The sequence below is a fragment of the Streptomyces sp. NPDC054770 genome (assembly GCF_053611985.1).
In genome coordinates this window covers 54,384-112,054 of record NZ_JBSHBL010000016.1, presented here as the reverse complement: position 1 = coordinate 112,054, position 57,671 = coordinate 54,384, and the positions used below count along the sequence as shown (strand labels likewise).

Below are 57,671 nucleotides of genomic sequence, written 5' to 3'. Positions count from 1 at the left end.
GAACAACGACTTCGCCCTGGGCGCGGTCCAGCTGGTCCGCGTCGATCGGTACATCTGGGTGGCCAACATGATCGGCCAGCGGGGGACGAAGACGGGCAGCAAGGGCGTACCGGTCCGGTACGAGGCGATAGACACGGCGCTGGCCAAGCTCGCCGACGAGGCGACCGAACGCGGCGCGTCCGTGCACATGCCCCGCATAGGCTGCGGCCTGGCCGGCGGCAAGTGGTCCCGGATCGAGCCGCTGATAAACGAACGGTTGGTGGCACGGGGCATCGAGGTCACGATCTACGACCACGGGGAAGAAGCCTCCGTGCAGCGCCCCTGAAAGGGGCGCGGGGAACCGCGCGACCAGCCACACACGGCCCGCAGCCCCCCACCCGCCGAACCCGGCACCCCCTCAGTGCACGTCGTTCGTAGCCTCGATCTGCTTCCAGGACTTCGGCTGGACCGGAGCCACCGCGGCCTTCAACGCAGGAGCCGCCGGCTTCGTAGGCTCGAACAGCCACGCGTCGAACAACCCCGACAGCGACTTCCCCGACACCTTCTCCGCGTACTCCTCGAAGTCGGCCACCGAAGCGTTCCCGTACGCGTGCTCCTTCGGCCACCCCTTCAGAATCGCGAAGAACGCGTCGTCACCGACCGCGTTCCGCAGCGCCTGCACGGCCAGCGCCCCCCGGTCGTAGACAGCGATGTCGAACTGGTCGTCGGGCCCGGGATCCCCCGGCTTCACCGTCCAGAACGCGTCGTCGGCCGGATGCGACGCGTACACGTAGTCGGCGAGCTCCTGCGTCGTGCCCTCGCCCTCGTGCTCGGACCACAGCCACTGCGCGTAGCGGGCGAAGCCCTCGTTGAGCCAGATGTCCTTCCAGCCCTTGAGGGAGACGTCGTCGCCGTACCACTGGTGCGCCAGCTCGTGCACGACCACGGAGGTGTTGGCGCCGTTCGCGAACTGCTTCGGGCTGTAGTAGACCCGGGTCTGCGTCTCCAGCGCGTACCCGGTGGTGGTGTTCGGCACGTACCCGCCGGCCGAGCTGAAGGGATACGGCCCGAAGTAGCCGGAGAGCCAGTCGACGAGCTCCCCGGTGCGCTCCACGCTCGCCCGCGCCGCCCCGTCGTTGTCGCCGAGGTCCTTGCTGTAGGCGTTGACGACCGGTACCCCACCCTCCGACGTACTGGTGGTGATGTCGAACTTCCCGACCGCCAGAGTGGCCAGATAGGTCGCCTGCGGCTTGTTCTGCCGCCAGTTGTACCGGGTCCAGCCGCGCTGCGAACTCGTCGACTGGAGCAGGCCGTTGGAGATGACCTGGGTGCCGTCGGGGACGGCCACCGACACGTCGTAGGTCGCCTTGTCCAGCGGGTGGTCGTTACTCGGGAACCACCACCAGGCGGCCTCGGGCTCGTCCGCCGCGACCGCCCCGTCCGGTGTCCGGTGCCAGGTGTTGAAGCCGTACGCGCTCTTCGTCGACGGCACCCCGCTGTAGCGGACGACGACGGTGACCGGCGTGCCCTTCGCCAGCGGCGACTTGGGGGTGACGACCAGTTCGTGCTGACCGGACGTGGCGAAGTCCGCCTTCACCCCGTTGACCCGTACCTCGCTCACGTCCAGCAGGAAGTCCAGGTCGAAGCTGGACAGGTCCTGCGTGGTGCGCGCCAGGATCGTCGCCGTACCGGCCAGCTCGTCGGTGGCCGGCTGGTACTGCAACCGCAGGTCGTAATGGGAGACGTCGTAACCGCCGTTGCCGTAGTACGGGTAGTAGGGGTCGCCGATGCCCGGTGCGCCGGGGCTGTAGCTCGCGGCCGATGCCGGGATCGCCAGCAGCAGGGAGGCCGCCGCGAGGGCGCCCGGCGCGAGGATTCTGCGGTGCACGAGAACTCCAGGTCGGTAGGGGGGCCGAGGCGCCCCCGCCACACCGCGGCGGGCAGCGCCAAGTCGATGGAGCACGAAACTGTTCGGAGCCTATTCAGTCCCTGTGGCCCCTGGCCTGTCCATGGCACCTGCTGTCACACGATCGCCATTCGGCCGCAATCCGCCCTGACGGTCCCCCAGATGCCCCCTTCTGCACGGGAGTTGACCCGGGTAGCGTCCGCCCCATGCCGAAACGCACGCGCTTCACGATCTGGAGACCGCTCGCCGTCGCGGCCGTCGCAGCCCTGATCGCCGCCTTCCTCACTCCGGCCGCGGCCCAGGCCGCCGGCGCCCCGCGCGAGAGCCAACCGGTCTACTCGTACGCGAACGCCATCCGCGAGGCCGTCTGGGTGGACACCGGTCTCGACTCCGACGGCGACGGGAAGACCGACCGGGTCGCCGCCGACATCGTCCGGCCCTCCGAGCCCGCCGCGCAGGGCCGCAAGGTGCCGGTCATCATGGACGCCAGCCCCTACTACTCCTGCTGCGGACGCGGCAACGAGAGCCAGCTGAAGACGTACGACGCGGGCGGGAACGTCGTCCAGATGCCGCTCTTCTACGACAACTACTTCGTGCCCCGCGGCTACGCCTTCGTCGGCGTCGACCTGGCCGGCACCAACCGCTCCGACGGCTGTGTCGACGTCGGCGGCCGTTCCGACATCCAGTCCGCGAAGGCCGTCATCGACTGGCTGAACGGCCGCGCGAAGGCGTACAGCAGCCGCACCGGCACCACCACGGTCAAGGCGAGCTGGACCAACGGCAAGACCGGCATGATCGGCAAGAGCTGGGACGGCACCATCGCCAACGGCGTGGCCGCCACCGGCGTCAAGGGCCTCAAGACGATCGTCCCGATCAGCGCCATCTCCTCCTGGTACGACTACTACTTCGCCCAGGGCGCCCCGCTCTACGACTCGGGCCCCGACTGGCTGGCCGGTGCCGTGGAGAGCGACGACGCCTACGCCAAGTGCGGTGCCGTCCAGCAGAAGCTGATCGACGGCGCGCCGCGCAACGGCGACTGGACCGACCTGTGGACCGAGCGCGACTACGTCAAGGACGCCTCCAAGGTGAAGGCGAGCGTCTTCCTCGTGCACGGCATGCAGGACCTCAACGTCCGCACCAAGCACTTCGGCCAGTGGTGGGACGCCCTCGCCGAGAACGGCGTCGAGCGCAAGATCTGGCTCTCCCAGACCGGGCACGTCGACCCCTTCGACTACCGGCGCGGCGCCTGGGTCGACACCCTGCACCGCTGGTTCGACCACGAACTCCTCGGCTACGACAACGGCATCGACCGTCAGCCGATGGCCGACATCGAGCGCCACCCCGACCAGTGGGTGACCTCCGCCGTCTGGCCGCCGCGCGGCACGCAGACCACCACCCTGCGCCCCGCCACCGGCACCCAGGCAGGCGTCGGCACCCTCGGCCTGCACAAGGGATCCGGCACCGAGAAGTTCACGGACGACCCGCAGCAGAGCGAGACCGACTGGGCCGCCCAGCTCGCCACCCCCAGCTCCGGCAAGGCAGGCTTCCTCACCGCGCCGCTCACCCGCGACCTGCGGCTGTCCGGATCCAGCAAGGTGACCGTCACCGCCACCCCGACCACCTCGACGGCCCACCTGACGGCCGTCCTGGTCGACCTCGGCCCGGACACCATCCGGGACTACGCCGACGCGGCCGAGGGCATCACCACCCTCACCGACCGCACCTGCTGGGGCGAGAGCACGGCCGGTGACAGCGCCTGCTTCCTGAAGACCGCCGCCAAGACCAAGGCCGTCGACTACACCGTCTTCAGCCGCGGCTGGGCCGACCTCGGCACCTACGCAGACCCTGGCAAGGGCGTCCCGCTCACCCCCGGCAAGGCCTACACGATCACCCTCGACCTGGCGGCCACCGACCACGTCGTACCCAAGGGCCACCGGCTGGCGCTGATCGTCGCGGGCACGGACAAGGACCTCATCGATCCGCCGTCCAGCACCCCGACGCTCACCGTGGACCTGTCCCGTACGACGGCCAGGGTCCCGCTGGTCGGCGGCGCGGCCGCGTTCACCCGCGCCACCTCCGCACGGTGGACCGCTCCCGAGAAGACCGCCCTGCACGGCGTGCGCGGCCCGCGCAGCGTCCAGCGCGTTCCCGCGAGCTGACCGCTCAGGCGGCCGGGCCGGTATCCGCCAGCCCGGCCGCCTCCCGCGCACATCCCCAGGCGACCGTGACCCCGGCTCCGCCGTGCCCGTAGTTGTGGACCAGCACCCGCCCGTCCGGACGGAGTTCACGCTCCAGCCGGACCGCCCTCCGGTACGGCCGCAGCCCCACCCGGTGCGCCAGCACCCGGGCCCCGGCTATCTCCGGCCGCACCGCCGCACACCGCGCCACGATCCCGGCCGCGACCTCCGGATCCGGCTCCAGGGACCAGGCACCCTCCTCCGCCGTACCCCCGAGCAGCAGCCCGCCGGGCTGCGGGAAGAAGTAGGCGGAGGCACCGCCCGCCACCTCGTCGGACGTGTACCAGGTGGTGATCCCGGGGTTCTCCACCACGACCAACTGCCCGCGCACCGGACGCACGGCCGGATCCGGGACGAGTGAACGGGCCCCGAGTCCGGTGCAGTTGACCACGACCGGCGCCGGCACCTCGTCGAACCCGTCCACCACCCGCTCCTCGACGGCCCCGCCCGCCCGCTCCAACCGCTTCCGCAGCCACGCCAGATGGACCGGCATGTCGATCAACGGCAGCCGCGCCGCCAGACCTTCGGCGGTCTCGGCCAGCCCCGGCACCTGAGCCGCCCACGCACCCAGCCCGTCCAGCCGCAGGCCGTCGTGTACGCCCTCGACCAGGCGTACGCCCGTCTCCTCCGGCCGCGCCGCCAACTCCGCGTACACGACAAGGGAGGCGAGCGCCCATTCCCCGACCAGCGCCTCCGGCTCGATGCGGTACGGCCACCACAGCGCGCCGGCGACCGCCGAGGTCGTACGCCCGCCGGTCTCCCGGGCCCACACCCGAACCCGGCGTCCGCCCTCGGCGAGCACCACCGCCGTGGTCAGCCCGACGACCCCGCCACCGACCACGATCACTTCGTCACTCAGCTCAGACCGCACACGGTGACGTTAGCGGAATATGTCATGCCGCGCTCAGATCGTCCCGCTCTGGGGATACTCACAGCATGTCTGCCGCATACGCGACCTTCGGCCTGGCCCCGGCGATGCGCGCCGGCGGTGTCCGCGCCGACGGCGGCTACCAGCTCCACCGGGACTTCGTGGACTTCGTCGTCGACGGTCACCCGCTGCTGTTCCAGCTCTCCGACCTGGACGCCGTCTCCCCGCTCGCCTCCGACGTCCCGCCCGCGATCTTCACCGCCCAGGTCCGCAGCCTCTTACTGGAGTCCGAGGCCCCGCTGCCCGACGGCCGCTACGTCGTCTACGGCTGCCCCGAGTGCGAGGACCTGGCCTGCGGCGCGGTCACCGCGGTCATCGAGCCCGACGGCGACGACTACATCTGGCGGGACTTCGCCTGGCAGACCGCCGAACACGCCGACCTGGAGCTCAACGGCTACCACGGCATCGGCCCGTTCCGCTTCCACGGCCCCGAGTACCGCGAGGCCCTCCGCGCCCTCCTCGAAGACTCCGGCCCGCCGCCCGGCCGCCGGGTGCTGCTGATCGGCGCCCGCGTCGCCCTCCTCGCCAAGCTGGCCGCCGCCCTGCGCACCATCGGCATCGGCGCGGACATCACCCGCGACGCCGACGGCGTCCCCGCCGAGGAACTCCGCGGCTACGGAGCCGTCGCCTTCGGCCCCGCGGTCACCGAGACCGAGCGGACCGCCGTACGCCAGGCGTTCGAGCGGGCCGGCGTGGAAGTGGCCTACGCGGACGGACTCGCCCCGATCATTCCGCTCCTCGTCGCCCAGATCGAACACGCCCTCGACCGCAGCCCGCTCCCGCAGCGCCGGCTGGCCCACCTGGTCGCCGCCGACGGCACCGTCGGCATCGAGGTCACCTCGCCCTGCCGGGTACAGCTCACGGCGTACCGCCTCGACCGGCTCTCCCGCCCCCGCACCCACGAGCTCTTCGACGGCGTCCTGGAACCCGGCCGCCACCGCATCCCCCTGGACGGCAGGGCGGCCAAGGGCGGGACCTTCGTCGTGGCCCGCACCGCCGGGAGCGTCCTGGTGCAGGCGACGACGCGCTGACCACCCGGCCCCGCGGACATTAGGATCGGCGTTCTGATGACTGCCACCCTCGTCGCCAAGAACCTCGCCGCCGGGCACGGCGACCGCTCGCTCTTCTCCGGGCTCGACCTCGTCGTCGCGCCCGGAGACGTGATCGGGCTGGTCGGTGCCAACGGCGCGGGCAAGTCCACCCTGCTCCGGATGCTCGCCGGGCTCACCGCCCCCGAACAGGGCGAACTGCGGCTCTCCCCGCCGGCCGCGACCGTCGGCCACCTGCCCCAGGAGCCGGAGCGGCGGCCGGGCGAGACCGTCCGCGCCTTCCTCGCCCGGCGCACCGGGGTCGCCGAGGCCCAGCGCGTGATGGACGAGGCGACCCAGGCCCTGGTCGACGGGGCACCGGGCGCCGACGACGCCTACGCCACCGCCCTGGAACGCTGGCTCGACCTCGGCGGCGCCGACCTGGAGGAGCGGGCCGAGGAGGTCGCCGACTCCCTCGGCCTGGCCGTCGACCTCGACCAGCCGATGACCGCCCTCTCCGGCGGCCAGGCCGCCCGCGCCGGCCTCGCCTCCCTGCTCCTCTCCCGCTACGACGTCTTCCTCCTCGACGAGCCCACCAACGACCTCGACCTGGACGGTCTGGAGCGCCTCGAACGCTTCGTGACCGGCCTGCGCGCCGGCACGGTCGTCGTCAGCCACGACCGCGAGTTCCTCACCCGCACGGTCACCAAGGTCCTCGAACTCGACCTCGCCCAGAACCAGATCAACCTCTACGGCGGCGGCTACGACGCGTACCTGGAGGAACGCGAGACGGCCCGCCGGCACGCCCGCGACGACTACGACGAGTACGCCGACAAGAAGTCCGCCCTCCAGGACCGCGCCCAGATGCAGCGCGGCTGGATGGACAAGGGCGTCAAGAACGCCCGGCGCAAGGCGGGCAACGACAACGACAAGATCGGCCGCAAGTTCCGCAGCGAGGCCAGCGAGAAGCAGGCCGCCAAGGCCCGCCAGACCCAGCGCATGATCGAGCGCCTGGACGTCGTGGAGGAGCCCCGCAAAGAGTGGGAACTGCGCATGGAGATCGCGGCCGCCCCGCGCTCCGGCGCCGTCGTCGCCACGCTGCGGGACGCGGAGGTACGGCGCGGGGACTTCACCTTCGGCCCGGTGTCCCTCCAGATCGACTGGGCGGACCGGATCGCGGTGACCGGCGCGAACGGCGCGGGCAAGTCGACGCTGCTCGCCGCGCTGCTGGGCCGGGTGGAGCTGGACGCGGGGCACGCGGCCCTCGGCTCCGGCGTGCTGGTCGGCGAGGTCGACCAGGCCCGCAAGCTCTTCCACGGCACCGAGTCCCTGCTGGACGCCTTCTGCGCGGCCGTACCGGACACCGAACCGGTCGAAGTCCGCACCCTGCTGGCCAAGTTCGGCCTCAAACAGGACCATGTGCTGCGCTCCGCGGCCACATTGTCACCGGGGGAGCGGACCCGCGCCGCCCTGGCCCTGCTCCAGGGCCGCGGCGTCAACCTCCTCGTCCTGGACGAACCGACGAACCACCTCGACCTGCCCGCCATCGAGCAGCTGGAATCGGCACTCGACACCTACGAGGGCACCCTCCTCCTGGTCACCCACGACCGCCGCATGCTGGACGCGATCCGAGTGACCCGCCGCCTGGAGGTGGCGTCGGGCAAGGTGACGGAACGCTGACTCCGTCTGGACGCGCCCCGTGGCGGCGCGGGGCTGTGTCGATATGCGGCTCCGCCGCGTGGGCGCGAGCAATCACAACGCACCCGCACCCGCCAGACCACCCAACTCGGCACCCCCTACGGCGCTGTCGGCCCCTCCACGTACGCTGCGATCCGACTCGGATCATCACAGCAGGAGGCGTCATGGCCACATCATCCAAGCGGCCGGCCCCGCGCATCATGAACGAACAGGACGTCCTCGCCCGGATGCGCGGCACCCAGGACCGGATCGCGGACGCCATCACCGCCTTCTCCGGGACCATGACGTTCGTGTACCTGCACGCGCTGTGGTTCGCGGTCTGGATCGTCTTCAACGAGGGGGTCTTCGGCGACGGCGCGGTCTGGGACCCGTTCCCCTTCGGCCTGCTCACCATGATCGTGAGCCTGGAGGCGATCTTCCTGTCCACCTTCGTGATGGTGAGCCAGAACCGCCAGGCCGCCCGCGAGAACGTCCGCGCCGACCTGGACTTCGAGACCAACGTGCGCTCGGAGGTGTGGGCCGTCCACATGGGGCGGGCCCTCGGCGTCGACCCCGTGGAGGTCGAGAAGCGCGTCCAGGAACTGCTCGCGGAGAACCGCGCCCGGATGAACGGCACCCCCCAGCCCCCCAAGGCGACATGATCCGTCGGCCGACCGCGTCTGCGTACAGTCATTCGACGGAGGCGCGCAACGCAGGCCGCATGGAACCATGGGCCGACGTCCGGGCGAGCCGGACCTGTGCCCGAAGGAGCGCGCGCATGGGCCGTCCTCGCAGCCCGGACGGGGGCGGGACATGACCGACCGGCACGGCATGCTGCTGTCCTCCGACATCGTGAGCGGAGCCGGGGCAGGCGAGGCGGAGCCCACCGTCGACGCCCCGCCGCCCCAGGACGTGCGCCGCGCAGCCGACCTGCTGCGGCTCCTGGTGTCCCTGGCCGCCCTCGCCCTGACGGTGCTGGTGGCGGTCGCCACCCGGGACTTCGCCCGCAGAGCGCAGCAGGGCCTGCTCACCGCGGCCACCGCGCTGCCACCGGCCCTGCGCGACACACTGGTCGGCACGGTGCAGGCGGTCGCCATGCTCGCACCGCTGGCCGCCCTGGTCGTCCTCGTCGTACGGCGCCGGTTCGACGCGGTGTCGAGGGTGCTGCCCGCCGCGGCCCTGGGCGCGGCCGTCGGCTGGGCGCTCACCCGTCTCGCCCTGGCCGAGAGCAGACCCGAGCTGTGGCCGGAGGTGCTCGTCGGCCGCGGCGGGCTGGTGCACGCGGGCTGGCCGTCGGCGGTGTACCTGGCGGCCTGCGCGTCCGCGGTCGTCGCCGCGGGCCCCTGGCTGACCCGGCCCTGGCGGCGGGCGCTGTGGGCCCTGACCGCCGGGTGCGCGGCGCTCGGCGCGCTGGCCGCCTCGCTCGTCCCGCTGGACGCGTTCGGGGCCCTCGTCGTCGGCGGCACCGCGGGGTCGGCCGTCCTGCTCATGGCCGGCGGCCCGCCCGACCGCCCGCCGGCCCAGGCCGTCGCGGACGCCCTGGTCGCCTGCGGGATCCCCCTTGCAGCCCTCCGCGAACTGCCGGCGGAACGCCAACTCCCCGGCGAGGGCGTCCTCTACGACGCCGAGACCGCCGAGGGCGCGCGGCTGACCGTACGCGCCCTCGGCGCCGAGGACCGGGGCCGCGACCTGTTCCACCGGCTCGCCCGCCGCCTCCTGCTGCGCCACCCGGCCGACCCGGGCGAGCAGCGGCCGCTCGGCGCCGCCGAGCACGAACTGCTGATGCTGGTCTTCGCCGCCCGCACCGGCGCCCGGGTCGCCGATCCCGTCATCGCCTACCCCGTGGCCGGGGGCGGCGCGGTGGTGGTGACGGTCGGGACGGACGCCCGCCCGCTGTCCGCGCTCCCCGACGAGGAGCTGACCGACACCCTGCTCGGTGAGGCATGGGCGGCCGTGGCCCGTATCCAGGAACACCGCCTCGCGCACCGGGCGTTGCGCCCCGAGCACATCCTCGTTGCAGCGGACGGCAGCCCCCGGCTCACCGCGTTCGCGCGGGCGCAGCTCAACGCGCCGCCCGAGACGCTGGGCAGCGACCTCGCCGAACTGCTTGCCACCACCGCCGTCCGCGTCGGACCGGCCCGCGCCACCGCCTGCGCCCTGGCCGGCCTGGGCCCCGAACGGCTCGCGACCGCTCTGCCGTACCTGCAACCGCTCGCCCTGCTCGGCCCCGCCCGCCGCGAGGCGGCCCACTACGACCAGGCCCGCGCCCGGCAGGCCACGGCCGGCACCGGGCGCCGCACCCTGCGCCCCGGCGGCCGGCCGAACCTGATGCACGACCTCGCCGCGGAGGTGCGCGGCGCCTGCGACGTCCCGGCCGCCAAACCCGCCCCGCTCGCCCGGTTCACCTGGAAGAGCGTCCTGGGACTGGCCGGCGCGTTCCTGGTGCTCCACCTCGTGCTGCCGCAGCTCGCCAACGCCCCGGCCGCCCTCCGTGCGCTGGGCGACGCGAACTGGTGGTGGCTGCTCGCGGTCGTCCCCGTCACCTTCGTCTCCCAGGCGTTCTCCACCTGCCTGCAACTGGGCACCATCCCGGGGCGGCTGCCGTTCCGTGCCACCTACCAGGTGCAGTTCGCCAGCTCCTTCCTGAACCGGATCACCCCGGGCAACGTCGGCGGCATGGCGCTCAACCTGCGCTATCTCCAGAAGACGGGGATCGAGACCGGCGCGGCGACGGCCTCCGTCGGGCTGCAGAGCCTGGCCGGCGCGGTCTCCAACGTGGTGGTCGCCACCGTGTTCTTCACCGCGGCCGGACAGCGTCACGGCGGGGTGCATCTGGACCTGCCCGTCGGCAAGTACACCCTGCCCGCGATCGTCCTCGTGCTGGCCGCCGGCGGGCTGCTCGGCCTGACCCCGCCCGGCCGCCGCTTCCTGCGCGCGAAGGTGTGGCCGTTCCTGCGCGCGGCGGGCACGACGCTGACCGGGATCGCCGCCGACCCCGCCAAGCTGGCCCTCGGGGTCGTCGGCATGCTCGGCCTGCCGCTCGTCCAGATCGTCGGGCTCGCCCTCAGCCTCCACGCGCTCGGCGGCGACCTCCCGTTCGTCCAGCTCGGCGCCGCCTACATGGCGGCCCGCCTGCTCGCCAACGCGGCCCCGGTCCCCGGCGGCCTCGGCGCGCTCGAAGCGGGCCTCATCGCGGGCCTGACCGCCCTCGGCGTACCGGCCGGCCCGGCGACCTCGGCGGTCCTGGTCTACCGGCTGCTCACGTTCTGGCTGAACGTGCCGCTGGGGGCGGCCGCGCTCGGTTTCGTACAGCGCCGTGGATACGTCTGACAGGCACGGTCCGGCGCCGGGTGGCGGCCGGGTCAGGCGGTGGAGCCGAAAGCGGTGACGTCGAGCTTGTCGTCGCAAGGGGAGAGGTTGGGACCGGGCACCAGGGTCAGCGGCAGGGAGCCGCCGGGCAGGCGGATGTCCACGCCGTAGGGGGCGCCCACCCCCATGCACCACTCGTCCGTGTGCAGCACGAACGACGTGGTCTGACCCGGGTCGAGCAGGATGACGGGTGGGGTGGCCGCTCCGGACCGGCTGACCTTGAACGGGCGGGTGCCCGAGGTGCTCACCGGCCCGCTCTCGCAGTCCGGAGGGTCGGCTGTCGTGCAGACGTGGAGGGTGCCGTCACCGAAGAAGGTGAGACCGGGCCAGCCACTCAGCCGACACGTCGAGCCCGAGCGATTGCGCAACACGATCTCCGCGGCGAACCCCTGGCCGCCACCCACCTGCGGACTGGTCCGGCCTTCCGAGGCGGCGAGGCCGTGCGTCGTGCAGGCGGGGGCACCGGGTGCCGTGGTGGTACGGGATCGGGTGTCCGAGGGAGTGGCAGTCCGGCTGGGCGCCGGTGCCCCGGCGGCTTCGGTGACCTTGGCGGGGCGCTGAGCGGGGGAGACCGGCGTCGTGGCCGCGCCAGGCCGCGCCGTCGTCTCGTGACTGGCCTGAGTATCGGGAACGGAGTAGTGAACCCCCGTATCGCAGGCCACGGCTGCGGCCATCAGCAGCCCGGTCACCAGGACCTGTCTTCCACCCCGTATGTGCATGACATGAACGCTATGCATGATCACGACGGGCGCACAGATACGACGGTGACCCGACAGGCCCTTTTCGTCCTCCGTTCACCTGCCGCCCCGTCCGGCCTCGGCCGACGAGTTCACGGGCGAGGGCGGTCTTCTTTGGGTGGTCGTCCGGGGCAGCGAGGTCACGCCGGCCGGGGAGACGCGTCCCTCAAGGGGCGCGGGGAACTGCGCGACCGGCCACGACGGACCCGCAGCTCCCCACGACCCTCGGAAGGTACTGTCAGCGCTTCCCGTTCTTCCCGTTCAGCAACCCGGCCCGGCGCAGAGCATCGGCCATCGCGCTGTTCGCCGGTGCGGGCGCAGACGCCTGGCGAGGACCGCCGCCCCCCTGACGTTGCTGCTGTTGCCGCTGCTGCGGCGGACGCCCGCCGCCACCCCGCTGCTGTTGCTGCCGGCGCTCACCGCCGGAGGCCGGCGCCGCCTCGTCGTCCAACCGCAGCGTGAGCGAGATCCGCTTGCGCGGGATGTCCACGTCGAGGACCTTCACCTTGACGATGTCACCCGGCTTGACCACGTCCCGCGGGTCCTTGACGAACGTCTTCGACATCGCGGAGACATGGACCAGGCCGTCCTGGTGCACACCGACGTCGACGAACGCGCCGAACGCCGCCACGTTCGTGACGACCCCCTCCAGGACCATCCCGGAGGACAGGTCGCCGATCTTCTCGACGCCCTCCTTGAAGGTGGCCGTCTTGAAGGCCGGACGCGGGTCGCGTCCCGGCTTCTCCAGCTCCTTGAGGATGTCGGTGACGGTCGGCAGACCGAACGTCTCGTCCACGAAGTCCGTCGCCCGCAGCGAGCGCAGCGCACCCGTGTTGCCGATGAGCGCGGCCACCTCCTGGCCCGACGTCTTGACCATGCGCCGGACGACGGGATACGCCTCCGGGTGCACGCTCGACGAGTCCAGCGGGTCGTCGCCGCCGCGGATGCGCAGGAAGCCCGCGCACTGCTCGTACGCCTTCGGGCCGAGCCGGGCCACGTTCTTCAGCTGGCCGCGGGAGGTGAACGGCCCGTTGTTGTCGCGGTGCGTGACGATGTTCTCGGCGAGCCCGGAGGTGATGCCGGAGACCCGGGCGAGCAGCGGAGCGGAGGCGGTGTTGACGTCGACACCGACGCCGTTCACACAGTCCTCGACCACCGCGTCCAGCGAGCGCGACAGCTTCACCTCGGACAGGTCGTGCTGGTACTGGCCGACGCCGATCGACTTGGGGTCGATCTTCACCAGCTCGGCCAGCGGGTCCTGGAGCCGGCGGGCGATGGAGACGGCGCCGCGCAGCGACACGTCCATGTCGGGCAGCTCCTGCGAGGCGAACGCGGACGCCGAGTACACGGACGCGCCGGCCTCGGACACCATCACCTTGGTGAGCGTCAGCTCCGGGTGCCTGGTGATGAGCTCACCGGCGAGCTTGTCGGTCTCGCGGGACGCCGTGCCGTTGCCGATCGCGATCAGCTCGACCGCGTGCTCCTTGGCGAGCCGGGCCAGCTTGGCGATCGCCTCGTCCCACTTGTTGGCCGGGACGTGCGGGTAGATGACGTCGGTGGCGACCACCTTGCCGGTGGCGTCGACGACGGCGACCTTCACGCCGGTCCGGAAGCCGGGGTCCAGGCCCAGCGTCGCGCGCGTGCCGGCCGGGGCGGCGAGCAGCAGGTCGCGCAGGTTCGCCGCGAAGACGTCGACCGCCTCGTCCTCGGCTGCCGTACGCAGGCGCAGCCGCAGGTCGATGCCGAGGTGGACGAGGAGGCGGGTGCGCCAGGCCCAGCGGACCGTGTCCGACAGCCACTTGTCGCCCGGCCGCCCCCGGTCGGCGATCCCGAACTTGTGGGCGACGATCCCCTCGAACGAGGACGGCCCCTCGGTCGGCTCCTCCGGCTCCAGGACGAGGTCGAGGACCTCCTCCTTCTCGCCGCGCAGCATCGCCAGGATGCGGTGCGAGGGCAGCGCGGTGAACGGCTCGGCGAAGTCGAAGTAGTCGGCGAACTTCGCGCCCGCCTCCTCCTTGCCGTCCCGCACCTTGGCGGCGAGCCGGCCGCGCACCCACATGCGCTCGCGCAGCTCACCGATGAGGTCGGCGTCCTCCGAGAACCGCTCGGTGAGGATCGCGCGGGCACCCTCCAGGGCGGCCTGCGGGTCGGCGACGCCCTTGTCGGCGTCGACGAAGGCGGCGGCCGCCGCCAGCGGCTCCACCCCCGGGTCCCCGAGCAGCCCCTCGGCCAGCGGCTCCAGGCCGGCCTCCCGCGCGATCTGCGCCTTGGTGCGCCGCTTGGGCTTGTACGGCAGGTAGATGTCCTCCAGCCGCGCCTTGGTCTCGGCGCCCCGGATCTGCGCCGCCAGCTCGTCGGTGAGCTTGCCCTGCTCCCGCACCGACTCCAGGATCGCCGTCCGCCGCTCCTCCAGCTCCCGCAGATAGCGCAGCCGTTCCTCGAGCGTGCGCAGCTGCGCGTCGTCGAGCATCTCGGTCGCTTCCTTGCGGTAGCGGGCGATGAAGGGCACCGTCGAACCGCCGTCGAGCAGCTCCACGGCAGCCTTGACCTGCCGCTCCCGTACGCCGAGCTCCTCGGCGATCCTGCCTTCGATGGACCCTGGAACCAGGGACCCGGGTGTCGTCACGATCCCGTACCGCCTTCTCCACTGAGGTTGCGCCGCAATTGTGGCAGGTGACACCGACAACCGGGCCCCAGGGCGCCTTTCCACGACACGGACTCTCCACGAATCCGTCGCACACCCGAGGGATCCCCCGCACGCCTGAACGAATCCGCCACCCCACAGCCGAGGAAATCCCCGATCACCCACCACCAATGGCCCACCGCTGATAGCTCACACTGATCGCCCGCCGCCATCGGCCCACCCTTCGATCAGCCCCCTCGATCCCCCACCTCCCGACCGCCCCACGCCTCGATCGGTCGATCCTCCGATCCGCCGCAACGGCGTTCGACCCCGACGGCGCTGTCCGGCGGTGCCGAGCCGACGTAGTCGAGGGGCTCGCGCCCGCTTCGATCGCCCCCACCTCTCGATCGGCCGTTCCTTTCGGTCCGCCGCAGCGGCGCTCGGCCCCGGCGGCGCTGTCCGGCGGTGCCGAACTGTGCTTGGCCCTCGGCCCCTGCCCCCTGCCTCCGTCACCCCTTGCCGATGAGATCCGCCGGAAATGCCCCGGCGGCCACCGCTGCCCTCGCGAAGCCCGCTGCGAGCTCTGTCAGGCGGGTCACCCCGGCGGCCCCCAGGTGCTCGTAGGGCGCCCGGTCCAGTCGGTCCGTCTCCGTTTCGATCGCCGCCCGTAGGGCCACCCCCGCCTCGGTCAGCTCGCCCGCCGCGTCGAGCAGCCCGCGCTCCCGCAGCCGGGCCACCGCCGCGTCCCAGTCGTCCTGGCTCCAGCCGCGCGTGGCGAACACCCACTTCGGGGTCATGCCCTTGCCGGTCGCCGTGTGCGTCACCACCGCCTCCAGCCCGTCCAGGCCGGCCGCCAGCAGCGCCGCGAGGTGTCCGTCGCCGCGGTGCTCGCGCAGCAGCATGCTCGCGTACCAGTAGGCGAGGTGGGGCTCCTGAGGCACCGGAAGGTCCGCGTGGGCGGCGTACAGCGGGCGGCCGGAGCGTGAACAGGCCTCGGTGGCGCACAGCGCGAGCCGCGCGGCCTCGGCCATCCCGTCGGAGACGACCGCGGCAGCACCGAGCAGCCGCCGCATCGACGCGTCGACGGCACGCGCGCGTGCGGCGAGGACATCCTTCGGGGACGCGGTCTCCCAGACGGCCGGCACATGCCGGGCCACCAGTTCGTGCTTGTAGTTGTAGAACGTCGCCGTCACCGTGCCGGCCCCGACCGGCCCCAACGCGGCCGCCCGCACCGCGAAGTTGACGGCCCGCGGGTGGGTCACCCCGAGCGCGGCCAGTTCCTCGGCCAGCTCGGGGCTGAAGAAGTGGGTCGCGTGCAGGGAATTGAGCAGGGTGTGGCAGCGGCGGCCGGCATGCGGCTCCAGGACGGCGGTTGTCATGGGCCGCACGCTAGTGACTGGTTGGTACGGACTTCCAGTGTCCGGCGGTGATGCAGTCCGTCCGGCATGGCAGGAAAGGTGGGCTGCCCGTCATTGCGGCCATCGCGGGACCGGCCAACAATCGATGACATGGCGCAGCGAACCGTTCTCGTCGTCCTCTTCGACGGTGTCCAGAGCCTCGACGTCACCGGCCCCGTGGAGGTCTTCGCCGGCGCCGAGACCCACACGCCGGGCAGCTACGGCATCCGTACCGCCTCCCTGGACGGCGCTCCCGTGCGCACCTCCAGCGGGCTGACCGTCGTACCGGACCAGGCACTGGCGGACGCGTCCGACCCGCACACCCTGCTCGTCCCCGGTGGCCAGGGCACCCGGCGTCGCGATCCGGAGCTGGTGGCGTGGCTGCGGGCGCACGGGCCGGGTGCCCGGCGGCTCGTCTCCGTCTGCACCGGCGCCGTCCTGCTCGCCGCCGCCGGGCTCCTGGACGGCCACCGGGCGACCACCCACTGGGCGTACTGCGAGAAGCTGGCCCGCGACCATCCCGCCGTCGACGTCGACCCGGACCCCATCTACGTCCGGGACGGTCACGTCGCCACCTCGGCCGGCGTCACCTCCGGCATCGACCTCGCGCTCGCCCTGGTCGAGGAGGACCTCGGCCGGGACGTCGCGCTCACCGTCGCCCGGCACCTGGTGGTGTTCCTGCGCAGGCCCGGCAACCAGGCCCAGTTCAGCGCCCAGCTCGCCGCCCAGACCGCGCGGCGCGCACCGCTCCGGGAGGTCCAGCAGTGGATCACCGAGCACCCGGAGGACGACCTGAGCGTCGAGGCCCTGGCCGCCCGCGCCGTGCTCTCGCCCCGCCACTTCGCCCGCGCCTTCCAGGCCGAGACCGGGACGACGCCCGGCCGCTACGTCGACCGGGTCCGGCTGGAACACGCCCGCCGGCTCCTGGAGGACACCGGCGACGGCGTCGAGGAGGTCTCGCGCGCCAGCGGCTACGGCACCCCCGAAGCGATGCGCCGCGCCTTCCTCAAGGCCCTCGGTACGACTCCCGCCGAATACCGGCGCCGGTTCAGCCCGGCCCCCGCCCGCCAGCCCCGCTAGGAGAGCCATGCAGTTCGCGATCGCCCTCTACGACCGCTTCACCGCCCTCGACGCCGTGGGGCCGTACGAGACCCTGGGCCGGCTCCCGGACTCCGAGGTCGTCTTCGTCGCCGAGGAGGCCGGCCCCGTCCGCACCGACAACGGGAACCTCGCCCTGATCGCCGAGAGGACCTTCGCCGAGGTGCCGCACCCCGATGTCGTGGTCGTGCCCGGCGGCCCCGGCCAGACCCCGCAGATGACGAACCAGGTCCTCCTCGACTGGATCCGCTCCGCCGACGCCACCAGCACCTGGACGACCTCGGTGTGCACCGGCTCCCTGCTGCTGGCCGCCGCCGGCCTCCTCGAAGGACGCCGCGCCACCTCGCACTGGCTGGCCCTGGACGAACTGCGCAAGTACGGCGCCGAGCCGACCGGGGAGCGGGTCGTCACCGACGGCAAGTACGTCACCGCGGCGGGCGTCTCCTCCGGTATCGACATGGGCCTCGCCCTGCTCGGCCGGATCGCCGGGGACGCCGTCGCCCAGGCCGTACAGCTCGGCATCGAGTACGACCCGCAGCCGCCCTACGACGCGGGTTCCCCGCAGAAGGCGCCCGCCGAGGTCGTCGACCTGCTCCGCTCGATGAGCCGGTTCATCCTCGGCGCGCAACAGCCCACGTGAACCGCGGCTGACGGCGCTCCAGGAACGCGGCGACGCCCTCGGCGGTGTCGCCGCTGCCGCACGCCTGCTCCGCCCAGTGCGCGTCCCGGTCCGTGCGGCCGTTCGCGAACTCCTTCGCGGCCGCCTGCGTCAGCTGCGAACGGGCGGCCAGGATCCCGGTGAACTCGGCGACCCGCTTGTCCAGTTCGCCCTCCGGCAGTACCTCGTCGACCAGACCGGAGCGCAGCGCCCGCTCCGTGTCGATCAGCTCGCCGGAGAAGAGGAGGTACTTGGTGGTGGCAGGGCCGACGAGGGACACCAGGCGGCGGGTGGAGGCGGCCGGGTAGACGATGCCGAGCTTGGCCGGGGTCACCCCGAAGAGGGCGCCCTCCTCGGCGAACCGCAGATCGCAGGCGGCGGCGAGCTGCGAGCCGCCGCCGACGCAGTGGCCGCGCACCGCGGCGAGGGTCGGCTTGGGGAACGCGGCGAGGGCCTCCTCGGCGGCGACGGCGAGGGTCTGTGCCTCGGCGGGGGAGCCCTGGAGGGTGGAGATGTCGGCACCGGCACAGAAGGTGCCGCCCTCGCCGGTGAGGACGAGGACCCGCACGGCGGGGTCGCCCGCGAGGCCGTCGAGGAGGGGCGGGAGGGCACGCCACATCTCCGCGGTCATCGCGTTGCGCTTGGCCGGGTTGCCGATGACTACCGTGGCAACGGCGTTTGTGACCTGGTGGTCGAGGCGGGGCTCCATAGTGCGGGATGGTATCCGCGCGGTGGAAGGGCGGTGGAAGGGCAGAGGAAGGGCGGGATCTCGGTGGCGCCCCGGAAAGTTCTCATACCCGTACAACCCGAATAGTTCGCGAAGTCGGCATCGAGGAGGGCAAGAGTCGCACCACAACTGACCTTGTCATACGCCAACGGTCAGATCCGCTCGATAGTTGCTGACTTGTGTTCAGTCATCCGGAGTGGAGCGGGTCGTTACCAACACTCGACGTGTGGTGACAATCGAGCGCGAGGGTGGCGACCGGACGATGGAGAACCACGGGCGTGGGCACGACCCGCGTCCAGAGGCGGGCGGCGCGCCGCCGCCGGATCCGCTGCCGTACGAAGGAGTCTGGCGGTTCACCGCCGCCGCCGTGGACGCTTCGGTCCCGCAGGCCCGGCACGCCGTACGGGACCTGCTCCAGCGCCAGGGCGTCCCGGTCTCGGAGGACCTGGTGTACGGGCTGTTGCTGATCGTCTCCGAGCTGGTCACCAACGCGGTCAAGCACGCGGCGCTGCTGTCGCCGATGCTCGCCGTCGAGGTCGCCGTCGGCGCCGAGTGGGTGCGGGTGTCGGTGGAGGACAACCACCCCTACCGCCCGACCGCCCTGGAGGCCGACCACGGCCAGACCGGCGGCCGGGGGCTGCTGCTGGTGCGGGAGGTGGCCCGGGAGGCGGGCGGGGTCGTGGACGTCGAGCACACGTCGAGTGGCGGCAAGGTGATCTGGGCCGCCCTGCCGCTCAAACCCGCGACGCTGCCGTGAGGCCCCGAGGAGACCTCAGCAAAGTCCTGTGAGGCTTCTCACCAGCCCGCCGACGGGCCCGTCAGCTCTCTGATCGCCGGGCGGGCCGCGTCCAGCACGGTCATGAACCAGGACGAGAAGGGCTCCTGGGCGTGCCGCTCGGCCAGTTCGGCGGCCGTCACGAAGGCGGTCGCCTCGACCTCCTCCGAGTCCGGCGCGAGCGGCGCCTGGACCATGCCGACGAACAGGTGGTTGAACTCCTGCTCGACCAGGCCGGAGGCCGGGTCCGGGTGGTTGTAGCGGACCGTGCCCGCCTCGGCGAGCAGCGACGGGGAGACCCCCAGCTCCTCGAAGGTCCGCCGGGCCGCCGCCGCGAAGGGCGACTCACCGGGGTAGGGGTGGCCGCAGCAGGTGTTGGACCACACGCCGGGGGAGTGGTACTTGCCCAGCGCCCGCTGCTGGAGCAGCAGCCGGCCGTGTTCGTCGAAGAGGAAGACGGAGAAGGCCCGGTGCAGCTGCCCGGGCGGCTGATGTGCGGCCAGCTTCTCCGCGGTGCCGATGGTCACACCCTTCTCGTCGACGAGTTCGAGGAAAATCGCGTCTACGGTCCCTTCCGACGTGCTGTGCGTCGCGGTCGCAGGTGTGATCGGCATACCCATCCTTCGCCTCGGTCTTCGCACCAAGTCTGCCGTACGAATCCGACACTCCCGGCACTTCCCGGCACGGGCACGCCGGAAGAGGGACCCCGTAGTTGATCGTGCCCTACGGGTGCGCGAGGGAACCGTCCGGGGGCCTCGAACACAAGGACGCCGGGGGAGCGCGGAACGCTGCGTTCCAGGTCCTGGCCGTGCCCGGGTCGGTGGCAGAGCCGCGCCTGACCACGAGCGGCGGCAGGCGGTCCGCCAGGGCGGGGCACCCTGAGCTACCGATTGTGAGCGGACGTGCGTCCGGGGTGACCGGTCGGCGCCCGCTGGGCCGTACCGCCCCGTGTCCCCAATGCCCGTTCTGCGAGCGCGGTTTGTGGGCCGGGGCCCGGATCACGGATGATGATCTCGGCAAAGGCCGGGGCAGAGTGGGCCTACCGGGCCGTGAACGGCCGGTGAACAAGCAGTCCTCACCATCCGCTAACCTCTGCCGAATGCCACCCGGGGGCCGCCAGGTACACCGCGCCCCGCCACGCAGGAGAAACCGGCGCGCCGTGCGCCGCACCCAGGGAGTGAGTTCGGTTGTCGACCGCCATCGTCACCGGTCAGCCGGTCCCCGGATCGTCACTGGAGACCGATCTGCGGGCACTCGGCTTCGAGGTGCTCGCGGCCACTGACGCCGCCGACGCCCGGAACCTCCTCGCGGCCGTACCCGCCGACCGGCGCGTGGCCCTCGTCGACGCCCGCTTCGTCGGCCACCTGCACGCCCTGCGCCTCGGCCTGACCGACCCGCGCTTCCCGCTCGCCGCGATCCCCGGCGCCGTCACCGCCCAGCCGGCCGGCCGCCAGGCTCTCGGCCGGGCGCTGGCCCGGGAGGCCGCCGCGGGCGGCGGCACCGACCTCGCCGTCGACGGCCTGGTCACCGCCCTGGACGCCGACGTCCACCGCCCCGAGCTGGGCAGTCTCGTCGCCGCCGTCCCCGACGACCCGCAGGCCCGCAACGAGGTACGGCAGGCCGTCGCCGCCGTCGACGACGAGGCCGTCCGCCTGAAGTCGGCCGTGAAGTCCCGCGACGGCTTCTTCACCACCTTCTTCATCAGCCCGTACTCCCGGTACATCGCCCGCTGGTGCGCCCGGCGCGGACTGACCCCGAACCAGGTCACCACCGCCTCGCTGCTCACCGCCCTGATCGCGGCGGCCTGCGCGGCCACCGGCACCCGGATCGGCTTCGTCGCCGCGGGCGCCCTGCTGATCTGCTCGTTCGTCCTGGACTGCACGGACGGCCAGCTCGCCCGCTACTCCCTCCAGTACTCCACGCTGGGCGCCTGGCTGGACGCCACCTTCGACCGGGCCAAGGAGTACGCCTACTACGCCGGCCTCGCCCTGGGCGCCGCACGCGGCGGCGATGACGTCTGGGCGCTGGCGCTGGGCGCGATGATCCTGCAGACCTGCCGGCACGTGGTCGACTTCTCCTTCAACGAGGCCAACCACGACGCCACCGCCAACACCAGCCCCACCGCCGCGCTCTCCGACAAGCTGGACAGCGTCGGCTGGACGGTGTGGGTGCGCCGGATGATAGTCCTGCCCATCGGCGAACGGTGGGCCCTGATAGCCGTCCTGACGGCGGCCACGACCCCGCGGATCACCTTCTACGTGCTGCTGGTCGGCTGTGCCTTCGCGGCGACCTACACCACGGCCGGGCGGGTGCTGCGGTCGCTGACCCGGAAGGCCAGGCGCACCGACCGGGCGGCGAAGGCACTCGCGGACCTGGCCGACAACGGCCCCCTCGCGGGAATCGTGTCCCGCGCCGGCGGGCGTACCCCGATCGGCAACCCGCTCATCCTGGCGCTCGCCGGAGTGGCGGTTCTCACCGCCTCCCTTCTCTCCGGGGTGACCTGGGCGCCGGTCGTGGGTGCCTTCGTCTACGCCGTCGCCTCCGGCCGGGCCCTCGCCGGCCCCCTCAAGGGCGCCCTCGACTGGCTGCTCCCGCCCCTCTTCCGCGCCGCCGAGTACGGCACCGTGCTCATCCTCGCAAGTAAAGCCGGGGTAAACGGAGCCCTTCCTGCGGCTTTCGGCCTGGTGGCCGCCGTCGCCTACCATCACTACGACACGGTGTACCGCATCCGCGGCGACGCCGGGGCGCCACCGGCCTGGCTGGTACGTGCCGTCGGGGGGCAGGAGGGGCGAACGCTGCTCGTCACGGTCCTGGCCGCGGCACTCACCGCCGCGCAGTTCAAGGTCGCGCTCACGGTCCTCGCCGTGGTCGTGGCCGGGCTGGTGCTCGTCGAGAGCATCCGCTTCTGGGTGTCCGCAGGGGCTCCCGCCGTACACGATGAAGGAGAACCCGCATGATCGGCCTCGTGCTGGCGGCCGGCGCCGGACGGCGTCTGCGCCCCTACACCGACAGCCTGCCCAAGGCGCTGGTGCCGGTGGGGCCCGCCGGGATAGAGGACTCGATCACGGTGCTCGACCTGACCCTCGGCAACTTCGCCGAGATCGGCCTGACCGAGGTCGCGATCATCGTCGGCTACCGCAAGGAGGCCGTCTACGAGCGCGAGGCGGCCCTGGAGGCCAAGTACGGCCTCCAGCTCACCCTCATCGACAACGACAAGGCCGAGGAGTGGAACAACGCCTACTCCCTCTGGTGCGGCCGTGACGCCCTCAAGGACGGCGTGATCCTCGCCAACGGCGACACCGTCCACCCGGTCTCCGTCGAGAAGACGCTGCTCGCCGCCCGCGGCGACGGCAAGAAGATCATCCTTGCGCTCGACACCGTCAAGTCCCTCGCGGACGAGGAGATGAAGGTCGTCGTCGGCGCCGACCAGGGCATGACGAAGATCACCAAGCTGATGGACCCCGCCGAGGCCACCGGCGAGTACATCGGCGTCACGCTCATCGAGGGCGACGCGGCCCCCGAGCTCGCCGACGCGCTGAAGGCGGTCTGGGAGACCGACCCGCAGCAGTTCTACGAGCACGGCTACCAGGAGCTGGTCAACCGCGGCTTCCGGATCGACGTGGCGCCCATCGGCGACGTCCGGTGGGTCGAGATCGACAACCACGACGATCTCGCCAGGGGACGGGAGATCGCGTGCCAGTACTGACCCGGCTGATCCCCTCGCCGGTCGTCGTGGACATCCGCCCGGGTGCCCTGGACGACCTCGCGAGCGTGCTCGCCGACGAGCGCATCTCGCACTCCGGGCGGCTCGCCGTCGCCGTCAGCGGCGGCTCCGGTTCGAAGCTGCGCGAGCGCGTCTCGCCGAGCCTGCCCGGCGCCACCTGGTACGAGGTGGGCGGCGGCACCCTCGACGACGCGATCCGGCTGGCCGGCGAGATCAAGGCCGGCCGCTACGACGCGGTCGTCGGCCTCGGCGGCGGCAAGATCATCGACTGCGCGAAGTTCGCCGCGGCCCGGGTGGGCCTGCCGCTGGTCGCCGTGCCGACGAACCTCGCGCACGACGGTCTGTGCTCGCCGGTCGCCACCCTCGACAACGACGCGGGCCGCGGCTCCTACGGTGTGCCGAACCCGATCGCGGTCGTCATCGACCTCGACGTCATCCGGGAGGCTCCGGCGCGCTTCGTGCGCTCGGGCATCGGCGACGCCGTCTCCAACATCTCGGCGATCGCGGACTGGGAGCTGTCCCACCGCGTCAACGGCGAGAAGATCGACGGTCTGGCGGCCGCCATGGCCCGGCAGGCCGGCGAGGCGGTGCTGCGCCACCCGGGCGGCATCGGCGAGAACAATTTCCTCCAGGTCCTCGCCGAGGCCCTGGTGCTCAGTGGCATCGCCATGTCGGTGTCGGGCGACTCCCGCCCGTCCTCCGGCGCCTGCCACGAGATCAACCACGCCTTCGACCTGCTGTTCCCGAGGCGTGCCGCCAGTCATGGCGAGCAGTGCGGGCTCGGCGCGGCCTTCGCGATGTTCCTGCGCGGAGCCCACGAGGAGTCCGTGTACATGGCCGATGTGCTGCGCCGGCACGGACTGCCGGTGCTGCCGGAGGAGATCGGCTTCACCGTGGACGAGTTCGTCCGGGTCGTGGAGTTCGCTCCGGAGACCCGGCCCGGCCGCTACACCATCCTCGAACACCTCGACCTCAAGACCCACCAGATCAAGGACATCTACGTCGACTATGTCAAGGCCATCGGTAGCTGAACTCCGTCCGGTCGTGCACCCCGCTGGGGTCAAGGACCGGCGCAGCGGTGAGCACTGGATGGGACGCCTCTACATGCGCGAGGTGTCCCTGCGGGTGGACCGCTACCTGGTGAACACCAGGGTCACGCCCAACCAGCTCACGTACCTGATGACCGTCTTCGGCGTGCTTGCGGCCCCGGCCCTGCTGGTGCCGGGGATCACGGGCGCCGTGCTCGGTGTCGTCTGCGTCCAGATGTACCTGCTCCTCGACTGCGTCGACGGCGAGGTCGCGCGCTGGAAGCAGCAGTACTCGCTGGGCGGGGTCTACCTCGACCGGGTCGGCGCGTACCTCACCGACGCGGCCGTTCTGGTCGGGCTCGGACTGCGCGCCGCCGACCTGTTCGGCAGCGGCCGTATCGACTGGCTGTGGGCCTTCCTCGGCACCCTGGCCGCGCTCGGCGCCATCCTGATCAAGGCCGAGACCGACCTGGTCGGCGTCGCCCGCCACCAGGCCGGCCTGCCGGTGGTCAAGGAGGCCGCCGCCGAGATGCGCTCCTCCGGGATGGCGCTGGCCCGCCGGGCCGCCGCCCTGCTCCGGTTCCACCGGCTCATCCTCGGCATCGAGGCGTCCCTGCTCATCCTGGTCCTCGCCATCGTCGACCAGGTCCGCGGCGACCTCTTCTTCACCCGCCTGGGCACCGCCGTGCTCGCCGGTATCGCGCTGCTGCAGACCCTGCTGCACCTGGTCTCGGTCCTCGCGTCGAGCAGGCTGCGATGAGCGCCGGACCGAAGGTCGGCGCGGTCGTCATCACCATGGGCAACCGCCCCGACGAACTGCGCGCCCTCCTCGACTCGGTCGCCAAGCAGCACGGTGACCCGGTCGAGGTGGTCGTCGTCGGCAACGGCTCGCCCGTGCCGGACGTCCCCGAGGGCGTCCGCACCCTGGAGCTGCCCGAGAACCTCGGCATCCCCGGCGGCCGCAACGTCGGCATAGAGGCCTTCGGCCCCAGCGGTCGCGATGTCGACATATTGCTCTTCCTGGACGACGACGGCCTGCTCGCCGAGCACGACACCGCCGAGCTGTGCCGCCAGGCCTTCGACGCCGACTCGAAGCTCGGCATCATCAGCTTCCGCATCGCCGATCCGGACACCGGTCAGACCCAGCGCCGGCACGTGCCGCGGCTGCGGGCCTCCGACCCGATGCGCTCCTCCCGGGTCACCACCTTCCTCGGCGGCGCCAACGCCGTCCGCACCCAGGTCCTCGCCGAGGTCGGCGGCCTGCCGGACGAGTTCTTCTACGCCCACGAGGAGACCGACCTGGCCTGGCGGGCCCTGGACGCCGGCTGGATGATCGACTACCGCTCCGACATGGTGCTGTACCACCCCACCACCGCCCCCTCCCGGCACGCGGTCTACCACCGGATGGTCGCCCGCAACCGGGTCTGGCTGGCCCGCCGCAACCTGCCCGCCCTCCTGGTCCCGGTCTACCTCGGGGTGTGGCTGCTGCTGACCCTGGTGCGCCGCCCCTCCCGCCCGGCCCTGCACGCCTGGTTCGCCGGCTTCCGGGAGGGCTGGACCACCTCGTGCGGACCCCGCCGCCCCATGCGCTGGCGGACCGTGTGGAAACTCACGCGACTGGGCCGTCCCCCGGTGATCTGACAAGCTCGAAGGTGCGTGTCCGCGCGCAACGGCGTGCGGACACCCCCGGGACTGTGTCCGATGGCGCGGACGTGTCGCGCCTAGTAGCACAATTCCGTAAGACGAACGTAAGACGAATCCGAAGACGGATCCAAAGAAGAATCCGCAGCCGGATCCGGAGACGAAGGCATCCACCCTTGAGTGAGACAACGCATGACGGCGGGATCGCGGTGAGCGCGGTGCCGTCGCCCGACGAGGGCCTCACGGCGGCACAGCTCGCCGGCCGCTACGGGCTCGCGGTGAGCGGCGCACGCCCCTCGCTCGTCGAGTACGTACGCCAGCTCTGGGGACGGCGCCACTTCATCCTGGCCTTCTCGCAGGCGAAGCTCACGGCCCAGTACAGCCAGGCCAAGCTCGGCCAGCTCTGGCAGGTGGCCACGCCGCTGCTGAACGCGGCCGTGTACTACTTCATCTTCGGCGTCATCCTGCACGCCAGCCGCGGCATGTCGCAGGACGTCTACATCCCGTTCCTGGTCACCGGCGTGTTCACCTTCACGTTCACGCAGAGCTCGATCATGACGGGCGTGCGGGCGATCTCCGGCAACCTCGGTCTGGTGCGCGCGCTGCACTTCCCGCGCGCCTCGCTGCCGATCTCCTTCGCGCTCCAGCAGCTCCAGCAGCTGCTGTTCTCGATGATCGTCATGGTCGCCGTGGTGGTCGGGTTCGGCAGCCGCCCGGGCCTGTCCTGGGTGCTGGTCGTCCCGATCCTGTTCCTGCTGTTCCTCTTCAACACGGGACTGGCCCTGATCGTGGCCCGGATGGGAGCCAAGACCCCGGACCTCGCCCAGCTGCTGCCGTTCGTCCTGCGCACCTGGATGTACATGTCCGGTGTGATGTTCTCGATCACCAAGATGATGGAGGGCCGGCCGGAGTGGGCGCGCACGCTCCTCCAGGTCAACCCCGCCACCGTCTTCATGGACCTGATGCGCTTCGCCCTCATCGACGGCTACGGCGCATCCAACCTCCCGCCGCACGTCTGGGCCGTCGCCCTGTCCTGGGCCGTGGTCGTGTTCGTCGGCGGTTTCGTGTACTTCTGGAAGGCGGAGGAGCGGTACGGCCGTGGCTGATCTGAACGACGTGGCACAGAACCACGGGGAGCAGAACCACGGGGAGCGGATCCCCACCGTCATCGCGGAGGACGTGCACATCGTCTACCGGGTCAACGGCGCCAAGACCGGCAAGGGCAGCGCCACGGTCGCTCTCAGCCGCATCTTCAAGCGCGGCGACGACCGGGGCGTCCGCAAGGTGCACGCCGTCCGCGGGGTCTCCTTCGTCGCCTACCGGGGCGAGGCCATCGGCCTGATCGGCTCCAACGGCTCCGGCAAGTCCACCCTGCTGCGCGCCATCGCCGGCCTGCTGCCCGCCGAGAAGGGCAGGGTCTACACCAACGGCCAGCCCTCGCTGCTCGGCGTCAACGCGGCCCTGATGAACGACCTCACGGGCGAGCGCAACGTCATCCTGGGCGGCCTCGCCATGGGCATGTCCCGGGAGGACATCAGGGCGCGCTACCAGGAGATCGTGGAGTTCTCCGGCATCAACGACAAGGGCGACTTCATCACCCTGCCCATGCGCACCTACTCGTCCGGCATGGCGGCCCGGCTCCGCTTCTCCATCGCCGCCGCCAAGGACCACGACGTCCTCATGATCGACGAGGCCCTGGCCACCGGTGACGCGGCGTTCCGCAAGCGCTCCGAGGACCGGATCCGCGAACTGCGCGAGCACGCGGGCACGGTGTTTCTGGTCAGTCACAACAACAAGTCGATCCGCGACACCTGCGACCGTGTCCTGTGGCTGGAGCGCGGTGAGCTGCGCATGGACGGCCCGACCGAAGAGGTGCTCCAGGAGTACGAGAAGTTCACGGGCAAGTAGCCCTGTGCGGCAGGGGCCCCGCCGGAACCTTTCCGGCGGGGCCCCGCGTCTGCAAAGGAAACGTCAACTCCAGCTCGCCTTAGGAATCTTGACGCCAATCGGTGTGTTGTTGTGATCTGCGGGACACCCCGACGAACCTCGATGCGTTGTACAACGTAAGCTGTACCGGTCCCGGAAAGCGGCAAGTGGGGCGATAATGCGCGACACCCTCCGCCGGGCCGCCCTGCGGAATGCCGGGCGGCGTGTCCGAAATAGTGTGTATTGGGTCGGCAGTGTAGAACGGGAGATGTGACGGCAATGGCTACGGAAACTCCCCAGCTCAACCCAGGCCGCGCCGTCCATGCCCCGGGCAGCGAACGGTGACGGCAGCCGGCCCGGTGCGCACCGGAGACCCGGAGCGCGGCACCCTGGACAAGGCCGCGGACGAGAACTTCCCCGTGGCCCCCTTCTTCCTGCCGAAAGCCTGGCGCGACGATCTGATGGCGGTGTACGGCTTCGCCCGCCTCGTCGACGACATCGGCGACGGCGACCTGGCCCCCGGCGGCGCCGACGCCCGCCTCCTCGGGGTCTCACCGGAGCAGGCCGAGGACCGCCTGGTCCTGCTCGACGCCTTCGAGGCCGACCTGCACCGCGTCTTCGACGGCACCCCGTACCACCCCCTGCTGCGCAGGCTCAAGCCGACCGTCCGCCGCCGCGCGCTGACCCCCGAGCCGTTCCTCGGGCTGGTCGCCGCCAACCGCCAGGACCAGCTCGTCAAGCGGTACGAGACCTACGACGACCTCCTCGCCTACTGCGAGCTGTCCGCCAATCCCGTCGGCCGCCTGGTCCTCGCCGTCACCGGCACCGCGACCCCCGAGCGGATCCGGCTCTCCGACGCGATCTGCACCGCACTGCAGATCGTCGAACACCTCCAGGACGTGGCCGAGGACCTCGGCCGCGACCGGATCTATCTGCCCGCTGAGGACATGAAGCGCTTTCACGTCCAGGAGGCGGATCTCGCCAGGAAAACCACGGGCGCATCGGTGCGTGCACTGGTTGCATACGAAGCACAACGCGCCCGCGATCTCCTGAATGAAGGCGCCCCCCTTGTGGGTAGCGTCCACGGCAGGTTGAAGCTGCTGCTCGCGGGGTTCGTGGCGGGGGGAAGGGCGGCGATCGAAGCGATCGCCGCCGCCGAATACGACGTACTTCCCGGCCCGCCCAAGCCCGGCAAGGGCCGGTTGCTGCGTGAGGTGGGCGTGACTCTGCGAGGAGAGGGGTGATCCGGACCGTGGACTCTCCCACACACGTGTCCGCACCGGTACTCGCCGCCTACAGCTACTGCGAGACCGTCACCGGACAGCAGGCGAGGAACTTCGCCTACGGCATCAGGCTGCTGCCCGCGCCGAAGCGGCGCGCCATGTCGGCGCTCTACGCCTTCTCGCGGCGCGTCGACGACATCGGCGACGGAGAGCTGGCGGACGACGTGAAGACGGCCCGCCTGGAGGACACCCGGGCGCTGCTCGCCCGGGTCCAGGAGGGCGCCGTCGCCGAGGACGACACCGACCCGGTCGCGGTCGCCCTCGCGCATGCCGCCCAGGCCTTCCCGATCCCGCTCGGCGGCCTGGACGAGCTGATCGACGGCGTGCTGATGGACGTACGCGGCGAGCACTACGAGACCTGGGACGACCTCAAGGTCTACTGCCGCTGCGTGGCCGGCGCCATCGGCCGGCTCTCGCTCGGTGTCTTCGGTACCGAACCGGGGGCGCGCGGCGCCGAGCGCGCGCCGGAGTACGCCGACACACTCGGGCTCGCACTCCAGCTCACCAACATCCTCAGAGACGTCCGCGAGGACGCCGGCAACGGCCGTACCTACCTGCCCTCCGACGACCTCGCCAAGTTCGGCTGCTCGGCCGGGTTCCACGGGCCGACCCCGCCGGAGGGCTCCGACTTCGCGGGTCTCGTGCACTTCGAAGTACGGCGCGCCCGTGCCCTTTTCGCCGAGGGCTACCGGCTGCTGCCCATGCTCGACCGGCGCAGCGGCGCCTGTGTCGCCGCCATGGCCGGCATCTACCGCCGGCTGCTCGACCGCATCGAGCGCGAACCGGAGGCGGTGCTGCGCGGCCGGGTCTCGCTGCCCGGGCGCGAGAAGGCGTATGTCGCCGTGCGCGGGCTGTCCGGGCTCGACACCCGGCGCCACACCTCCCGGCTGACCGCCAGGAGGCGTGCCTGATGGACAGAGTGGGGCAAGGTGACTCCACCGGAGGAAAACGGCAGGCAACCCTCCGGCACGGGGTGGCGTCCCTGACTGCGACGGCCCGCCCTGCCCCGTTCCACCGGCGCGGCGGTAAGGCAGGAGAGGCGACACGATGACCGACGGCACGCGATCCGAAGGGACGCACGACGACATCCCGTCCGGGCGCACCGCCGTCGTGATCGGCGGCGGACTCGCCGGCATCACGGCCGCGCTCGCGCTCGCCGACGCGGGCGTGCGCGTGACGTTGCTCGAAGGCAGGCCGCGCCTGGGCGGGCTCGCCTTCTCCTTCCAGCGCGGCGACCTGACCGTGGACAACGGCCAGCACGTGTACCTGCGTTGCTGCACCGCCTACCGCTGGTTCCTCGACCGCATCGAGGGCACGGCGCTGGCACCGGTGCAGGCCCGCCTCGACGTGCCCGTGCTCGACCTCGCCAAGCCGGAGGGGCGGCGCCTGGGCAGGCTGCGGCGCGACCCGCTGCCCGTACCCCTGCACCTGGGGCGCAGCCTGGCCGCCTATCCGCACCTCTCGCTCGCCGAGCGGGCCGGCGTGGGGCGTGCCGCGCTCGCGCTCAAGGGGCTCGACCTCGCCGATCCGAGCCTGGACGCACAGGACTTCGGCAGCTGGCTGGCCGCCCACGGCCAGTCGGCGCGTGCCATCGAGGCCCTGTGGGACCTGGTCGGGGTCGCCACCCTCAACGCGGTCGCGGGCGACGCCTCGCTGGGGCTCGCCGCGATGGTGTTCAAGACCGGTCTGCTGTCCGACCCGGGCGCGGCCGACATCGGCTGGGCCCATGTGCCGCTGGGCGAACTGCACGACCGGCTGGCCCGCAAGGCGCTCGACTCCGCGGGCGTGCGTACCGAGGTCCGTACACGCGTCACCTCCGTCTCCACTAACGAGAACGGCACCTGGAGCGTTCAGGTTCCCGGCGAGACACTCACCGCCGACGCCGTCGTGCTCGCCGTCGCCCAGCGCGAGGCGTACGACCTGCTGCCGGCCGGTGCCCTCGACGCCCCGGAGAACCTGCTGGAGATCGGCACCGCGCCGATCCTCAACGTCCATGTGGTCTACGACCGTACGGTGCTCACCAAGCCGTTCTTCGCGGCCCTCGGCACCCCGGTCCAGTGGGTGTTCGACCGCACCCACGCCTCCGGGCTGCGTGAGGGCCAGTACCTCGCGCTGTCCCAGTCGGCCGCCCAGGACGAGATCGACACCCCCGTGGCCGACCTGCGCGAGCGGTATCTGCCCGAGCTGGAACGGCTGTTGCCCGGTGCGCGCGGCGCCGGGGTGCGGGACTTCTTCGTGACCCGGGAGCGCACCGCGACGTTCGCCCCCACCCCCGGCGTCGGGCGGCTGCGGCCCGGCGCCCGCACCAAGGCATCCGGCCTCTACCTGGCCGGAGCGTGGACCGCCACCGGGTGGCCCGCGACCATGGAGAGTGCGGTCCGCAGCGGTGTGAGCGCGGCGGACGCCGTGCTGGGCACCCTGGGCCGGCCCCGCCCCCGTCACCTCTTCGAGTTCGAGGAGGCGGCGTGACGCTCGATCAGCAGGCGGCAGGCCCCCGCACCCCCGGTACCGCAACAAGAGGAGAGACTGTGCCCACTGTGCCCCCGGCCGAGACGGCCGCTCGAGCGACCGCAGTGGACGTGACCGCGCTCCTGGAGCGCGGCCGGACCCTTGCCACACCGGTACTGCGGGCGGCTGTCGACCGCCTGGCCTCCCCCATGGACACCGTGGCCGCCTACCACTTCGGCTGGATCGACGCCGAGGGCAACCCCGCCGACGGCGACGGCGGCAAGGCCGTACGCCCCGCGCTCGCCGTGCTCTCCGCCGAGGTCACCGGTGCCGCCCCCGAGGTCGGCATCCCCGGAGCCGTCGCCGTCGAACTCGTCCACAACTTCTCTCTCCTCCACGACGACCTGATGGACGGCGACGAACAGCGCCGGCACCGCGACACCGTCTGGAAGGTGCACGGCCCCGCCCAGGCCATCCTGGTCGGCGACGCCCTGTTCGCCCTCGCCAACGAGGTCCTGCTTGAACTCGGCACCGTCGAGGCCGGGCGGGCCACCCGGCGGCTCACCACCGCGACCCGCGCCCTGATCGACGGCCAGGCCCAGGACATCTCCTACGAGCACCGCGACCGGGTCAGCGTCGAGGAGTGCCTGGAGATGGAGGGCAACAAGACCGGCGCCCTGCTCGCCGCCTCCAGCTCCATCGGCGCGGTGCTCGGCGGCGCCGACGACCGCACCGCCGACACCCTGGAGAAGTACGGCTACCACCTCGGCCTCGCCTTCCAGGCCGTCGACGACCTGCTCGGCATCTGGGGCGATCCGGACGCCACCGGCAAGCAGACCTGGAGCGACCTGCGCCAGCGCAAGAAGTCCCTGCCGGTGGTCGCCGCGCTCGCCGCGGGCGGGGCCGCCTCCGAGCGGCTCGGCGAGATCCTCGCCGCCGACGCCAAGAGCAGCGACTTCGAGAACTTCTCCGAGGAGGAGTTCGCCGCCCGCGCCGCCCTCATCGAGGAGGCCGGCGGCCGCGAGTGGACCGCCGAAGAGGCCCGTCGTCAGCACACCATCGCCATCGAGGCCCTGCACGCCATCGCCATGCCCGACCAGGTCCGGGCCCGGTTCACGGCGCTGGCCGACTTCGTCGTCGTACGAAAGAGATGATCATTATCGGTCGAATAGCCCTCGCGTAGTCGCCGGCCGGTGCGAGCGCGCAGCCAGCACCGGCCGACGGCGGACCCGCAGCAGAACGATTTCGTACGACTGCACGAAGGGGAAGCCATGACAGCGACGACCGACGGAAGCACCGGGGCCACCCTGCCGCCCCGGGCCGACTCGGCCAGCACCGAACTCACCACCCCCGTGGCGGCCGGGGTACAAGAAGCCGCCGAACGCGCCGTACGGCGTGCCACCGACCATCTGCTCGCCCAGCAGGACGCACAGGGCTGGTGGAAGGGCGACCTGGAGACCAACGTCACCATGGACGCCGAGGATCTGCTGCTCCGCCAGTTCCTGGGCATCCGCGACGAGGCCACGACCGCCGCCGCCGCGCTCTTCATCCGCGGCGAGCAGCGCGAGGACGGCACCTGGACCACCTTCTACGGCGGCCCCGGCGAACTCTCCACCACCATCGAGGCGTACGTCGCCCTGCGGCTGGCCGGGGACGCGCCGGACGCGCCCCACATGGCCAAGGCGTCGGCCTGGATCCGCGAGCGCGGCGGGATCGCCGCCGCCCGGGTCTTCACCCGGATCTGGCTGGCCCTGTTCGGCTGGTGGAAATGGGAGGACCTGCCCGAACTCCCGCCGGAGCTCCTGTACTTCCCCAAGTGGTTCCCGCTCAGCATCTACAACTTCGGCCAGTGGGCCCGGCAGACCATCGTGCCGCTCACCGTGGTCTCGGCCAAGCGCCCGGTGCGCCCCGCCCCCTTCCCGCTGGACGAGCTCCACACCGACCCGGCCGACCCTAACCCGCCCCAGCCGCTGGCCCCGGTGGCCAGCTGGGAAGGCGTCTTCCAGCGGCTCGACAAGGTTGTCCGCGGCTACCGCAAGGTCGCGCTGCGCCGGCTGCGCGGCTCCGCGCTCAGGTCCGCCGCCCGCTGGATCGTCGAGCGCCAGGAGAACGACGGCGCGTGGGGCGGCATCCAGCCCCCGGCCGTGTACTCGGTGATCGCCCTTTACCTGCTCGGCTACGACCTCGAACACCCCGTGATGCGCGCGGGACTTGAATCGCTGGATCGTTACGCCGTGTGGCGCGAGGACGGCGCCCGGATGATCGAGGCCTGCCAGTCGCCGGTGTGGGACACCTGCCTGGCGACCATCGCGCTCGCCGACGCGGGGCTGCCCGCCGACCACCCGCAACTCGTCAAGGCCGCCGACTGGATGCTCGGCGAGCAGATCGTGCGGCTCGGCGACTGGGCGGTCAAGCGCCCCCAGCTGCCGCCCGGCGGCTGGGCGTTCGAGTTCCACAACGACAACTACCCCGACATCGACGACACCGCCGAGGTCGTCCTCGCGCTGCGCCGGGTCCGCCACCACGACCCCGAGCGGATGGAGAAGGCCATCGGGCGCGGGGTGCGCTGGAACCTCGGCATGCAGTCGAAGAACGGCGCCTGGGGCGCGTTCGACGTCGACAACACCAGCCCGTTCCCCAACCGGCTGCCGTTCTGCGACTTCGGCGAGGTCATCGACCCGCCGTCGGCCGACGTCACCGCGCACGTCGTGGAGATGCTGGCCTTCGAGGGCATGTCCCACGACCCGCGCACCCGGCGCGGCATCGAGTGGCTGCTCGCCGAACAGGAGCCGAACGGCGCCTGGTTCGGACGCTGGGGCGTCAACTACGTCTACGGCACCGGCTCGGTGGTCCCCGCGCTCACCGCGGCCGGGCTGCCCGCCTCGCACCCGGCGATCCGGCGCGCGGTGACCTGGCTGGAGCAGGTCCAGAACGAGGACGGAGGCTGGGGCGAGGACCTGCGCTCCTACAAGTACGCCGACGACTGGAGCGGCCGCGGCGCCTCCACCGCCTCCCAGACCGCGTGGGCGCTGATGGCGCTGCTCGCGGCGGGGGAGAAGGACAGCAAGGCCGTCGAGCGGGGCGTCCGGTGGCTCGCCGAGACGCAGGCCGAGGACGGCTCCTGGGACGAGCCCTACTTCACCGGCACCGGCTTCCCCTGGGACTTCTCCATCAACTACCACCTCTACCGGCAGGTCTTCCCGCTCACCGCGCTCGGCCGCTACGTCCACGGCGAGCCCACCCCCGAGGCCGAGGGGGACTGATGAACCCCACGCCCGCGCCGGCCCCGCTGCTGATCGCCTGCGCACTCGGCATCGAGCACCTCGCCCTGCGCGCCGGGGACCGGGGGGACGCGGGCGGGCCCGTCACCGTGCTGCGCACCGGCATGGGTCCCAAGGCGGCGGAACGGTCCGTCACCCGGGTCCTGGCCGATCCCGCGTTCGCCGGTGCCGCGGTCCTGGCGACGGGCTTCTGCGCGGGGCTCGCCCCCGGGATGCACCCCGGCGACCTGGTCGTCGCCGAGGAGACCCGGGACCCCCGCGGCAGCGTCCCGTGCGTCGGCACCGAACTCCTGGTGAAGGAGCTGGTGCGGACGCTGCCCGGCCGTACCGTCCACACCGGTCCCGTCACCGGCTCCGATCACGTCGTCCGCGGTCACGAGCGGTCGGATCTGCTCGCGACCGGCGCAATCGCGGTCGACATGGAATCCGCGGCCACACTCCTGAGCGCCGTGCGCGCGGGCGAGCGCCCGGTTGCGGCCGTACGGGTGGTCGTGGACGCTCCTGAACATGAACTCGTCCGGATCGGCACGGTGCGCGGTGGAATATCTGCTTTCCGCGTTCTTCGTTCCGTTCTTCCAGCTTTCTTCGAATGGCACCGTTCTTTGCTGCTCCCCCGGAGGTGAGCCAGATGGCCATGCCGCTGCGTCAGTCGATCAAGGTCGCTACCTACTTGGCCGAACAGAAGCTTCGCAAGCGGGACAAGTTCCCGCTGATCGTGGAGCTGGAACCCCTCTTCGCGTGCAACCTGAAATGTGAGGGCTGCGGCAAGATCCAGCACCCGGCGGGGGTGTTGAAGCAGCGCATGCCGGTCGCGCAGGCGGTCGGGGCGGTGCTGGAGTCCGGTGCGCCGATGGTGTCCATCGCGGGCGGCGAACCCCTGATGCACCCTCAGATCGACGAGATCGTGCGGCAGTTGGTGGCGAAGCGGAAGTACGTCTTCCTCTGCACCAACGCGATGCTGCTGCGCAAGAAGATGGACAAGTTCACGCCCTCGCCCTACTTCGCCTTCGCGGTGCACATCGACGGGCTGCGCGAGCGGCACGACGAGTCCGTTGCGAAGGAAGGCGTGTTCGACGAGGCCGTGGCGGCCATCAAGGAGGCCAAGCGGCGCGGCTTCCGGGTGACCACCAACTCGACCTTCTTCAACACGGACACCCCGCAGACCATCATCGAGGTGCTCAACTTCCTCAACGACGACCTCAAGGTCGACGAGATGATGATCTCGCCCGCCTACGCCTACGAGAAGGCCCCCGACCAGGAGCACTTCCTCGGCGTCGAGCAGACCCGCGAACTCTTCAAGAAGGCCTTCGCGGGCGGCAACCGCAAGAAGTGGCGGCTCAACCACTCCCCGCTCTTCCTGGACTTCCTGGAGGGCAAGGTCGACTTCCCGTGCACGGCCTGGGCGATCCCGAACTACTCGCTCTTCGGCTGGCAGCGCCCCTGCTACCTGATGAGCGACGGGTACGTGCCGACGTACCGCGAACTCATCGAGAAGACCGACTGGGATAAGTACGGCCGCGGCAAGGACCCGCGCTGCGCCAACTGCATGGCGCACTGCGGCTACGAGCCCACCGCCGTCCTCGCCACCATGGGGTCGCTCAAGGAGTCCCTGCGCGCGATGCGCGAGACGGTCTCCGGGAACCGGGAGTGACGGCATGACAGCCATTTCCCTGGGCCTCCCGGAGGTCCCGGCCCGGCCGATCGCCGAGCGACGCGTGTCCCGGCAGATCCATGTCGGGTCCGTGGCGGTCGGCGGCGGTGCCCCGGTGTCCGTTCAGTCGATGACCACCACCCGCACCTCGGACATCGGCGCCACCCTGCAGCAGATCGCCGAACTCACCGCGTCCGGCTGCCAGATCGTCCGCGTCGCCTGCCCCACGCAGGACGACGCGGACGCCCTGGCGACGATCGCGCGGAAGTCCCAGATCCCGGTGATCGCGGACATCCACTTCCAGCCGAAGTACGTGTTCGCGGCGATCGAGGCCGGCTGCGCGGCGGTCCGCGTCAACCCCGGCAACATCAAGCAGTTCGACGACAAGGTCAAGGAGATCGCGCGAGCCGCGAAGGACCACGGCACCCCGATCCGGATCGGGGTCAACGCCGGCTCGCTCGACCGCCGGCTCCTGGAGAAGTACGGCAAGGCGACTCCCGAGGCGCTCGTGGAGAGCGCTCTCTGGGAGGCCTCGCTCTTCGAGGAGCACGACTTCCGGGACATCAAGATCTCGGTCAAGCACAACGACCCGGTCGTGATGATCGAGGCGTACCGGCAGCTCGCCGCCCAGTGCGACTACCCGCTGCACCTCGGGGTCACGGAGGCGGGCCCGGCGTTCCAGGGGACGATCAAGTCGGCGGTCGCCTTCGGGGCGTTGCTCTCGCAGGGCATCGGTGACACCATCCGCGTCTCGCTGTCCGCCCCGCCCGCCGAGGAGGTCAAGGTCGGCATCCAGATCCTGGAGTCGCTGAACCTGCGACAGCGGCGCCTGGAGATCGTCTCCTGCCCGTCCTGCGGACGCGCCCAGGTCGACGTCTACAAGCTGGCGGACGAGGTCACGGCGGGGCTCGAGGGCATGGAGGTGCCCTTGCGCGTCGCCGTCATGGGATGTGTGGTCAACGGCCCCGGCGAGGCACGGGAGGCCGACCTGGGGGTCGCCTCCGGCAACGGCAAGGGGCAGATCTTCGTCAAGGGCGAGGTCATCAAGACCGTGCCCGAGTCGAAGATCGTGGAGACCCTCATCGAGGAAGCGATGAAGATCGCCGAGCAGATGGAGCAGGACGGCGCCGGGTCCGGAGCACCCGCCGTCACGGTGAGCTGAAGAGCACGGACCGAGAGGGGGCCGAGCGTGACGATTCTGGAGACCATCCGGGGACCACGCGACCTGAAGGCGCTGTCCGAGGCGGAACTCGGTGAACTGTCCGAAGAAATACGCGAGTTCCTGGTGCACGCGGTCGCCAGGACCGGCGGCCACCTCGGGCCCAACCTGGGTGTCGTGGAGCTGACCGTCGCGCTGCACCGGGTCTTCGAGTCCCCGGTCGACCGCATCCTCTGGGACACCGGCCACCAGAGCTATGTGCACAAGCTGCTGACCGGCCGCCAGGACTTCTCCAAGCTGCGCGGCAAGGGCGGCCTGTCCGGCTATCCCTCGCGGGAGGAGTCCGAGCACGACGTCATCGAGAACAGCCATGCCTCCACCGCGCTCGGCTGGGCCGACGGCCTCGCCAAGGCCCGCCAGGTGCAGGGGGAGAAGGGCCATGTCGTCGCGGTGATCGGCGACGGCGCGCTGACCGGCGGGATGGCCTGGGAGGCGCTCAACAACATCGCGGCGGCGAAGGACCGGCCGCTGATCATCGTCGTCAACGACAACGAGCGGTCGTACGCCCCCACCATCGGCGGCCTCGCCAACCACCTCGCCACGCTGCGCACGACGGACAGCTACGAGCAGGTGCTGGCCTGGGGCAAGGACGTACTCCTGCGCACTCCGGTCATCGGCAACACCATCTACGAGTCCCTGCACGGCGCGAAGAAGGGTTTCAAGGACGCCTTCGCCCCGCAGGGCATGTTCGAGGACCTGGGCCTCAAGTACGTCGGCCCGATCGACGGCCACGACATCAAGGCGGTCGAGTCCGCGCTGCGGCGCGCGAAACGCTTCCACGGGCCGGTGCTGGTGCACTGCCTCACCGAGAAGGGGCGCGGCTACGAACCCGCCCTCGCCCACGAGGAGGACCACTTCCACACCGTCGGCGTGATGGACCCGCTCACCTGCGAGCCGCTCGCGCCGTCCAACGGCCCTTCCTGGACCTCGGTGTTCGGCGACGAGATCGTCCGGATCGGCGAGGAGCGGGACGACGTCGTGGCGATCACCGCGGCCATGCTGCACCCGGTCGGCCTCGGCAAGTTCGCCGAACGCTTCCCCGACCGGGTGTGGGACGTCGGCATCGCCGAGCAGCATGCGGCGGTCTCGGCGGCCGGCCTCGCGACCGGCGGGCTGCACCCCGTCGTCGCCGTCTACGCCACGTTCTTGAACCGTGCCTTCGACCAACTGCTGATGGACGTGGCGCTGCACCGCTGCGGGGTGACGTTCGTGCTGGACCGGGCGGGCGTCACGGGTGTCGACGGGGCCTCGCACAACGGCATGTGGGACATGTCGATCCTCCAGGTCGTACCCGGCCTGCGGATCGCCGCCCCGCGCGACGCCGAACAGCTGCGGCTCCAGCTGCGCGAGGCGGTCGCCGTCGACGACGCGCCCACCCTGGTGCGCTTCCCGAAGGAGTCGGTGGGCCCGGAGATCCCGGCGGTCGACCGTGTCGGCGGGATCGATGTCCTGCACCGCGGGGACGACCCGCGGGTGCTGCTGGTCGCGGTCGGCGTGATGGCACCGGTCTGCCTCCAGGCGACCGAGCTGCTGGCCGCGCGGGGCATCGACTGCACAGTGGTGGACCCGCGTTGGGTCAAACCGGTGGATCCCGCGCTGCCGGGTCTGGCGGCGCGGCACGAGCTGGTGGCCGTCGTCGAGGACAACAGCCGGGCGGCCGGCGTGGGCGCGGCGGTGGCGCTCGCGCTCGGCGACGCCGAAGTGGACGTGCCGGTGCGGAGGTTCGGGATTCCGGAGCAGTTCCTGGCGCATGCGAAGCGGGGGGAGGTGCTGGCCGACATCGGGCTGACGCCCGTCGAGATCGCGGGGCGGATCGGGTCCAGTCTCGCGGGACGGGGTGCCGCGGGGGGTCGTGTGGCGGGTGCGGCGCCGTCCGGGCTGATCGCGCAGTTCCCCGCGCCCCTACGGGGCGCTGACCGTGAGGGCGCTTACAAGGAGAAGGAATGACCAAGGAGTTCGACCTCGGCGCCTTGCTGGCCGAGCGTGGAGCCGAGCGGTACGAGCTGCACGGCAAGTACCTCAACCACCAGCTCCCGCGCATGCTGCACACCATCGGCTTCGACAAGGTCTACGAGCGGGCCGAGGGCGCGCACTTCTGGGACGCGGACGGCAACGACTACCTGGACATGCTCGCCGGGTTCGGGGTGATGGGCCTGGGCCGGCACCACCCCGTCGTCCGCAAGGCCCTGCACGACGTCCTGGACGCCCAGCTGGCCGACCTCACCCGGTTCGACTGCCAGCCGCTGCCCGGGCTGCTCGCCGAGCGGCTCCTTTCGCACAGCCCGCACCTGGACCGGGTGTTCTTCGGCAACAGCGGCACCGAGTCGGTCGAGACGGCCCTGAAGTTCGCCCGCTTCGCCACCGGCAGACCCCGTGTCCTCTACTGCGACCACGCCTTCCACGGCCTGACCACCGGTTCGCTGTCGGTCAACGGCGAGACCGGCTTCCGGGACGGCTTCGCCCCGCTGCTGCCCGACACGGCGGTGCCTCTCGGCGATCTCGACGCCCTGGCGCGGGAGCTGAAGAAGGGCGACGTCGCCGCGCTGATCGTCGAGCCGATCCAGGGCAAGGGCGTGCACGAGGCGCCGCCCGGCTATCTGCGGGCCGCGCAGGAGCTGCTGCACCGGCACAAGGCGCTGCTCATCGCCGACGAGGTGCAGACCGGCCTCGGCCGCACCGGTGACTTCTACGCCTACCAGCACGAGGAGGGTGTCGAGCCGGACCTGGTGTGCGTGGCGAAGGCGCTCTCCGGCGGGTACGTCCCGGTCGGCGCGACCCTCGGCAAGGACTGGATCTTCAAGAAGGTCTACTCGTCCATGGACCGCGTCCTGGTCCACTCGGCGAGCTTCGGTGCCAACGCCCAGGCCATGGCGGCCGGGCTCGCCGTCCTGTCGGTCATGGAGAACGACCAGATCGTCGCCAACTCCCGGGCCGTGGGGGAGCAGCTCAAGTCCCGGCTCGCCGCCCTGACCGACAAGTACGAACTGCTCGCCGACGTACGCGGCCGGGGCCTGATGATCGGCATCGAGTTCGGCCGGCCCAGCTCGCTGAAGCTGCGCAGCCGCTGGACCATGCTCCAGGCCGCCCGCAAGGGCCTGTTCGCCCAGATGGTCGTCGTACCGCTGCTGCAACGGCACCGGATCCTCACCCAGGTCTCCGGCGACCACCTGGAGGTGATCAAGCTCATCCCGCCGCTGATCGTCGACGAGACGGACGTGGACCGCTTCGTGGACGCCTTCACGGACGTCATGGACGACGCGCACAGCGGGGGCGGTCTGATGTGGGACTTCGGCAAGACCCTGATCAAGCAGGCGGTGGCCAACCGCTAGCTTTTTGTCTCTGAGGCAAGAAAATTGCCGCAGAGACAAGTCTGCGGCTGAATGGAGGCATGAGCTCCTCCGAGAAAGAGCACGAGAAACAGCATACGGGCGGACCGGTGGGCGACCTGCCCGCCGTCGCCCCGCAGCTGCGCTCCCTGCGCCGCCGTGCCGGTCTCACCCTGGAGGCCGCGGCCCGGGACGCGGGCCTGTCGCCCGCGCACCTCTCCCGGCTGGAGACCGGACAGCGGCAGCCCTCGCTGCCGATGCTGCTCGCGCTCGCGCGGGTCTACGGCACGACGGTCTCGGAGCTGCTGGGCGAGACCGTCGCCGACCGGGACGCGATCGTGCGCGCCGGCGACATGGAACCGACCCGGGCCGGTGGCTGGACGTACTGGCAGGCCGGGGCGTCCGGCCGGGGGATGCAGGCACTGCGCGTCCGGGTGCCGTACGGCACCCAGGGCGACATCGTGCGGGTGCATCCCGGCGAGGAGTGGCTGTACGTCCTGCGCGGCCGGCTCCGGCTGCGGCTCGGTGACACCACGCATGTGCTCGCGCCCGGCGACAGCGCGCACTTCGACTCGCTGACCCCGCACCGGCTCGCCGCCGAGGACCAGGACGGGGTCGAGCTCCTGTTCGTCCACACCCTGCTGCAGAGTCCCACGGCCGCGCTGTGCCTGGGCCCGATCACCGGAGAGCTGCCATGACCGACATGGAGGAGAAGTTCCCCCGGGCCCTGTGGGTCCGGCTCATCATCTACATCGCCGTCGGGCACGTCTTCGCCGCGTTCCTCTACCTGCTGTTCGCCGTCGGCGGCAAGGGCTGAGCGCTCCCGTCCGCGCCCGGCCTCAGTCGAGCAGGCGCTCGCGCAGCCGCTCCCGGGTCTCCGGGGCCAGCTTCAGCCCCTGCTCCAGGTAGGTGTCGACGTCGCCCCACGCCTCGTCGATGCTCTCGAAGGCCGCCGTCAGGTACTCCGCGCGGGCGTCGAAGAGCGGGCTCAGCAGCTCCATCACCTCGGGGCTGTACACGCTCTCGCCGCTGCCGCTGCGCCGCACCTTGTAGCGGCGGTGCTTGGCGTTGGACTCCAGGTAGTCGGCGAGGATGGCGTCCCGATCCACGCCCACCGCGAGCAGTGTCACCGCTATGGAGATGCCCGCCCGGTCCTTGCCGGCCGCGCAGTGCATCAGCGCCGGGACGCTGTCCTCGGCGATCGCGTGCAGCACGCGCGAATGCTCGCCGGTGCGCTCCTTGACGATCGTGCGGTAGGAGCTGACCATCCGGCCCGCGGCCTTGCCGTCCCCCAGGAGCCCGCGCAGCTGCTCGATGTCACCCTCGCGGACCATCGTCCAGAACTCGGCGCCGTGCGCCGGGTCGGTCAGCGGCAGGTTCACGTTCCGCACGCCGGGCAGCTCGACGTCCGGGCCCTCCAGCTTCTGGTCGGCCGCGTTGCGGAAGTCGAAGATCGTGTGCAGGCCGAGCGAGGCGAGGAACTCCGCGTCCTGCTCCGTGGCGTGCGCCAGATGCCCGCTGCGGAACAGCACGCCCGGCCGCACCCGCCGCCCGTCCACGGTCGGCAGGCCGCCCACATCACGGAAGTTGCGCACCCCGGCCAGCTCGGGCTCGGTGGACGGGACCTGCTGCGTCACGGGGGCTCCTCCCGGTCGGCCCCGTCGGCGCGGCTCGTCGACGGGCACTGGCTCGACCATACGACATCGGTTTCCGCAGGCAATGAAGTTGTCCACAGGCATCGCCTCCGGGGCCCGTGGCCCTTGCTTCCGGAACCCGTAGCCCTTGATGATGTTGGTGCTTGAGTGGATCTGTTGGCAGCTGTGTGAGGTTTGAGGGTTCTCGATGGTGGACATCGCCGAAAACGGTCGTACCTGGCTCCTGTCGGGCCCCAGCAGCAGCTATGCGCTGCATCTCACGGAGGCCGACGAACTGCTCCACCTGCACTGGGGCGCCAGAATCCAGCTCGCCGACGCCGAGGAGCTCAGCACCCGGGCACTGCCCGGCTACTGGGCCTTCGAGTCCCCGCTCGACGGCCGCGAGGAGTACCCCGTCGAGGGCGGGCCCCGGTTCGTCCGCCCCGCCCTGTCCGTGCGCACCGAGGAGCGGCGCGGCACCGAGTGGACCTTCGAGGCCTACGAGACCGAGGCCGGCGCGGACGGCGACGAGCTGCGGCTGCGCTTCCGGGACGACGGCATCCTCATCACCCTGCACTACCGGATGCGCGGCGACGTCGTGGAGCGCTGGGTGACCGTCGGCAACGAAGGGCACGCGCGCGTGGAGCTGCTGCGCGCCGACCCCGCCGCCTGGACGCTTCCCGACCGCGAGGGCTGGCGGCTCTCCCAGCTGCACGGCCGCTGGGCCGCCGAGTCCCGCCTCACCAGCGCTCCGCTCACCTACGGCGAGAAGGTCATCGGCAGCCGTCGCGGCCACACCAGCCACCAGCACCTGCCCTGGGTCGCCCTCGACACCGACGCCACCGAGGAGCGCGGCGAGGTCTGGGGCTGTGCGCTCGGCTGGTCCGGCTCCTGGCGGATCGCCGTCGCCCAACTCCCCGACGCGCGCGTGCAGATCACCGGCGGCGCCGGCTACGACGACTCGGGCCTGCTGATGCTGGCCGAGGGGGAGTCGTACACCAGCCCGGTCTTCGCGGGCCTGTGGACCGACGGCGGCTTCGGCGGGGCGAGCCGTGCCTGGCACGCCTACCAGCGGACGTACATCATCCCGGACGCCGACCGGGACCGGCCCGTGCTGTTCAACTCGTGGGAGGCCACCACCTTCGACATCTCCGAGGAGCAGCAGGCCACCCTGGCCCGCCGGGCCGCCGCCATCGGTATCGAGCTGTTCGTGGTCGACGACGGCTGGTTCGGCAAGCGCACCAGCGACCGGGCCGGCCTCGGCGACTGGACGCCCAACCCCGACCGCTTCCCGACCGGCCTCAAGCCCCTCGCCGACTACGTGCACGCCCTCGGCATGCAGTTCGGCATCTGGGTCGAGCCCGAGATGGTGAACCCGGACAGCGACCTCTACCGCGCCCACCCCGACTGGGTGCAGTACCAGCAGGGACGAAAGCGGACGGAATTCCGCAACCAGCTCGTCCTCAATCTCGCCCGCGAGGACGTCCGGGAGTACCTCTGGGAGCAGCTCGACGGCCTGCTGTCCAGCGCCCCGATCGACTACGTCAAGTGGGACTTCAACCGCTGCTTCACCGACGCGGGCTGGCCCGGCGAGCCCTACCCGCAGCGCCTGTGGGTCGACCACGTGCGCGGGCTCTACGCCCTTCTCGACCGGATCCGCGCGGCGCACCCGAACGTCGCCATCGAGTCCTGCTCCGGCGGCGGCGGGCGGATCGACCTCGGCATCATGAGCCGCACCGACGAGGTGTGGACCTCCGACAACACCGACCCGCTGGACCGGCTCGCCATCCAGCACGGCTTCAGCCAGATCCACCCCGCCCGGGTGATGTCCGCCTGGGTCACCGACAGCCCGAACCACCAGCTCAACGGCCGGGTCAGCAGTCTGCGTTTCCGCTTCGTCAGCTCGATGGCCGGGGCGCTCGGCGTCGGCGGCGACCTCTCGCAGTGGACCGAGGAGGAGCTCGCCGAGGCCGGCCGCTGGGTGGAGCTCTACAAGGAGATCCGGCCCCTGGTGCAGCGCGGCGACCAGTTCCGGCTGCGGCCGCCGGCCGGCGGGCTGAGCGCGGTGCAGTACACGCTCGGCGACGAGACCGTCGTCCTCGCCTGGCTGCAGGCCCAGAGCTACGGCGAGCCGGCACCGGCTCTGCGGCTACAGGGTCTCGACCCCACCGCGTCGTACGAATGCCGCGAAACGGGCGAAGTATATCGAGGTGCCGTCCTGTTGCATCACGGGCTGCGCACCGGACTGAAGGGTGACCTGGATGCGTCGGTCATCCGGCTCCGTCGCATCTGATGCATCTGCCCGAATTAGCACCTTCGTTACAACTCGCTCTGGAATAAGGGGACGTGGTGTGACGTGCGTGAGGAGCGTCATATTCGTGACCGTCCGTCGCGCGTCATGCTCACGTAATTCCGGTGCTTCGCAAGACGATTGGAAATCCGAATGGGCCGGAATTCACGGAGGGTGACCGTGAATTCCGGTAACGGATCAAGTGGAACTCGGACAGACGGAACCGGCTGCTTGTCCACGTCCGTCCTACTCCCTTACGTTCGCCACACATCCGGGCGGAACGCCGAATCCTGCCGCCGCCCGGAGTCCCCACACACCCACCCGTGCCCGGCAGGAGCGGGGGACCCACCAGGCAAGACCGCCTGTTCCGGTTCCCGGGACAGGCTTGGGGTGTAGTCGCGCAATGGTGCGTGGCCGGGCAGCTCCAGCCCGAACCCGACAGCTCACCTCGCAGGCGCCGGAGAGGAATGCGCCATGCCCGTAAAGGGTAAGCACCGCCGCCCCAAGTCCCAGCGCCTCACCCGCTCGATGGCCGTCGCCGGAACCGGTGGCGCCGCGCTGGCACTGCCGCTCATGGGGGCCACCGGCGCCCACGCGGCCACCTCGCAGTCCGTTTCCGAAAAGGCCGCGCAGGCACTTCCGACAGTCGAGAAGACCGCGGTGAAGAAGGCGGCCGTAAAGAATTCCGCCGCGCATTCCGTGCACCGCATCTACACTGTGGTGCCCGGCGACTGGCTCGCGAAGATCGCCCGCGAGCAGCACGTCCCCGGCGGCTGGCACCGGCTCTACGCCGACAACCGGCAGGCCGTCGGCGACAACCCCTCGCTGATCCACCCCGGCCTCAAGCTCGCCCTCGGCGGCCGGCCCGCCGCGACGACGGACACCATGGACTCCGGCGCCCGTTCCGAGGTGCCGTCGAACTCGCCGTCGTCCGCCTCGTCCTCGGCCTCCTCCTCGGACGGCTCGGAGGGCTCGGACGGCTCGGTGACGAGTGCCGCCGGTTTCACCCTCCCGGTCACCGGAGCCACCGTCGGCACCGGCTACCACGTCTCCGGCAGCATGTGGTCCAGCGGCTACCACACGGGCGTCGACTTCGTCGTCCCGACCGGCACCCCGGTCAAGGCCGTCGGCGCGGGCACGGTCGTCACGGCGGGCTGGGGCGGTGCCTACGGCAACCAGGTCGTCATCCGGCTCGCCGACGGCTACTACGCGCAGTACGGCCACCTCTCCGCGCTCTCCGTCTCGGTCGGTCAGACCGTGACCGCGGGCCAGCAGGTCGGCCTGTCCGGCGCGACCGGCAACGTGACCGGCCCGCACCTGCACTTCGAGATCCGCACCACCCCCGACTACGGCTCGGACGTGGACCCGGTCGCCTACCTCCGCTCGAAGGGCCTCGCCGTCGGCTGACCCGGCGCCCCACTGGTCTGACACGCACTCCGAAGGCCGGACCCCCGATCCCCGGGTCCGGCCTTCGGTGTTTCCTTCTCGTGGCAGGAGTGCTCAGGGCATCGACAGCGAGGGCGGCACCGCGGCACAGTGATCCCCGGTGTGTGCAAGCGCTTTCCATCACTCCTGACCGCCGGAAGGAACCCGCCGCATGACGACCAGCCGCCGAGCCTTCGGAGCCCTGGCCACCAGAGCCGCCCTCGCTGCCCTCGCCCCCGCGGCACACGCCGCCCCCGCGAGCGCCGCACCCCGGCACCGCCGGCTGCTCGCCCACGACGACTTCCGTCACGGCCTTCGCCAGTGGTTCGTGGAACTGGAGCAGGGCGGCACGGTCACCGCTTCGCAGGGGACGCTGGACGTCGACGTGCCCGCCGGTGCGACCGTCTGGTTCCGTCAGCGTCTCGAAGGGCCGTACGTCCTGGAGTACACCGCCACACCGGTGTCGGAGGGCGGCGGCAACGACCGCGTCTCGGACCTCAACAACTTCTGGAACGCCACCGACGTCCGCTCCCCGGACGACCTGTTCGCCACCCCGCGCGGCGGTGCGCTCGCCGAGTACGACTACCTCACGACGTACTACGCCGGCTACGGCGCCAACTACAACACCACGACCCGGCTGCGCCGTTACGTCGGCGAGCCCGGCGTACGCCCGTTGATCCTCGACTACACCGAACCGCTGCTCGTCGCGAACCAGCCCAACCGTGTCCGCATCGTGTCCGACGGCCCGACCGTACAATGGTGGAACAACGGCCGGTTGGTGTTCGACTACACCGACCCGGAGCCTTACACGGGTGGGCACTTCGCGTTCCGGACCACCTGGAGCCACTTTCGGATCGCGGACTTCCGCGTCTGGCGATCGACACATCAACGCCCCTGATCAGAGCCTTATTCCAGGCTTGGCAAAGTATTTAAAAGTGTCTTATCTCACCGAACGTCAACCCCTTATTACGGTCGCGTAGGTCACAGCCAAAGGTGAATCATGGTCCGACGTGGGAGACGATTCGAAGAGTGACAATGCATCAGTGATCGGGTCGTACGCGGCGGTGGGGGACAGCTTCACCGAGGGCGTCGGCGACCCCGGCCCCGACGGGGCGTTCGTCGGCTGGGCCGACCGGTTCGCGGTACTGCTGTCGGACCGGCGGCCCGAGGGCGACTTCGAGTACACCAACCTCGCCGTACGCGGGAAACTGCTCGACCAGATCGTGGCGGACCAGGTGCCGCAGGCCCTGGCACTCGCCCCGGACCTGGTCTCCTTCTGCGCGGGCGGCAACGACATCATCCGCCCCGGCACCGACCCCGACGAGGTGGCCGAGCGGTTCGAGCGGGCCGTGGCCCAGCTGACCGAGGCCATCGGGACGGTGCTGGTGACCACCGGGTTCGACACCCGGGGCGTGCCCGTCCTCAAGCACATGCGCGGCAAGATCGCCACGTACAACGGGCACGTCAGGGCCATCGCCGACCGGTACGGCTGCCCGGTCCTGGACCTGTGGTCCCTCAAGACCGTGCAGGACCGCCGGGCCTGGGACGACGACCGGCTGCACCTCTCGCCCGAGGGGCACACGCGCGTGGCGCTGCGCGCCGGCCAGGTGCTCGGCGTCGACGTACCCGCCGACCCGGACCAGCCGTGGCCGCCGCTGCCGCACCGCGGCGCCCTGGAGGTCCGCCGCGACGACGTGCACTGGGCCCGCGAGTACCTGGTCCCCTGGATCGGGCGCCGGCTGCGCGGCGAGTCGTCCGGCGACCATGTGACGGCCAAGGGGGCGCTCTCCCCGGACGACATCAAGATGCGGATCGCCTCCGTGGCCTGAGGCGGTACGAGCGGGGTAAGGGGCGGCATCCTTGCGGACCGCCCCTTACTGCTGCCCGGGCAGTCCCAACTCGCGCGCCAGGGCCTCGTCCACCCACTCCTGCGCCCGGGCGCGGGGTACGGCACCCGGGTACGACGTCAGCTGGACGGCGAGCCCGTCGAGCAGGGCGGTCAGCCGCAGCGCCGCCGCCGTGGGGTCGGGGCACCGGAACTCACCGGCCGCCACCCCCTCGGCGATGACCTCGGCGATCGCCGCCTTCCACTGCTGGTCCAGCCCCTTGGTGACGTCCCGCAGCGCGGGCTCCCGCAACGCCACCGCCCAGCCCTCGATCCACAGCCGCCAGCCCTTGGCCTGCCCGGTCGGCGCGTACCAGCGCACCGCCGCCCGCAACCGGCGCAACGCCGACGTACGGCGGCCCAGCAGCTTGCGCAGCCGCGCCAGGTCGTCCTCGGCGGCGAAGGTGAAGGCGGCGGCCACCAGCTTCTCCTTCGTCGAGAAGTGGTACAGCACCAGCGCGTTGCTCACGCCGAGGGCCGAGGCGACATCGGCGATCCGCACCGCCGCCACGCCCCGCGCCTCGATCTGCTCGATGGCGGCCCGCAGCAGTTCCTCCCGCCGCTCGGCCACGCTCAACCGGACTCTCGCCACGCGGTCACCCTAATCGGTTGTCACGCCGCCCGCGTCGCCGTCCCGGGTCAGCGCCAGCCGCATGATCGTCAGGTCCAGCCAGCGGCCGAACTTGATGCCCACCTCCCGGACCGTGCCGACGTCTTCGAAGCCGAACCGGTCGTGCAGCCGGATCGACGCGGCGTTCCCGGCCTCGATGCCGGCGATCATCACATGGTGGCCGGCCTCGCGCGCCGCGGCGATGAGGGGGCCCAGCAGCGCGGAGCCGATGCCGAGCCCATGGCTCCCCTCACGGACGTACACGGAGTTCTCCACCGTGTGCCGGTAGCCGTCCAGCGCGCGCCACGGGCCGTAGACCGCGAACCCGGCCACCTCGCCCGGCGCCCCGGCTCCTTCGGCGACGAGTGCCGAACCGCGCTCCAGGTGGGCGGCGAACCAGGCCGCGCCCTCGGCGGGGGACTGCGGGGTCTCGGTCCACAGGGCCGTCGAGTGCTCGATCGCGTGGTTGCGGATCGCGCGAACGGCCTCCTCGTCACCCGGCCGGGCCGGGCGTACCGTCACCCGGCTTCTCTCGTATATTGGATTCATGTCCAACATAGTAGAACCATCGGCACCGGACCCACTGGTGCGGCAGATCGCCGCCCGTGTCCGCACCGAGCGGGAGCGCCGCCGCTGGACCCTGGCGCAGCTCGCGGAGGCCTCCGGGGTCTCCCCGGCGATGATCAGCCGGATCGAACGCGGCGAGAGCAGCCCCACCGCGGTCGTGCTCGGCAAGCTCTCGGCTGCCTTCCAGCTGAGCGTCGCCTCGCTGCTGGCCCTCGCCGAAGGCGCGCCGGAGCCCGTCGCCGACAGCCCCGGCGTACGGCGCGGCACCGACGCCGCCGAGTGGCGCGACCCCGGCACCGGCTACCGGCGCCGCCAGATCACCGGCCCGCGCTTCCCGGCGGAGATCGCCGAGATCCGGCTGCCCGCCGGAGCCCGGGTGCCCTACCCGGCCGCGGCCTTCGCCTTCGTGCGGCAACTCGTCTGGGTCCTCGACGGCCGGCTGACCTTCCATGACGGCGACACGGTCCACGAACTCGACGCCGGCGACACCATCGAACTCGGCGCGCCCGCCGAGCGGGTCTTCGCCAACACCACCGGCGCCGAGTGCCGCTACGCCGTCGTCCTCACCCGCGACGCCCAGCCGTGAGCCGGCCCTCACGGCGCTGAGCGCGGTGCTCCTCGCCGCTGCTCTCGGGCGCCGCTGAGCGGCCGTCCCGTCACCGGTACCAGCCGAACCGCTCCGCGATCACCGGCAGCCGGTCGGTCACCAGGGCGTGAGCGGCGGTACGCGGGGTCGTGCCGTCGGACTCCGCGCGGTCCAGCATCAGCTCCACCAGGGCCCGCATCGAGCGGCGGGTGTGGGCGAACGCCTCGTCGGCGTCGGGGCCGATGTCGCCGAACAGGGTCCACCACCACCAGGCATTGGTGCCCGAGTTCACCACCACGTCCGGCAGCACGGTCACCCCGCGCGCGGTGAGCCGCTCCTCCGCCTCGGGCAGCACCGGCATGTTGGCCGCCTCCACGATCCAGCGGGCGCCGACCAGGTGCTCGTTACCGGAGTCGATCGCGTACGACACCGCCGCCGGCACCAGCACCTCCGCGTCGGCGGCCAGCCAGGCGTCACCCGGCAGTTCCACGTCACCGGGGCGCAGTACCGAGCGGTCGACGGTGCCGTACGCGTCCCGCGTGCGCAGCAGCGCCTCGACGTCGAGCCCCGCCGGGTTGGCGATCGTGCCCTTGATGTCGGCGACCGCGACGACGGTGAGCCCCGCGCGGGCCAGGAACCGCGCCGTGGCCCCGCCCATCGTGCCGAGGCCCTGCACGGCGACCCGCGTCCCGGCGTACGGCACCCCGGCCCGGTCCAGGGCCGTCAGCGCCGACTCTGCGACCCCGCAGCCACCGGCCAGCTCGTCGAGCCCGATCCCGTCCACCTCGACGGCGAAGGCGTCCGCCAGCCGCCGGCGGGCCGCCGCCTCGTCGTCCAGCAGCGGATACACGGCCTGGACCGAGGAGACCAGCCCCGCCTCGGCGGCCGCCCGGTCCACCAGGTCCTGGGTGAGTCCCAGGTCCTCGCCGGTGGTCCAGAAGCTCTCCACGTACGGCCGCATGGCGCGCAGGTAGCGGACCAGCAGGGCGTACGACCCCGGGTCCTGCGGATCGCAGTCGATGCCGCCCTTGGCGCCGCCCAGCGGGATGTAGCGGCCCTCGGGGTTGTAGTGCAGGGCCTCCTTCATCGTCATGCCGCGCGCGAGCCCGGTGACCTCCTCCAGGGTGCAGCCCGGCCGCATCCGCAGACCGCCGCTGGCCACGCCCCGCACCAGCCGGTCGACGACCAGGAAACCCTGGCGGCCGGTGACGTGGTCGGTCCAGACGAGGGACATCAGGGGAGCGGTCACGGGGGTTCCTCGGGAGCGGTGTGAAGAAACAGTGCTACTGAACAGTGGGTCAGTATTGGGAGGCGGATGGTGCGGTGTCAACGCCGACTGTCACATGGGCCGACCATAATGGGGACCTCGGCGACACCACTGGAGGTACCGTGACCGGCTTGCGTTCCCTGAGCTCCGGGCTCCGCGTGCTGCGGCCCGCTGCCTTCGGCGCGGACCCCGGCGGCGAGCGGCTGGCCCGCATCCAGAGCTCCCCGCACTTCAAGGACGGCGTCTTCCAGAACCCCGGCGGCACCACCCGGATGCGGCCCTCGGGCTCGATGCTGGAGTTCGCGAAGACGTACTTCGAGAAGGAGCAGCGCGCCAGCAGAGCTCCCCAGGGCACCGTCCCGGTGCACCCCACCACCGTCGCCGACCTCGCCGTGCCCGCCGCCACCGGCCTGCGGGTGACGTGGATGGGCCACTCCAGCGTCCTCGCCGAGATCGACGGACACCGCGTCCTGTTCGACCCCGTCTGGGGCGAGCGGTGCTCCCCGTTCCCGTTCGCCGGGCCCAGGCGGCTGCACCCGGTGCCGCTGCCGCTCGCCGCACTCGGCCCGGTCGATGTCGTGGTCATCTCGCACGACCACTACGACCATCTCGACCTGCCCACGATCAAGGCGCTGGCCGGTACGGACACCGTCTTCGCCGTACCGCTCGGCGTCGGCGCCCACCTCGAACACTGGGGTGTCTCCGCCGACCGGCTGCGCGAGCTGGACTGGCACGAGGAGACCAGGATCGGCGGACTCACCCTGACGGCCACCCCCGCCCGCCACTTCTGCGGCCGGGGGCTGCGCAACACCCAGCACACCCTGTGGGCGTCCTGGGTCGTCGCCGGGGAGGAGCACCGGATCTACCACAGTGGTGACACCGGTTACTTCGACGGCTTCAAGGACATCGGGGCCGACCACGGGCCCTTCGACGTGACGATGATCCAGATCGGCGCGTACAGCGAGTTCTGGCCCGACATACACATGACACCCCAGGAGGGCATGCGCGCCCACCTCGACCTCCAGGGCGGGCAGCCGCACGGCGTGCTGCTGCCGATCCACTGGGGCACCTTCAACCTCGCCCCGCACGCCTGGGCCGAGCCGGGGGAGTGGACCAAGGAGGCGGGCGACGAGGCCGGCCAGGCGGTGGCCCTGCCTCGCCCGGGAGAGCCCTTCGAGCCCTCGGGCCGGTTTCCCGCGGATCCGTGGTGGCGTGGAGTCTCCCACCCGGTCAAGACCCCTTGGCGCCGCCCCGAGCCTCAGCCCGCCCCGGTTCCGGCTCTGGCACCCGCGGACGACGAACGTGACCTTGTGGGCGAGTGAGGTACGAGGACCATCATGGCGACACGGCCGCTCTCCACTCGTCACCGGCAGGTGGCCGCAGGCCAGGATCGGGAACCAACCGTCAGCGATACCGCCGGAGTCGGTGAAAGAGAGCCGCACGACAGCGCCGATGGGCACGCTGGGCGGAGTGCGGCTCGGTGGTGACCGGGTCGACGAGCCGGTGACGCACGGATCCGCCCCGCCTTCCCGTCTCGCCCGCCACGACTCCGGCTGAGCGCAGCAGACGCAGGGTCCGGGAGCCGCCGGCCCGCACGATGCGACGGCAGCTTGACCGCGGTCGTACGACACGGAGTTGATGTCCCCTTGCCCACGAAGGCGGTGCCGGAGGCGAATCCGGCGCCGGTCGTCACGTGGACCGGAACGGCTTGTCCGAAAGGGCGTCGACGCGGTTGAGCCTGGCGAACACCGCGTCGACGGTGTAGCCGGCGGCGAACCCCAGGGGGATCAGGAACCAGGCGAGGCGGCGTGCCGAGTCGGGGGTCAGGTGCTCGGCGTTCGTCAATTGCTGGGAGCCCACGTAGAGCATGGCGGCCAGCACCCCGGCGCCCAGTCCGCGTGCCGCTGACCATACGGTGTTGGGTTCGCCCGTCGAGGTGTCCTGCAGCAGGGCGCCGGCGGTCGCGCTCAGCAGGGGTCCCGCCAGCAGGTACGCCACTGCCGCACTGGTCGATTGCGTGCTGTAGCCGAGCCACACGCTCATGGCCGCCAGGACGATCGTGCCGACGGCCACCAGGCCGTGGGCCATGCGGGACCGGCCACGTCTGGCCGTCTCCCGTTCCGACGCGCGGGTGATCTCGCGGCGGCGGGACAGCTGGCTCAGCAGGCTTGCCGTCAGCCGTGCGGCGGATTCCTGGGTCCACTCACTGGCCATCGCGTGGATGTCGTCGTCCGAGGCGTCGTTGCGTTGGCGGTCGAGGTGCTGCCAGACCGTCAGCGCACCGGCGCCGAAAGTGGCCATGGCGATCACAGGTATGCGTTGCGTGAGCGCCAGCACCCCGGCGATGCGCGCGGTGCGGCCACCGCCTATCACGATCAGCCCGTCGGCCTCCAGCAGCGCCCGGTAGTAGGAAACCTCCCAGTCAGCGGCGGGATCGGGCTTGACCTCGATGACGTGGGCCAGATGCTCCGGCACGCCGAAGTCGACGGTGCGGTCATGCGGTGTGCGGACCACCACCTTTCCCCGACGGCTGCCGTTGAGGGCGCTGAGGTAGCCGCTGACAACGTCCCTCTCGATGTAGTCCCCGCTGCTGGAGAAGACCACCAGATCACACTCCGAGCGGGCCAGTTCACGGCCGAGTTCCAGGCATGCAGTCGGAATCCCCTCGGCGTTCTTCAGCGGTGGTCTGTATTCACGGTCGGGCAGGCCACTGCCTGTGATCACGACGGTTGGCCGCATGGAGTCTCTCCGTTCGCCGGTTGGAACCGCAGGAGGATCGTCATCCGCTATTGCGGCATCAGCGTGTCGCCGTCCCATTGACTGGACTTGTGGCCGCAGACTTGGCACTTCGCCCGGATGTGCGGTGCGCCGTTCCTGTCCAGTTCCTCCGACGACCAAAGGCCCAGCACGTAGAAGAACATCCGGTCGACGGGGGCACGGCAGTAGGGGCAACCGGTGTCGATCGCCTCGCGGCTGAGAACGGACAGCATGTCCGCGGCGCCGATTTCGGTGATCTCACCCCGTGGAAGAAACAGGACGTTCTCGACGTCCGAGAAGGCAATGATCTTCTGGCTGTTGTCCGGGGGAAGGCGGCGGGGCTCGGCCGACCGCCCCCAGAGGTCCTCAGGTCGCCACGGCGTCGCTTCCGCGGTTGCCGGGCCGGCTGCGAGATCCGCAAGAGTGCGGCGCAGGGCTGCGGCAAGGTCAGACATGACCGGGGCACCGTCGGGGCGCGTGTAGCTGATCGCCCGGAATGCCTTGCGCAGGTGGCCTACCTGCTTGTCGATCGCGGTCAGGCGGGGTGTGATGAAGTTCCCCGCGACATCGGTGGCATCACCCAGTACGCCGCTGAGGGCGATCACGTCCTCGAGGGACTGCCGGTGCCGGTCGTCGCAGAGCACCACGGTGGCAGGCAGTTTGCCCGTTCGGTTGAGGTAGGACACCTCCCGTAGCAGCCCCGGTCCGGTGATGGGGCGGGAGAAGGGGGCGTCCATGAACCGGTCCCACATGTCGTCGCCGCCTCCGGTGGCGGGCGGACCGAAAGGGAATTCCAGGAAGTCGGTGTCCTTCGGTGACAGATGAAGCACGACCGCATCAGCGTGCGTCATTCTGCGCAGGATCTCCTTGCGCCAGTCTTCCCTGGTCGAGGACACGAAGTCGATGCTGTCCTCCGGTGCCCGTGTGCCGAACGCGGCCTCCCACCTTTCCTCCAAGGCGCTGCGGTCGCGCTGATCCCCGACGATCTCGATGCGCCCCGGCCCGCCGTCGAGAGCCAGCGCCAGACTGGTGAGCACGCTATGACTCACGTCGTCGGCGGTGAAGGTCCGCAGGAAGAGCACGCGCAGGCCGCTCGATTCGCAATCCGCGGACGGACCGGCGCCGTAGTCCGCCGCGCTCGTCCAGTCCAGACCGGAACGCAGGGCCTCGCCGCGGTTCCAGGTATTGACCGTTGCCATTCCGTGCGGTGAATGGAGGTCCTCCCCGTCCTCCGCGCCGACCTCGACTTGAACAAGAGCTGTCGGGGGGTGTCGGAGATGGCTTTCGACACCACGGAGGAACTCCGACATCCGAGGCCGTCGCTCGTGGTCCTGCGGGGTCAGAGCAAGGCATCGCTCCATCTGCCGCCTCGCTTCTTCCAGATCCGCGATGCGGCGGCGACGACGGAAACGCCTGTACAGAGCTCGCGCCGCTTCATCGAGATGTTCGCGGGCGAGATCCGGCGCTCCCTCGTCATCCGCCGCTTCGAGCAGCAGGTCGATCGCCTGATCCAACTCTGTCCTGATCCCGCTGATCTGCCACCTGCGTATGAGGATCAGTCCGCGCAGTCCCGGGTACACCGCCGGCGATGCCGATGTCCCGAGCGCCTCCGCAGTGGCCAGGCTGTCCAGCGCTATGTCGATCAGAGCCAGATTCCGCAGCTGTGACCCGGTGTCCATCAACTCGACTGCCGCCAGCAGAAGACCCTTCTCGCACGCGTGCAGGAGTGCCGGGTGAAGGCCCTGGTCGAGCGACAGGTCCTCGGTGCGGCGGCCGACGACTTCGGCGAGAACACGGATGCTCTGCAGCCACGCCGCGTCGACCGACCAGCCCTGGCCGAGCAACTCCACTGCCTTGTCCAGTGCGCTGAGATCGTCGAACCGGTCCAGGCGCAGTGCCAAGGACGCCACAAGAATCGCACCAACCCCCAGCCTGCTCTGCTCGTCCCCGGCTGTGCGAACCGCTTCGCCACCATGCCGGATCGATCGGTCGAGATCGTCTTCGGCGCCGAATCGCAGAAAGCGGGCGGAGTAGGCCGAAGCGAGGTTCACGAGGTGCGGTGTGCCTTCGGGAGCGCCCTGGTCCACCAGGCCGACAGCGTTGAGCGCCGTGTCGATCGCGGCGTCGAAGTCCTCCGCCTCACCGGTGTTCTCGGCAAGGGTGAGCTGTGCGACGAACAGATTGGACAAACGCCGCCCCTGCTCGCGGGCGCTCTGTTGATCGGTGCGTATCGAGCGGCGACCGAATGCGATGGCTTGTTCGAGAGCTTCCCGGTCGCCGGTGCGCTGGAACCACAGGAAGAGCAGGTGGCCGAGGGAAGAGAGCCGGCCCGGGTCGGCGTCCCCGATCCTCCGCTCGAGTTCACGGCCGACCGCGACGGCCTTGCCGAGATCGTCCTCGGACAGGCCGCCCTTCGACCGCTCCCACAACAGGTCGGTCTGCTGGGACAGCAGGGCATCACGGTCATGTCCCTCGATGGCCGGGTGGTCGAGCAGATCGGCGTTGATGCGAATGAGTTCGTCCAGGTCGGCCGGGACTTCGTCGCCGGTCTGGCGTCGCTCCTGCAGCGCCTCCCTCAATGCGATCGATGCCAGCAGCCAGTCGTCGTGGTGCTCCGAGTACTGCAGGCGTTCCGACCGGCGAGCCGTGATCGAGGCGTCCCGGTCCTCCTTCGACCCCGACAGGCGGTACCGCTCGGACAAGGCCGTGGCCCGGGCGTCGAACAGTGGCGCGCGAGCATCACCGCGGCTGTGCTCCAACGCCATGGTCGACAGCCGGATGACCTCGTCCAAATGCTCGGGTTCACGCGTGCGCTGGTAGGCGGCGGCGCGCGCGTCCCGTAACAGGAGCAGACATTGCGCGCGCAGCTCACGATGAGCGTGTTCAGGGGCACCCGTCGCGCGCAAGCGATCCATGTCGACGGCCTGTCCGTCCCGTTGCGCCCTCTCCCGGATCGCCGCCGCCCACAGTCCTCTGCCCTGGTCGGGCAGTCGCTCGTTCTCCTCCTCGCCGATGGCGACCACCTCGTCGAGGTCGGAATGGCTGCCGCTGTCCTGCCAGCGCAACCACAGGGCCATCATCAGAAGGGTCAGGCACGCGGGCCGTATCGCGAGTCGGCCTCCACTGCCGGCCCGGAACCGGCGAAGCGCTGTGATCGCGTTGTCGAGGGCCGCGCGATCGTAGCCGCCGCGGAACTGGTCGAGTGCCCTTCTCGCGGCACGTCCGTCCTGGTCGAGAGCGAGATCTGCCATCACCTTGTCGAACAGGGACCTGTGCCGTCCGGCCGCCGCGTCGTGGTCCAGTGTCCGCTCCACCAGCATGGCGACCAGCTCGGCGGGTGTGTCCTGCTGTTCGTACCACGATGCCACCGCGATGACGCAGACCAGGAGGCCGTAGTCCCCGGGTTCGAGCGCGTACCCGGACAGTTCATCGGCTGCCACGGCCGCCGCGTTCCCGCCAAGATATGCAGCGAGACGATCGGCCAATTCCTGCGCGCCAGACATGCCTGAGCCCCCGGTCCCCCTGCGGCTTCGTCTTCGCACCCACATGGGCCGACTGCTCACACCGCATGTCCATGATTCTCGCCATATTACCGGTCTGCCTGCAATCCTCTACCTGCATACGTTCTTTCTCTTCGTTCCGCGCCCGAGAACAACTCGACGATCGAGCCCAGCGCCCGTTGAGGTCGAACTCGGTTTGTCGCAGGTGATGACAGGAGCCCTCGCGGCGCGGTCTGCTGTGCCTCGACCTCGCGGGCGAACGCCGACCTCGCGGGCGGCCGGTGATGCCGTGGCCGGTGTGGCGGCGGCGTGAAAATGACGTGCATGCCTCTGCACAACCTGGGCAGGGGCATCGTCATGAGCCATGCACATATGCCAAGTCCCGCCTTTTTACCTGGACTTGAGCTGTCCCGGCGCTTCTACACCGAGGCCGTACGCCCGCTCCTTGAGGAGGCCGCTCCCGGCGTACCCCACTCCGCGGCCC

Annotated in this window: 49 protein-coding genes and 1 riboswitch (2 of these 50 cut by a window edge); of the genes, 36 read left to right on the top strand and 13 right to left on the bottom strand. The window is 71.2% G+C overall.

All coding sequences use genetic code 11. The features are described 5' to 3' along the window. A protein-coding gene (locus ACWGKQ_RS17005) for a macro domain-containing protein (RefSeq protein WP_453292705.1) crosses the window boundary here: on the top strand, positions 1–325 show its 3' portion. The gene continues 176 nt to the left of window position 1, outside the view; the window shows 325 of its 501 coding nt (coding positions 177–501); its start codon lies beyond the left edge, outside the window; it ends in the stop codon at positions 323–325. Positions 326–397: 72 nt separating this feature from the next. On the opposite strand, the gene ACWGKQ_RS17000 is transcribed toward ACWGKQ_RS17005, so the two are convergent. Then, positions 398–1,867, bottom strand: coding sequence for a M1 family metallopeptidase (locus ACWGKQ_RS17000; RefSeq protein ID WP_453292704.1), 1,470 nt, complete (start codon positions 1,865–1,867; stop codon positions 398–400). A gap of 224 nt (positions 1,868–2,091) precedes the next feature. Between ACWGKQ_RS17000 and ACWGKQ_RS16995 the strand changes: the two genes are divergently transcribed. Continuing rightward, complete coding sequence (locus ACWGKQ_RS16995; protein ID WP_453292703.1) at positions 2,092–4,044, top strand: Xaa-Pro dipeptidyl-peptidase; 1,953 nt, start codon at positions 2,092–2,094, stop codon at positions 4,042–4,044. Positions 4,045–4,048: 4 nt separating this feature from the next. Here the strand turns inward: ACWGKQ_RS16995 and ACWGKQ_RS16990 are convergent, their stop codons facing one another. Continuing rightward, the gene (locus ACWGKQ_RS16990) at positions 4,049–4,993 is read right to left on the bottom strand and encodes an FAD-dependent oxidoreductase (protein ID WP_453292702.1); all 945 of its coding nucleotides are present in this window, start codon (positions 4,991–4,993) and stop codon (positions 4,049–4,051) included. Between the two features lie 65 nt (positions 4,994–5,058). On the opposite strand from ACWGKQ_RS16990, the gene ACWGKQ_RS16985 reads away from it, so the two are divergent. From ACWGKQ_RS16985 to ACWGKQ_RS16970, 4 genes are all read left to right on the top strand, one after another. Further along, positions 5,059–6,081, top strand: a complete 1,023-nt coding sequence (locus tag ACWGKQ_RS16985) for an oxidoreductase (RefSeq protein ID WP_453292701.1) — start codon at positions 5,059–5,061, stop codon at positions 6,079–6,081. A gap of 36 nt (positions 6,082–6,117) precedes the next feature. Beyond that, entirely contained in the window at positions 6,118–7,758 is a 1,641-nt protein-coding gene (locus tag ACWGKQ_RS16980; protein ID WP_453292700.1) for an ABC-F family ATP-binding cassette domain-containing protein, read from the top strand. A 182-nt stretch (positions 7,759–7,940) separates the two neighbouring features. Next, complete coding sequence (locus ACWGKQ_RS16975) at positions 7,941–8,417, top strand: DUF1003 domain-containing protein (protein ID WP_453292699.1); 477 nt, start codon at positions 7,941–7,943, stop codon at positions 8,415–8,417. 151 nt (positions 8,418–8,568) lie between these two features. Next, a complete protein-coding gene (locus ACWGKQ_RS16970) occupies positions 8,569–11,085 on the top strand; it encodes a flippase-like domain-containing protein (RefSeq protein WP_453292698.1) in 2,517 nt (838 codons plus the stop codon). Positions 11,086–11,117: 32 nt separating this feature from the next. Here the strand turns inward: ACWGKQ_RS16970 and ACWGKQ_RS16965 are convergent, their stop codons facing one another. The 3 genes from ACWGKQ_RS16965 to ACWGKQ_RS16955 form a co-directional block, all read right to left on the bottom strand. Beyond that, positions 11,118–11,843 (bottom strand): DUF4232 domain-containing protein, encoded by a 726-nt coding sequence (locus tag ACWGKQ_RS16965; protein ID WP_453292697.1) that lies wholly within the window; start codon positions 11,841–11,843, stop codon positions 11,118–11,120. Between the two features lie 256 nt (positions 11,844–12,099). Further along, the gene (locus ACWGKQ_RS16960; protein WP_453292696.1) at positions 12,100–14,487 is read right to left on the bottom strand and encodes a Tex family protein; all 2,388 of its coding nucleotides are present in this window, start codon (positions 14,485–14,487) and stop codon (positions 12,100–12,102) included. A 506-nt stretch (positions 14,488–14,993) separates the two neighbouring features. Continuing rightward, positions 14,994–15,863, bottom strand: coding sequence for an SCO6745 family protein (locus tag ACWGKQ_RS16955; RefSeq protein WP_453292695.1), 870 nt, complete (start codon positions 15,861–15,863; stop codon positions 14,994–14,996). 129 nt (positions 15,864–15,992) lie between these two features. Here ACWGKQ_RS16955 and ACWGKQ_RS16950 point away from each other — a divergent pair, with 129 nt between their 5' ends. After that, entirely contained in the window at positions 15,993–16,961 is a 969-nt protein-coding gene (locus ACWGKQ_RS16950) for a GlxA family transcriptional regulator (RefSeq protein ID WP_453292694.1), read from the top strand. A gap of 7 nt (positions 16,962–16,968) precedes the next feature. Continuing rightward, the gene (locus ACWGKQ_RS16945; protein ID WP_453292693.1) at positions 16,969–17,619 is read left to right on the top strand and encodes a DJ-1/PfpI family protein; all 651 of its coding nucleotides are present in this window, start codon (positions 16,969–16,971) and stop codon (positions 17,617–17,619) included. Here the strand turns inward: ACWGKQ_RS16945 and ACWGKQ_RS16940 are convergent. Beyond that, on the bottom strand, positions 17,591–18,346 hold the full coding sequence (locus tag ACWGKQ_RS16940) for an enoyl-CoA hydratase/isomerase family protein (RefSeq protein WP_453292692.1): 756 nt from the start codon (positions 18,344–18,346) through the stop codon (positions 17,591–17,593). The two genes, ACWGKQ_RS16945 and ACWGKQ_RS16940, sit on opposite strands and share 29 nt — an antisense overlap. A gap of 280 nt (positions 18,347–18,626) precedes the next feature. Here ACWGKQ_RS16940 and ACWGKQ_RS16935 point away from each other — a divergent pair, with 280 nt between their 5' ends. Next, positions 18,627–19,121, top strand: coding sequence for an ATP-binding protein (locus tag ACWGKQ_RS16935; protein ID WP_453292746.1), 495 nt, complete (start codon positions 18,627–18,629; stop codon positions 19,119–19,121). A gap of 38 nt (positions 19,122–19,159) precedes the next feature. Here the strand turns inward: ACWGKQ_RS16935 and idi are convergent, their stop codons facing one another. Next, complete coding sequence (gene idi, locus ACWGKQ_RS16930) at positions 19,160–19,753, bottom strand: isopentenyl-diphosphate Delta-isomerase (RefSeq protein WP_453292691.1); 594 nt, start codon at positions 19,751–19,753, stop codon at positions 19,160–19,162. Positions 19,754–20,326: 573 nt separating this feature from the next. Between idi and ACWGKQ_RS16925 the strand changes: the two genes are divergently transcribed. The 20 genes from ACWGKQ_RS16925 to ACWGKQ_RS16830 all read left to right on the top strand — a co-directional run bounded on the left by ACWGKQ_RS16925 (position 20,327) and on the right by ACWGKQ_RS16830 (position 41,483). Then, complete coding sequence (locus ACWGKQ_RS16925; protein WP_453292690.1) at positions 20,327–22,096, top strand: DUF5941 domain-containing protein; 1,770 nt, start codon at positions 20,327–20,329, stop codon at positions 22,094–22,096. Continuing rightward, positions 22,093–22,845 carry a phosphocholine cytidylyltransferase family protein gene (locus ACWGKQ_RS16920; RefSeq protein ID WP_453292689.1) on the top strand — a complete coding sequence of 251 codons (753 nt, stop codon included), beginning with the start codon at positions 22,093–22,095 and terminating at the stop codon, positions 22,843–22,845. The genes ACWGKQ_RS16925 and ACWGKQ_RS16920 overlap by 4 nt, the downstream gene beginning before the upstream one ends. Further along, positions 22,833–23,894 carry an iron-containing alcohol dehydrogenase family protein gene (locus ACWGKQ_RS16915; RefSeq protein ID WP_453292688.1) on the top strand — a complete coding sequence of 354 codons (1,062 nt, stop codon included), beginning with the start codon at positions 22,833–22,835 and terminating at the stop codon, positions 23,892–23,894. Before ACWGKQ_RS16920 ends, ACWGKQ_RS16915 begins: the two co-directional genes overlap by 13 nt. A 13-nt stretch (positions 23,895–23,907) precedes the next feature. Then, complete coding sequence (locus ACWGKQ_RS16910; RefSeq protein ID WP_361290576.1) at positions 23,908–24,651, top strand: CDP-alcohol phosphatidyltransferase family protein; 744 nt, start codon at positions 23,908–23,910, stop codon at positions 24,649–24,651. Then, complete coding sequence (locus ACWGKQ_RS16905; protein WP_453292687.1) at positions 24,648–25,532, top strand: glycosyltransferase family 2 protein; 885 nt, start codon at positions 24,648–24,650, stop codon at positions 25,530–25,532. The genes ACWGKQ_RS16910 and ACWGKQ_RS16905 overlap by 4 nt, the downstream gene beginning before the upstream one ends. Before the next feature lie 176 nt (positions 25,533–25,708). Further along, positions 25,709–26,638 carry an ABC transporter permease gene (locus ACWGKQ_RS16900; RefSeq protein ID WP_453292686.1) on the top strand — a complete coding sequence of 310 codons (930 nt, stop codon included), beginning with the start codon at positions 25,709–25,711 and terminating at the stop codon, positions 26,636–26,638. Continuing rightward, positions 26,631–27,440 (top strand): ABC transporter ATP-binding protein, encoded by an 810-nt coding sequence (locus ACWGKQ_RS16895; RefSeq protein WP_453292685.1) that lies wholly within the window; start codon positions 26,631–26,633, stop codon positions 27,438–27,440. The genes ACWGKQ_RS16900 and ACWGKQ_RS16895 overlap by 8 nt, the downstream gene beginning before the upstream one ends. Positions 27,441–27,799: 359 nt before the next feature. Further along, a complete protein-coding gene (gene hpnC / locus ACWGKQ_RS16890; protein WP_453292684.1) occupies positions 27,800–28,702 on the top strand; it encodes a squalene synthase HpnC in 903 nt (300 codons plus the stop codon). After that, complete coding sequence (gene hpnD / locus ACWGKQ_RS16885; RefSeq protein ID WP_453292683.1) at positions 28,699–29,652, top strand: presqualene diphosphate synthase HpnD; 954 nt, start codon at positions 28,699–28,701, stop codon at positions 29,650–29,652. Before hpnC ends, hpnD begins: the two co-directional genes overlap by 4 nt. Beyond that, entirely contained in the window at positions 29,652–29,792 is a 141-nt protein-coding gene (locus tag ACWGKQ_RS16880; protein ID WP_453292682.1) for a DUF6380 family protein, read from the top strand. Before hpnD ends, ACWGKQ_RS16880 begins: the two co-directional genes overlap by 1 nt. Further along, the gene (hpnE, locus tag ACWGKQ_RS16875; RefSeq protein ID WP_453292681.1) at positions 29,789–31,210 is read left to right on the top strand and encodes a hydroxysqualene dehydroxylase HpnE; all 1,422 of its coding nucleotides are present in this window, start codon (positions 29,789–29,791) and stop codon (positions 31,208–31,210) included. The genes ACWGKQ_RS16880 and hpnE overlap by 4 nt, the downstream gene beginning before the upstream one ends. Before the next feature lie 68 nt (positions 31,211–31,278). After that, on the top strand, positions 31,279–32,343 hold the full coding sequence (locus ACWGKQ_RS16870) for a polyprenyl synthetase family protein (RefSeq protein ID WP_453292745.1): 1,065 nt from the start codon (positions 31,279–31,281) through the stop codon (positions 32,341–32,343). Between the two features lie 117 nt (positions 32,344–32,460). Then, complete coding sequence (shc, locus tag ACWGKQ_RS16865) at positions 32,461–34,452, top strand: squalene--hopene cyclase (RefSeq protein ID WP_453292680.1); 1,992 nt, start codon at positions 32,461–32,463, stop codon at positions 34,450–34,452. Then, positions 34,452–35,093, top strand: a complete 642-nt coding sequence (locus ACWGKQ_RS16860; protein WP_453292679.1) for a phosphorylase family protein — start codon at positions 34,452–34,454, stop codon at positions 35,091–35,093. The genes shc and ACWGKQ_RS16860 overlap by 1 nt, the downstream gene beginning before the upstream one ends. A gap of 5 nt (positions 35,094–35,098) precedes the next feature. Beyond that, entirely contained in the window at positions 35,099–36,121 is a 1,023-nt protein-coding gene (gene hpnH, locus ACWGKQ_RS16855) for an adenosyl-hopene transferase HpnH (RefSeq protein ID WP_132887281.1), read from the top strand. Positions 36,122–36,125: 4 nt separating this feature from the next. Next, positions 36,126–37,283: a flavodoxin-dependent (E)-4-hydroxy-3-methylbut-2-enyl-diphosphate synthase gene (gene ispG / locus ACWGKQ_RS16850; protein WP_453292678.1), complete on the top strand. Its 1,158-nt coding sequence runs from the start codon at positions 36,126–36,128 to the stop codon at positions 37,281–37,283. A gap of 27 nt (positions 37,284–37,310) precedes the next feature. Further along, on the top strand, positions 37,311–39,287 hold the full coding sequence (gene dxs / locus ACWGKQ_RS16845; protein ID WP_453292677.1) for a 1-deoxy-D-xylulose-5-phosphate synthase: 1,977 nt from the start codon (positions 37,311–37,313) through the stop codon (positions 39,285–39,287). Beyond that, positions 39,284–40,669, top strand: coding sequence for an aspartate aminotransferase family protein (locus ACWGKQ_RS16840; RefSeq protein ID WP_453292676.1), 1,386 nt, complete (start codon positions 39,284–39,286; stop codon positions 40,667–40,669). Before dxs ends, ACWGKQ_RS16840 begins: the two co-directional genes overlap by 4 nt. Before the next feature lie 59 nt (positions 40,670–40,728). Beyond that, positions 40,729–41,364 carry a helix-turn-helix domain-containing protein gene (locus ACWGKQ_RS16835; protein WP_453292675.1) on the top strand — a complete coding sequence of 212 codons (636 nt, stop codon included), beginning with the start codon at positions 40,729–40,731 and terminating at the stop codon, positions 41,362–41,364. Then, positions 41,361–41,483 carry a DUF6126 family protein gene (locus ACWGKQ_RS16830; RefSeq protein WP_403059265.1) on the top strand — a complete coding sequence of 41 codons (123 nt, stop codon included), beginning with the start codon at positions 41,361–41,363 and terminating at the stop codon, positions 41,481–41,483. Before ACWGKQ_RS16835 ends, ACWGKQ_RS16830 begins: the two co-directional genes overlap by 4 nt. Before the next feature lie 22 nt (positions 41,484–41,505). On the opposite strand, the gene ACWGKQ_RS16825 is transcribed toward ACWGKQ_RS16830, so the two are convergent. After that, on the bottom strand, positions 41,506–42,303 hold the full coding sequence (locus ACWGKQ_RS16825) for a tyrosine-protein phosphatase (protein WP_453292674.1): 798 nt from the start codon (positions 42,301–42,303) through the stop codon (positions 41,506–41,508). A 205-nt stretch (positions 42,304–42,508) separates the two neighbouring features. Between ACWGKQ_RS16825 and ACWGKQ_RS16820 the strand changes: the two genes are divergently transcribed. The 4 genes from ACWGKQ_RS16820 (at position 42,509) to ACWGKQ_RS16805 (ending at position 47,844) form a co-directional block, all read left to right on the top strand. Next, positions 42,509–44,593, top strand: coding sequence for an alpha-galactosidase (locus ACWGKQ_RS16820; RefSeq protein ID WP_453292673.1), 2,085 nt, complete (start codon positions 42,509–42,511; stop codon positions 44,591–44,593). Positions 44,594–44,898: 305 nt separating this feature from the next. Beyond that, positions 44,899–45,060: riboswitch (cyclic di-AMP (ydaO/yuaA leader) on the top strand. 4 nt (positions 45,061–45,064) lie between these two features. Beyond that, positions 45,065–45,997, top strand: a complete 933-nt coding sequence (locus ACWGKQ_RS16815) for a M23 family metallopeptidase (RefSeq protein WP_453292672.1) — start codon at positions 45,065–45,067, stop codon at positions 45,995–45,997. 190 nt (positions 45,998–46,187) lie between these two features. Further along, on the top strand, positions 46,188–46,913 hold the full coding sequence (locus ACWGKQ_RS16810; protein ID WP_453292671.1) for a DUF6250 domain-containing protein: 726 nt from the start codon (positions 46,188–46,190) through the stop codon (positions 46,911–46,913). A gap of 145 nt (positions 46,914–47,058) precedes the next feature. Continuing rightward, entirely contained in the window at positions 47,059–47,844 is a 786-nt protein-coding gene (locus ACWGKQ_RS16805) for an SGNH/GDSL hydrolase family protein (RefSeq protein ID WP_453292670.1), read from the top strand. Between the two features lie 45 nt (positions 47,845–47,889). Here the strand turns inward: ACWGKQ_RS16805 and ACWGKQ_RS16800 are convergent, their stop codons facing one another. After that, complete coding sequence (locus tag ACWGKQ_RS16800; RefSeq protein ID WP_453292669.1) at positions 47,890–48,492, bottom strand: TetR/AcrR family transcriptional regulator; 603 nt, start codon at positions 48,490–48,492, stop codon at positions 47,890–47,892. 9 nt (positions 48,493–48,501) lie between these two features. Further along, positions 48,502–49,059, bottom strand: coding sequence for an N-acetyltransferase family protein (locus ACWGKQ_RS16795; protein WP_453292668.1), 558 nt, complete (start codon positions 49,057–49,059; stop codon positions 48,502–48,504). Between ACWGKQ_RS16795 and ACWGKQ_RS16790 the strand changes: the two genes are divergently transcribed. Next, complete coding sequence (locus tag ACWGKQ_RS16790; RefSeq protein WP_453292667.1) at positions 49,058–49,663, top strand: helix-turn-helix domain-containing protein; 606 nt, start codon at positions 49,058–49,060, stop codon at positions 49,661–49,663. The genes ACWGKQ_RS16795 and ACWGKQ_RS16790 overlap by 2 nt on opposite strands. Positions 49,664–49,733: 70 nt before the next feature. Here ACWGKQ_RS16790 and ACWGKQ_RS16785 read toward each other — a convergent pair whose 3' ends face one another. Further along, a complete protein-coding gene (locus ACWGKQ_RS16785) occupies positions 49,734–50,912 on the bottom strand; it encodes a Glu/Leu/Phe/Val dehydrogenase dimerization domain-containing protein (RefSeq protein ID WP_453292666.1) in 1,179 nt (392 codons plus the stop codon). A gap of 140 nt (positions 50,913–51,052) precedes the next feature. Here ACWGKQ_RS16785 and ACWGKQ_RS16780 point away from each other — a divergent pair, with 140 nt between their 5' ends. Beyond that, positions 51,053–52,252: an MBL fold metallo-hydrolase gene (locus ACWGKQ_RS16780; RefSeq protein ID WP_453292665.1), complete on the top strand. Its 1,200-nt coding sequence runs from the start codon at positions 51,053–51,055 to the stop codon at positions 52,250–52,252. Between the two features lie 367 nt (positions 52,253–52,619). Here the strand turns inward: ACWGKQ_RS16780 and ACWGKQ_RS16775 are convergent, their stop codons facing one another. After that, positions 52,620–53,669, bottom strand: coding sequence for a hypothetical protein (locus tag ACWGKQ_RS16775; RefSeq protein ID WP_453292664.1), 1,050 nt, complete (start codon positions 53,667–53,669; stop codon positions 52,620–52,622). 47 nt (positions 53,670–53,716) lie between these two features. After that, positions 53,717–57,190, bottom strand: coding sequence for a hypothetical protein (locus ACWGKQ_RS16770; protein ID WP_453292663.1), 3,474 nt, complete (start codon positions 57,188–57,190; stop codon positions 53,717–53,719). A 369-nt stretch (positions 57,191–57,559) separates the two neighbouring features. On the opposite strand from ACWGKQ_RS16770, the gene ACWGKQ_RS16765 reads away from it, so the two are divergent. Beyond that, on the top strand, positions 57,560–57,671 hold the beginning of the coding sequence (locus tag ACWGKQ_RS16765) for a DUF4037 domain-containing protein (protein ID WP_453292744.1). The gene runs 1,049 nt beyond the window's last position; only the first 112 of its 1,161 coding nucleotides appear in the window; it begins with the start codon at positions 57,560–57,562; the stop codon falls past the right edge of the window.

Excerpts from the sequence above, each read along its gene's own strand:
- ispG (WP_453292678.1), top strand. The coding sequence starts at position 36,126 with ATGACAGCCATTTCCCTGGGCCTCCCGGAGGTCCCGGCCCGGCCGATC.
- ACWGKQ_RS16820 (WP_453292673.1), top strand. The coding sequence starts at position 42,509 with ATGGTGGACATCGCCGAAAACGGTCGTACCTGGCTCCTGTCGGGCCCC.
- ACWGKQ_RS16985 (WP_453292701.1), top strand. The coding sequence starts at position 5,059 with ATGTCTGCCGCATACGCGACCTTCGGCCTGGCCCCGGCGATGCGCGCC.
- ACWGKQ_RS16905 (WP_453292687.1), top strand. The coding sequence starts at position 24,648 with ATGAGCGCCGGACCGAAGGTCGGCGCGGTCGTCATCACCATGGGCAAC.
- hpnE (WP_453292681.1), top strand. The coding sequence starts at position 29,789 with ATGACCGACGGCACGCGATCCGAAGGGACGCACGACGACATCCCGTCC.
- ACWGKQ_RS16770 (WP_453292663.1), bottom strand. The coding sequence starts at position 57,190 with ATGTCTGGCGCGCAGGAATTGGCCGATCGTCTCGCTGCATATCTTGGC.
- ACWGKQ_RS16950 (WP_453292694.1), top strand. The coding sequence starts at position 15,993 with ATGGCGCAGCGAACCGTTCTCGTCGTCCTCTTCGACGGTGTCCAGAGC.
- ACWGKQ_RS16965 (WP_453292697.1), bottom strand. The coding sequence starts at position 11,843 with ATGCACATACGGGGTGGAAGACAGGTCCTGGTGACCGGGCTGCTGATG.
- ACWGKQ_RS16920 (WP_453292689.1), top strand. The coding sequence starts at position 22,093 with ATGATCGGCCTCGTGCTGGCGGCCGGCGCCGGACGGCGTCTGCGCCCC.
- ACWGKQ_RS16995 (WP_453292703.1), top strand. The coding sequence starts at position 2,092 with ATGCCGAAACGCACGCGCTTCACGATCTGGAGACCGCTCGCCGTCGCG.
- ACWGKQ_RS16835 (WP_453292675.1), top strand. The coding sequence starts at position 40,729 with ATGAGCTCCTCCGAGAAAGAGCACGAGAAACAGCATACGGGCGGACCG.
- ACWGKQ_RS16795 (WP_453292668.1), bottom strand. The coding sequence starts at position 49,059 with ATGAATCCAATATACGAGAGAAGCCGGGTGACGGTACGCCCGGCCCGG.
- ACWGKQ_RS16935 (WP_453292746.1), top strand. The coding sequence starts at position 18,627 with ATGGAGAACCACGGGCGTGGGCACGACCCGCGTCCAGAGGCGGGCGGC.
- ACWGKQ_RS16775 (WP_453292664.1), bottom strand. The coding sequence starts at position 53,669 with ATGCGGCCAACCGTCGTGATCACAGGCAGTGGCCTGCCCGACCGTGAA.
- ACWGKQ_RS16880 (WP_453292682.1), top strand. The coding sequence starts at position 29,652 with ATGGACAGAGTGGGGCAAGGTGACTCCACCGGAGGAAAACGGCAGGCA.
- ACWGKQ_RS16975 (WP_453292699.1), top strand. The coding sequence starts at position 7,941 with ATGGCCACATCATCCAAGCGGCCGGCCCCGCGCATCATGAACGAACAG.
- ACWGKQ_RS16815 (WP_453292672.1), top strand. The coding sequence starts at position 45,065 with ATGCCCGTAAAGGGTAAGCACCGCCGCCCCAAGTCCCAGCGCCTCACC.
- ACWGKQ_RS16945 (WP_453292693.1), top strand. The coding sequence starts at position 16,969 with ATGCAGTTCGCGATCGCCCTCTACGACCGCTTCACCGCCCTCGACGCC.
- ACWGKQ_RS16830 (WP_403059265.1), top strand. The coding sequence starts at position 41,361 with ATGACCGACATGGAGGAGAAGTTCCCCCGGGCCCTGTGGGTCCGGCTC.
- ACWGKQ_RS16940 (WP_453292692.1), bottom strand. The coding sequence starts at position 18,346 with ATGGAGCCCCGCCTCGACCACCAGGTCACAAACGCCGTTGCCACGGTA.
- hpnH (WP_132887281.1), top strand. The coding sequence starts at position 35,099 with ATGGCCATGCCGCTGCGTCAGTCGATCAAGGTCGCTACCTACTTGGCC.
- ACWGKQ_RS16955 (WP_453292695.1), bottom strand. The coding sequence starts at position 15,863 with ATGACAACCGCCGTCCTGGAGCCGCATGCCGGCCGCCGCTGCCACACC.
- ACWGKQ_RS16810 (WP_453292671.1), top strand. The coding sequence starts at position 46,188 with ATGACGACCAGCCGCCGAGCCTTCGGAGCCCTGGCCACCAGAGCCGCC.
- ACWGKQ_RS16980 (WP_453292700.1), top strand. The coding sequence starts at position 6,118 with ATGACTGCCACCCTCGTCGCCAAGAACCTCGCCGCCGGGCACGGCGAC.
- shc (WP_453292680.1), top strand. The coding sequence starts at position 32,461 with ATGACAGCGACGACCGACGGAAGCACCGGGGCCACCCTGCCGCCCCGG.
- ACWGKQ_RS16790 (WP_453292667.1), top strand. The coding sequence starts at position 49,058 with ATGTCCAACATAGTAGAACCATCGGCACCGGACCCACTGGTGCGGCAG.
- ACWGKQ_RS16840 (WP_453292676.1), top strand. The coding sequence starts at position 39,284 with ATGACCAAGGAGTTCGACCTCGGCGCCTTGCTGGCCGAGCGTGGAGCC.
- idi (WP_453292691.1), bottom strand. The coding sequence starts at position 19,753 with ATGCCGATCACACCTGCGACCGCGACGCACAGCACGTCGGAAGGGACC.
- ACWGKQ_RS16860 (WP_453292679.1), top strand. The coding sequence starts at position 34,452 with ATGAACCCCACGCCCGCGCCGGCCCCGCTGCTGATCGCCTGCGCACTC.
- ACWGKQ_RS16970 (WP_453292698.1), top strand. The coding sequence starts at position 8,569 with ATGACCGACCGGCACGGCATGCTGCTGTCCTCCGACATCGTGAGCGGA.